The organism is Streptomyces sp. SID8352 (assembly GCF_009862265.1).
Lineage (GTDB): Bacteria > Actinomycetota > Actinomycetes > Streptomycetales > Streptomycetaceae > Streptomyces.
Window position 1 is genome coordinate 1 of record NZ_WWGX01000002.1, and the last position, 48,258, is coordinate 48,258.

The window sequence follows — 48,258 nt, forward strand, 5'->3', positions numbered from 1 at the left end:
CACGACGAGATCGTGCCGGGGCCGGAGGGCATCGGCCGGGCGACGGCCCGCGCGGGCGGCGTCGAGGGCGGCCTGTCCACCGGCGAACCGCTCCGGGTGCGGGCCGCGATGAAGCCCATCGCGACCGTGCCGCGCGCCCTGCGGACGGTGGACGTGGCGACGGGTGAGCCGGCGCAGGCGCATCACCAGCGCTCCGACGTGTGCGCGGTCCCGGCGGCGGGCATCGTCGCGGAGGCGATGGTGGCGCTGGTCCTGGCGGACGCGGTGGCGGAGAAGTTCGGCGGCGACAGCGTGGCCGAGACCCGCCGCAACGTGCGCTCCTACCTCGACCACCTGGCCGTCCGGTGAGCCGCCGGTGACCCGCTGAGCCCCGCGACCGCCCGCCGGGAGCCGGGCGGGTGACGGGCGGGGGACGGATGGGAACCGGATCGGAGACGGGTGGCGCCGGGTGGGCGCGCACGGCCGGCCCTCTGCGGGCCCCGCCGGACGCCCGCGCCCCTCACGGCCGGTCCGCCGCCCCGGCCGTCCGGCCGCCCCGTCGCCGCCGGACGCGCGCCCGTTCAGCGCATCCAGGGCAGGTCCGCGCCCGCTCCTCCCGGTTGCAGTCCCTCGGCCAGGATCCGCGTGATCTCGCCGAGGGACTTCTGCTGTTCCGGGGTCAGCCGGTCGAACATGGCCTGCCGCACCGCGTTCACATGGCCGGGCGCGGAACGGCCCAGCACCTCGAAGCCCTCGTCGGTGAGGACGGCGAACTGGCCCCGCTTGTCGGAGGAGCACTCCTCACGGCGGACCCAGCCGTTCTTCTCCAGCCGGGCCACGGCGTGCGAGAGCCGGGAGCGGGTGATCTTCGCGAACTTGGCCAGTTCCGTCATCCGCAGCCGCCGACGCGGCGCCTCCCCGAGCCTGACCAGGAGGATGTAGTAGATGTGCGGCATGCCGGCGTCTCGTTGGAGCTGCCGGTCGAGGTGGTCCTCCAGCAGGGTCGTGGCCTCTATGTAGGAGCGCCACACGCGCTGTTCCTCGTCGGTGAGCCAGCGGGGCTCGTCGGCGGGGGCCGGGTTGGGTGCCGTGTTCATGGGACCACTCTACGGAACGACTGTTTGAAAGTTAAACAACGTTGGCGTAGATTGGATGGCGTCCAATCATTTGAAGGTTCAAGCAATCGGATCGAGTCGAGCCGGGGAGCCGCCGCCATGTCCGCCGCACACCAGGGGCGCATGCCCGCCCTCTACCTCAGCCACGGCGCCCCGCCGCTCGCCGACGACCCCGTCTGGCCCGGTGAGCTGGCCGCCTGGGCCGCCGGCCTGCCGCGCCCCCGGGCGATCCTCGTCGTCTCCGCCCACTGGGAGGAGGCCCCCCTCGCTCTCGGTGCCGTCCGCACCGTCCCCCTCGTCCACGACTTCTGGGGCTTCCCCGAGCACTACTACCGGGTGCGCTACGGGGCCCCCGGCGCCCCGGACCTCGCGGACTCCGTGCGCAAACTGCTGCGCGCCCCCGGCATCCCCGTGCAGGACGTGCCCGAGCGCGGCCTCGACCACGGCGCCTACGTCCCGCTGGTGGAGATGTACCCCGACGCCGACATCCCCGTCCTCCAGGTCTCCATGCCCACCCTCGACCCCGCCGGGCTCATGGAGATCGGCCGCCGGCTGGCACCCCTGCGCGACGAGGGCGTCCTGATCGTCGGCTCCGGCTTCTTCACCCACAACCTCGCCGCGCTGCGCCACTCCGGCGTCCCCGCGTGGTCCTCCGAGTTCGACGACTGGGGTCGGCGCGCCCTGGACGCCGGGGACGTCGACGCCCTGCTCGACTTCGCCCGCACCTCTCCCTCGGGCGCGCTGGCGCACCCGCGCACCGAGCACTTCGCCCCGCTCTTCGTCACCCTGGGAGCCGCCGACGCCACCGGTGAGCTGGACCGGGGCCGCTCGGTGATCGACGGCTTCTGGATGGGCCTGGCGAAGCGGTCGGTGCAGTTCGGCTGAGCTTTTGGCGCCCCGCCCCGCCTCGCACGCCCGGCGCCCCGCACGCTCCCGCGCCCCGCATGCTTCCGGCGTCCCGCACGCCCCCGGCGGCCCGCTCCGTGTGCCCCCGGCGATCCGCCCGTGCCGCGTGGCAACCCCCGGCGCGCGGGAGCCGTCCTCTCCATGGGGGCGGCCGACGGGCGCCGGTGCTGTGAGGGGCGTCACCCTCCGCCCGGCCCGGGGAGGCGCGGAGGCGCCCGGCGGGGACCGTCGCGGACGCTGCCGACCGGGGTCCGACCAGGGCCTCCGCGGGGTCCGGTGGCCCTGCTGATCATGATGCGCCGGCACAGGGTACTGCATGATCAGAAAAATCGGAGGGCGGGTTGGGAATTCTGTCCGGATTCCAGTCGTTGTTTCCATCGGATGCAGGGCACCCGAAGAGCGTCCGGAGCAGAGTCCGGGCCGGCTCGGAGGATGTCGTACGTCCAAGGACCACCCGCTGATCCACCATCGCAAGGGAGCACGCATGGCAACCCGTGCCGTCGCCCGTCGCAAGTCCGCCTCCCGGGGGACCTCCGACGCGGCAACCAGCGTCCGCGCCAGCGGCGGCGAGCTCGCCGACCGCGATCTGGTCGGCATGTACCTCGACGAGATCGCGCGGACCCCGCTGCTCGACGCCGCCAAGGAGGTCGAGCTGTCCCAGACCATCGAGGCGGGCGTGTTCGCACGGCAGGTACTCGAAGGCTACGAGGAGACCGGGGCGGACGCCACCCGTGAGGAGCTGCGCGCCCTGATCGAGGAGGGCGAGCGGGCGAAGGACGTCTTCATCCGCTCCAACCTCCGCCTGGTCGTCGCGGTCGCCCGCCGGTACCCGCGCAGCGGCCTGCCGCTCCTCGACCTCATCCAGGAGGGCAACGCCGGCCTGGTCCGCGCGGTCGAGAAGTTCGACTACCGCAAGGGCTTCAAGTTCTCGACGTACGCCACCTGGTGGATCCGCCAGGCCATCACCCGGTCGATCGCCGACCAGTCGCGCACCATCCGCCTGCCCGTCCACCTGGTGGAGGAGCTGGGCCGGATACGCCGGGTGCAGCGCGAGTTCAACCGCGAGCACGGCCGCGAGCCGGAGCCCGCCGAGATCGCCGCCGAGCTGGGCTCGACGCCGGAGCGCGTCACCGACGTGCTCGACTGGGCCCGCGACCCGGTCTCGCTGAACATGGCGGTGGACGACGAGGGCGAGACCCAGTTCGGCGACCTCCTGGAGGACACCTCCGCGGTCTCGCCCGAGCAGTCGGTGCTGACCCTGCTGCGCAGCGAGGAGCTGGACGACCTGATCGGCCGCCTCGACCCGCGCACCGCGTCCATCATCAAGATGCGCTACGGCATCGACGACGGCCGCGAGCGCACGCTGACCGAGGTCGGCAAGGAGCACGGGCTCACCCGTGAGCGCATCCGGCAGATCGAGAAGCACGCGCTGCTGGAGCTGAAGAAGCTGGCCCGCGACACCGGCTTCGAGGCGGCGGCGTAACCGACGGACCGGACGGGGGCCGCGCGGCCCCGGCGGGGCGGGAGCGGGACGGCGAGGACCGACGGGGGCGCGCGGCCCCCCCCGGGTCCCGGCCCCAGGGCCATGGTCCGGCCGGGGACGTGCCGGGGGCGTCGGCGCCCCCGGGGACGGCGGGCTCCCGGCGGCGCACCGTGCCCGCACGCGGCAGGGGGCTGCCGGGGAGGCGGGTCCGCGGCGCGCCGCGCGGCGTGGGGCGGGGGAGCGGTGTGCAACCCGGAGATGCCGTGGGACCGGGAGATGTCGTGGGACCCGGACCCGGACGCGGCGGGCGCGCGGCGTGTGTCCGGCGCACCGGCCCTCGCGCGAACACACGGCCGCCGACGGTGCTTCAACCCGCGCGTGCCGGGAACAAGAACTCCAGGCCCCGGACGCGGGCCGGGAGCGGGACTCCACCGCTCCACCAACCGCACGGGCGGGGCGGCATCCGCCCCCATGGACCACGTCCCGACGCACTCCCCCCGGTGCCGGGACCTTCCCGAGCCGGGCGCGGCGCCTTCCCCCGGGCGCCGTGGCCCGGCCCTCCTCGTGACTGCCGAAGGGCGGGGCACCCCGGACCTGAACCCCGGGGTGGCCCGCCGGATGACAGATTTTGCCACAGCGGCATAACCTGCCGATGTGAGCACCACCCCACCGTCCGATCCGCCCGGTTCGGCCCCTCCCTCCCTGACCGAACGGCGCAAGGCCGAGACCCGCGCGGAGATCGCCCGCGCCGCGGCCCGCCTCTTCGTCCAGCACGGCCTGCGGGCCACCCGCGCCGAGGACATCGCCCGCGCCGCCGGGGTCGCCCCGCGCACCTTCTACCGGTACTTCGCGACCAAGGAGGAGGCCGTCGCCCCGCTCTACGCCCTCGGCGCCGAACGCTGGGCCCACGCGGTGCGCACCGCCCCCGGCGAGCTGTCCCCGACCGAGGCCCTGGAACACGCCGTGCGGCACACCCTGACCCCGGGCGCCGGGGTGTCGGCGGTCTCCTGGGAGTGGGCCCGCACCCTCGTCCGGCTGGCCGACGGCAGCCCCGCGCTGCGCAAGGTGTGGGCCGACGTCTGCCACCTCGCCGAGGGGTGGCTGGCCGAGGCGCTGGCGGCACGGATCGCCCGGGGACAGGGGGATGACGCCGCCGCCCGCGCGGCCGCCTCCCCCGATCTGCGCTTCGCGGCGGCCGTGGCCGGCACGGCGGTTCGGGCCGCCGTGGAGCACTGGGCCGCCGCCGAGGTCGCGCCGGCCCCCGGCGGTCCCGAGGGCCCCCGCGCGCTCGCCCTGCGCAACCTCGCGGTGCTGCGGGGGTTCGACTGGCAGGCCGCGCTGCGCTGACCCGCGCGCCCCGGGACACCGCCCGCCGCCCCACCCGCCACCCCCGCCCGGTCCTCCCGTCCACCGCCCCGGACACCCGCAGTTCCCTTGCCGCCCGCCGCTCTCCCGCCGCCCCCGCTTGTCCGCCACCGCCCGCTGAGGATGCCAGCCGCTCCCGGTCGCCCGCCCCCGCTCGCCCACCGCGCCGGGTGCCCTCTTCTCGCCGGGCAGGTTCGCCCGTCCCGGCCGGGCGGGAGCCGTCCGGCGCCGCCGGTATGCCGCCCACTGCCCGGGCTGTTCCCCGGGCCGCCGGCGGCGTTCCCCGCACCGCCCGGCGGTGTCGCCCGCCTCGGCCGGGCGCCGCGTACGCGCCGGGCCCCGGGATGCCCGCCCCGGCGCCGGTCACTCCCCGTCCACGGCCCCGGACAACCGGGCCGCCAGCTCCCGGATCCGGGCCACCAGCTCCGGCGGCCGCCGGACCCGGAAGTCCACCCCCAGCATCGCCAGCCGGACAGCCGTCCAGTCCAGCGAGTCCGACGTGGTCACCCGCAGCACACAGGAACCGCCGTCGCCCTCCGGCTCCGGAACGCCCAGCCGGCCCGGCAGCCGGGCCGCCACCGCCTCGGCCGGGGCCGCGAACACGACCTCCAGGTCGTAGGCGTCCCCACGCCCCCGCATCGACCGCCGCAGGAACTCCGCCGCGCTCCCCGTCGGCAGCTCCCTCGGGGCGAACCGCGTCCCCGTCGCCAGCGGCTCGCTCACCCGGTCCACCCGGAAGGTCCGCCAGTCCTCGCGGTCCAGGTCGTAGGCGACCAGGTACCAGCGCTGTCCCGTCGACACCAGCCGGTACGGCTCCGTCAGGCGCCGCGAGGCCGTGCCGTCCCCGGCGCGGTAGGCGAACCGCAGCCGCTCCCGGCCGGCCACCGTGGAGGCCATCGCGGTCAGCGTCCCGGGGGCGATGCTCGGCCCGTCCCCGCTGGTCAGCGGTGTCGTCGCGGCCTGTAGGGTGGAGACGCGGTGGCGCAGCCGGGCCGGGAGCACCTGCTCCAGCTTGGCCAGCGCCCGTACCGACGCCTCGTCCACGCCCGCCAGCGCGTGCCCCGCACCGGCACGCAGCCCCACGGCGATGGCCACGGCCTCCTCGTCGTCCAGCACCAGCGGCGGCATCGCCTTGCCCGCGACCAGCCGGTATCCGCCGTCGGCCCCCATCGTGGCCCGCACCGGATAGCCCAGCTCGCGCAGCCGGTCGATGTCCCGGCGGACCGTGCGGCGCGAGACCCCGAGCCGCTCGGCGAGTTCACCGCCGGGCCATTCCCGGGGCGTCTGGAGGAGGGACAGGAGCGTCAGCAGCCGTGCCGGTGTGTCCGTCGTCATGGCGACGAGCATCGCGCACCAGTAGGACCGGATCGGACCTATATGGCTCCTAGGTTCTCCCCATGGCCTTCCCGGGGGCCCGGCGCCGGCGCGGACCACGCGGGCACCGACCCCGGAACACGGGCACGGACGACGGACACGGGACGGACGACGGAGATGACGTACACGGCAGCGACGGGGCCCCGGAGCGGACGGGCCCGGGGGAGCGGACGGTGACGGGGAGAGCGGCGGCGGGGAGACCGGCCGAGGGAGGGACGGCGGAGATGGCGGAGACGGCGGGAGCGGGCCGGCGGACGGACACCGCGGACGCGGTGGGGCCGCGGAGCCCGGCAGTGGAGACGACGGAGGCGACGGGACCAGTGGAGAAGACGGCAGCGGCGGAGGACCCCGGGACCCCCGGGGCGAAGACGCCCCTGACGGCGGGAAAGCCCCTGACGACGGGGAAGCCCCCGACGGCGGGGACGCGGACGGCGGCGGAGGCGCCCGGAACGGCCGGGACCCCGCGGGACACCGGGGTCGTCGACCCGGCGTCTCCCGCCAAGGGTGACCGGCGCCGCTGGTTCGCCCTCGCGATCGTGATGACCGCGGCCTTCATGGACCTCGTCGACGTCACCATCGTCAACATCGCGATTCCCTCCATCCAGCGGGACGCCGGAGCCACCTTCAGCCAGATCCAGTGGATCACCGCCGGATACGCCCTCGCCTTCGCCGCCGGTCTGATCACCGGCGGACGGCTCGGTGACATCCACGGCCGCAAGCGCCTCTTCCTCATCGGCATCGGCGGCTTCACCATCGCCTCCGCCCTGTGCGGGTTCGCCGTCGGCCCGGAGATGCTGGTCGTCTCCCGGCTGCTCCAGGGCGCCATGGCCGCGCTGATGGTGCCGCAGGTGCTCTCGATCGTGCACGCGACCTTCCCCGCCCACGAGCGCGGCAAGGTCTTCGGACTGTTCGGCGCCGTCGTCGGCCTGGGCGCCGTCTCCGGGCCCCTGTTCGGCGCGCTGCTCACCCAGTGGAACCTCTTCGGGCTCGAATGGCGGCCCATCTTCCTGATCAACCTGCCCGTCGGCATCGCCGGCCTCGTCCTCGGCAGCCGCTTCATCACCGAGTCCAAGGCCCCGCGCGCCCTGAAGCTCGACCTGCCCGGCGTCGCCCTGGTCACCCTCGGCCTGCTGATGCTGCTCTACCCGCTCACCCGGGGCCGCGAGCTGGGCTGGCCCCTGTGGGGATACGCGTCCATGGTCGGTGCCCTGGTCGTCTTCGCCGTGCTGGTGGCCTACGAGCGGCGCAAGGGCGAGCGGGACGGCTCACCGCTGATCGAACTCTCGCTGTTCCGCGTCAAGAGCTTCGCCGCCGGCATCGCGGTCCAGACGGTGTTCGGCCTCGGCCTCGGCATCTACTTCCTGGTGTGGACCCTCTACATGCAGCAGGGCCTCGGCTGGAGCGCCCTCAAGGCCGGTCTGACCGGTGTGCCGTTCTCGGTCGCCGTGTCGGCGGCGGCCGGGGTGTCGGTGCAGCTCCTCGTCCCCCGCTTCGGCCGCAAGGTGCTCCAGGCGGGCGCGCTGGTCATGGCCGCCGGAGTGCTCCTCTACCTCTGGGAGGCCGGACGCCACGGCCTCGGCATCGGGGTCTGGCAGATGGTGCCGCCCCTGGTGGTCATGGGCATCGGCATGGGCCTGATCGTCGCCCCGCTGACCGACGCGGTGCTCTCCGAGGTGCCGCGCGAGCACGCCGGAGCCGCGTCGGGACTCATCAACACCGTGCAGCAGATGGGCAACGCCCTCGGCCTCGGCCTGGTCTCCGTGGTCTTCTTCGGCACCATCGGTGACCGGCCGGCCCCGGCCGACATCGGCCCGGCCTTCGTGAACGCCTTCCAGAACTCGCTCGGCTGGGTCGCCGCCGTCCTCGGCGCCATCTTCCTGCTGATGTTCGCGCTGCCCAGGCGCCCCGCCCGGCATGTGGAGGGCACCGGCGGGGCCACCACCGGTGGAACGCCCGACGGCGACACCACGGACCGGGACGGCCGGGAGGGCACGAAGGAACCCGCCCTGGTCTGACGACCCGGCGGAACCCAGGGGCGGCGGGCCCCGCACCTCGGTGTGCGGGGCCGTCGCCGTGTCAGGGAACCTGGGCCGCGCGGCGCTCCATCGCCCCGCGCGCCTCGGCCTCGCTGGAGTACACCTCGCACATGTGCCGTCCGTCCGGAGTCGCCGTGTGCTCGACCTCCCACAGGGAGATCTCCCGCCCGTCGAACAGCAGGAACGCGTGCTCGTACAGCGCGTACGGCAGCTCCGCCCGGACCGGACGGCCGAAGGCCTGGGTGATCTGGTGCGCGGACGCCGTCGCCAGCAGGGCGGCCGTGTCCGTGCCGGGACGGTCCGTGTTCTCCGCGCGTCGCAGCAGCCGCCGGGCGTGGTCCGCCGAGCCGCCCCGCACATACGCGTGCCGGGGCGCCGGGATCGTCGACAGCGGGGCCAGCACCGGCAGCTCGAACTCCGGGGTCTCCGGCGGTAACGCCAGCCGCGAGGTCGCGGCCCGCACCTCGTCCTCGTCCGTGTACACCTCGTGCTGGGCCTCCCCGCCGGGCACGGTGTTGTGGACCAGCTCCCAGAGCGTGACCGCCGTGCCGTCCGCCAGCAGCCATGTGTGCCGGTAGGTCTCACGGTGCAGCCCCGCGCTGTGGTGCGCGGAGTGCAGCGAGGTGTCGTGCGCCAGCGCGCAGTCCAGCGGCCGTATGGTCTCGTCGGGCAGCTCGAACGAGTTCAGGCTGCGTCCGAGCAGCCGCATGAGATGCTCCTCCGGAGTCTCCGGCGACCCGGAGGGTTCGTCCGCTGCCGTCTCGTACGGAACGCTCAAGGCTTCTCCCGGCGTTGCTGCATGTCACCTAGTGGGTGCATACCGTAGCCCCTCGGTCGGACATCGTGTTCGGGAACCGGGAAAACGTCCGCACGAAAAACGCGCCGCCCGCGCGAGGAGTTCCCGTACGACCCGACGAGACGTCAAAAAAGCCTGGTCAAGCGGCACTTGCCGTGTGCCGTTCGTTCCCGGCCATGTTCCACCCGTTCCAGCCGTTCAAACCGTTTCCCGGAAAGACGGTGCCCCGGGAGCCGTCCGAGCCCGTCATCGGACGTCGTCCCGGCCGTCACCGGGAGTTGGCCCGGTCGTCTCCGGAGGCCGAGCCCCCGCTTGATCGCGAAGGCCCGCCGGGGGAGGGGGAGGGTACGAGAATCGGTGAACACTTCGAGGCGAAGTGTTCACCGATCTCCGCACCCGCGCCCCATCCCCCTCCACCCGCGCGGCCGAGAGCCCCTCCACCGGCCCTCGCCGGGGTACAGGGAACGGGACGGACGACACCGGAGGCCGACCGGTCCCGGTGCCGTACGCGCGCGGTTCGCCTCAGCCCCCGTACAGCTCCCCGTACGACGGCCAGGTGCCACCGGGGCCGGAGACCGGCCCGGCGGCCCGGACGGCGCGCACGATGGCCCGGGTCACCACGTCCGCGCCCGCCGCCAGCAGCGCGTTGAGCGCCAGGGGCTCCCCGTCCGGCAGGGCGTGCGCACCGGTGGCCAGGGCGAACACGGTGTCCCCGTCGTTGAGCAGGTGAACCGGCCGTACGGCGCGGGCGATGCCGTCGTGCGCCGTGCCGGCCAGCTTCTGCGCCTGGGCCTTGGACAGGTCGGCGTCCGTGGCGACCACCGCGAGCGTGGTGTTGAGCGGCGGCACGGTGGTCACCGCCTCCGCCTCGGCGATCCGCCGCAGCGCGGCCCCGTGCGTCCGGGCCGCCGGGTACTCCACCCGGCGTCCCTGGAACAACTCCCCGTACAGCACCCCCGTTCCCGGGTCCACCGCCGAGCCCGCCGCGTTGGCCACCACCAGCGCCGCCACGGTGACGCCCGAGTCCAGCAGGACGCTCGCCGTGCCGACCCCGCCCTTCAACGGGCCCACCGCGGCACCCGTGCCCGCCCCGACGCACCCCTGGGCCACCGGCGCCCCGGGCCCGCTCGCGTCGGCCGCCTCCACCGCCGCCCGCCCGGTGGCCGCGTCCGGCCGGGCCCGGAAGTCGCCCCCGCGCCCCAGGTCGAAGACACAGGCCGCGGGCACCACCGGGACGACCTCGGCCGGACCGGGCCCCACCCGCACCCCGCGGCCCCGCTCCTCCAGCCAGGCCATCACCCCCGACGCGGCGTCCAGCCCGTACGCGCTGCCGCCGGTCAGGACCAGGGCCTCGATCCCGCGCACCACGTTGCGCGGATCGAGCGCGTCGGTCTCCTTGGTGCCGGGGCCCCCGCCGCGCACATCCACAGCGGCGACCGCCCCGCCCTCGGGGGCGAGCACCACCGTCGTGCCGGTCAGCCATCCGTCGCCGGTGCGCGTCGTGTGCCCGACCCGCACCCCGGCCACGTCCGTCAATGCGTCCACTGTCATGACGCCAGTGTCGTCCAGCCACCGCCGCCCTCCGGGGCACCGGCGCCCGCTCGCCCGCCTACCCGGCCCCCGCCGGCGCGCCCGAGCCCCCGGCGCGGCCGCGCGCGGTCAGCGTCACCCCCGTCGCCACCGCCAGCGCCAGGACGATCCCCGCCCCCAGCACCGCCCACCGCCCGAGGAACGTGCAGCAGATCACCAGCAGCGCCGCCATAGGCAGCACCGACTGCTGGGCGACGCCCACCTTGAAGTGCCGCGCGTGCAGCAGCCACACCATCAGCAGATACAGCGCCGTCGGCAGGGTCACCGCCGCTGCCGCCCCCAGCGCGGACAGGTGCGCCGCGCCGACCGCCCGCTCCACCGCCACCTCCAGGCCCGCCCCGATCGCGGCGGCCGAGGCGAAGACCGGATAGTGGCCGTAGCCCCAGAGGAACGCCCGGCCACTGGAGCGCAGATGCCCGTGGACCGGCACCACGAAGTAGATCCACCACGCGGCGAAGACGATCAGCAGCCCGCCCGCCGCGATCGGCAGCATCTCCCCGAGCGCGTCGTGCTCGTCGATGCCCGACTTCACCGCGACCGTGGCCGCGGCGATGGTCTCGCCCAGCACGATGATCGTGAACAGCCCGTACCGTTCCGCGATGTGGTGCGGGTGCCACGCCGAGGTCTGGCTGCGTTCCGCGTACGCCGGAACGCACATCTCCAGCAGGGCCATCCCCAGGAACAGCCACATCCGGCCGCCCTGCGGCAGGAGCAGCAGCCCCAGCCAGCCGATCTGGCAGAGCAGCACCCCGAAGGCGTAGCGGCGGGCCATCGAGCGCTCCGCCGGTCCGGAGCCGCGGGACGCCCGGAGCCACTGCGCCGCCATGGCGATCCGCATGATCGCGTAGCCCAGCCAGACGGCCATGAAGTCGTGCCGCTCGAAGGCCCGCTGCACCCCCGCCGCCAGCACCAGGACGCCCGCGATCTGCACCAGGGTGACGAGCCGGTAGAGCACGTCGTCGTTGTCGTACGCCGACGCGAACCACGTGAAGTTCATCCACGCCCACCAGATGGCGAAGAAGACCATCGCGTAGTCGAGGATGCCCTCGCCCCCGTGCCCCTCGGCCACGGAGCGCACCAGCTCGGCCCCCGCCTGGGCGATGGCCACCACGAAGCACAGGTCGAAGAGGAGCTCCAGCGGGGAGGAGACCCGGTGCTCCTCGTGCGGGGCGCGGGCGGCGAGCCGACGCACCGGCCGGTGGCCGCCGGGCGGCCCGGAGGGCCCCACCGAAGGGGGCGAAGTGGACATCATGGACACCAGCAGACCAGACCCGGCCCGGAAGTCCCGGTAACGGGGCGGCTGGTGCCGTGCGGGGGAACGCCCTGCCCGCCGCGTCGGGCACGCCGCGAACGGCGACCGCGTCGGGAGCGGCGACCGTGTCGGGAGCGGCTGCCGCGGCGGGGACGGTGAACCCGGCGGGGACGGTGAACCCGGCGGGGGTGGCGAACCCGGCGGGGAGGCGGATCCGGCGGGGAGGGCGGATCCGGTGGGGACGTGGTGCGGGCAACGGCGGTGCGACGGGTCCGTCGTCCGCGGGCCGTTCCACGACGGCTCGCACCGGGGCGGGCCGTACTCTGGGGGCATGAGCAGCATCGCCCCCCGTTCCGAGCCGAGCGCGCCGAAGCCCGAGCCGAAGCTGGTCTTCGGCGATCCGCTGGACCAGCAGTCCTCGGACGACACCGACCGGGGTTGGGGCGACCGCCCCGGGCCCGACGCCGCCGCGGACCTGCGGCGCTTCCTGGACGAGAAGCCGCCCCACCACCTCTGAGCCGCTCCGGCCGCCGCTGACCGGCCCGCCGCCCACCACCGGACCACGGACCGGGACCGGACCGTGTCACGGGCCCGGCCCACCGCGCGGGTCCGGCCCACCGCGCGGGTCCGGAGCGCGGTGTCCCGGTGTCGTCGGCGCCGCCGGGCGGGGGCCGCGGCGGGGCCGGAGCCGGTCGCGCGGGTGCCGCGGTTACTCGCGGTCGTGGCCCGAGCCGCGCTGGGCGATCAGGGCGTCGCGGATCTCCTTCAGCACCTCCAGCTCGCTGATCTCCACGACCTCCATCGTGCCTTCCTTGGCCTTGCGCCGGGCCTCCTGGCGGGCCAGGTACTTCGACATGGGCAGGACCATCAGGAAGTAGACGACCGCCGCCGTGATCACGAACGACAGGGTGGCGCCGAGCACCGAGCCCCACAGGATTCGGACGCCGGTCGCGCTGTCGCCGCTGCCCGAGCAGGGGCCCTTCAGACACGAGCTGTAGCTGTCCAGGTTCTGCGTCCCGAACGCGCCGACCAGCGGGTTGATGATGCCCTTCACCACCGAGTTCACGATGTTGGTGAAGGCGGCGCCGATGACCACCGCGACGGCCAGATCGACGACGTTTCCGCGCATCAGGAAGGTCTTGAAACCCTGCAGGACGCTCGGTCCCTTGTTGTCGCTCACCTCGGGGGAACTCCTTGTGTGGACGGATCGTGGAACAAATCGCTCCGCAACCTACGCCGAGGTTGGGCCATCCTGTCCAATCGGCTCCCTCGAACGAGGGACTTGACCGCCCTACCACAAGGTCACCGCCAGCGGCGTCAGCGCACCCGTCCCGACCAGGCGGTGCGCGGTGGCACGCGGCACGGACAGCACGACCAGCGCCCCGGCCCCGTTCTCCCCGGCCCCGGTCCCGCTCCCGGCCCCGTCCCAGACCCCGGCACGGGGCCCCTGCCCGCCCCCGTCCTCCGGCCCCGGCACGCGTGCCACCCGGGCCCCGCGCGCGATCACGGCGATGCCGCCGCCCCCGCTCCCCGCGCTTCCGCCCGGGGACACCGCACCGGCCCCACCCGGCCCACCGCCCCCGGCGGCCACGACATCGACCCGGTCACCCGGCCTGAGTAGCCGCACCGTGGCCGCGTCCGCGATCCGCACCGGCGCCGCGACCAGATCCGCCGGCGGACGCCGTCCCTCCTCCCCGGCGGTCGGCCGGCCACGCGCCCGCTCCCCGTCCCGCGCGCCGGAGCCCGGGAGCGGCCCGGCGGCCACCAGCGCCGCGGCGGCGACGGCGAGCCCCGCGGCCAGCGCCCGCCGACGGTGGCGCAGCAGCCGGTGCGCCCCGTGACGACCGCCGCGCACCCGCACGGGCGCGAACCGCGGCACCTCGCGGACGGGAGGGGCGTCGTGGGAGAGGACGGGGGGAGCGGAGCGGAAGGACACGGGACCACCACCTGTGACGGGAACGGCTTGCGCTCCCCACGATGGGGCCTCGCGCCGATCCCCGCCGGAGCCTGTGGGCCACCGCGCGGTTGTGGACAACTCCCTCACCCGAACGGGACGTTCCGCCAGCCCGCCAGCCGCCCCTCGGCACTCCGGAACCGCTCCCCACCCCTACGGCAGCGTGATCCCCGGATCCATCCCGCCCAGCGCCGCCCCGCAGTCGCAGTCCCGCTCCCCGGTCGCCGGCAGCCCGGCCAGGGTCTCGAACAGCACGCCCCGCAGCCGGTCCACGTTGGCGGCGAAGACCCGCATCACCTCCCCCTGGGAGACCGCCTCGCCGCTCTCGGCTCCGGCGTCGAGGTCGGTGACCAGGGTCAGCGAGGTGTAGCAGAGCTCCAGCTCACGGGCGAGGGCCGCCTCGGGGTGACCGGTCATGCCTACCACCGACCAGCCCTGCGCCCGGTGCCACCGCGACTCCGCCCGGGTCCCGAAGCGCGGGCCCTCCACGACGACCAGGGTGCCGCCGTCCACCGGCTCCCAGTCCCGCTCCCGGGCGGCCCGGAGCACCGCCGCCCGCCCGGTGGGGCAGTAGGGGTCGGCCAGCGACACGTGGACCACGCGGGGCACCGTGCCGTCCGGCAGCGGCAGGCCGTCGAAGTACGTCGAGGAACGGGTGAGGGTGCGGTCGACGAACTGGTCCGGCACCAGCAGCGTGCCGGGACCGTACTCGGGGCGCAGCCCGCCCACCGCGCACGGCCCGAGGACCTGGCGCACCCCCAGGGACCGGAGCGCCCACAGGTTGGCCCGGTAGTTGATCCGGTGCGGTGGCAGATGGTGGCCGCGCCCGTGCCGGGGGAGGAAGGCGACCCGGCGCCCGGCGACCTTGCCGAGGAACAGGGAGTCGCTGGGAGGCCCGTACGGGGTGTCGACCTCGACCTCGGTCACGTCGTCGAGGAAGGAGTAGAAACCTGAGCCGCCGATGACACCGATCTCGGCATTCGCCTTGTTCGCCATGCCCGCACCCTAAGTGCTCGTCCCCCGCCCCGTCCCGGGGTCGCGGACACGGCGAGGACCCCGTCGTCGCCCGACGACGGGGTCCCGCGGAGAAAGGGGTGCCTAGGCGGCGGTGGTGCTGCTGCTGGAGGAACTGCTGCCGGAGCCCGACGGGGTACCGGAGGACCCGGAGCCCGAGGAGGAGGCCGAGCCCGACGACGTGGACGCCGGAGACGAGCCCGAGGACGATCCCGTCGAGGACTTCGACGTGGCCGTCGAACTGCTCGACGAGGAGCCGCGGCTGTCGTTGCGGTAGAAGCCGGAGCCCTTGAAGACGATGCCGACCGCCGAGAACACCTTCTTCAGGCGGCCCTCGCAGTTCGGGCACTCGGTCAGGGCGTCGTCGGTGAACTTCTGCACCGCCTCGAGGCCCTCGCCGCACTCGGTGCACTGGTACTGGTAGGTCGGCACTGTTTGATCCTCCTGGCACTCTGACTCGATGAGTGCTAACGACGCTCCATAGTGACGCATTCCCCGGCGTCAGTCCACTGCGGCGGGCGCGCGGTGACCGACACCACGTGCGACCGTACGCCCTTCGGGCGGCGCCGCCAGACGGGAGCGCAGCGCCACCAGCACCGCCAGGGCGAGCACCGTGGCGCCCATCGGCACCAGGAACCCGGCGCCGTCCCAGAGCCGGTCCTCCAGCTGTCCGGCAACGGTGACCGCCATGGCCTGGCCCAGCGCGACGGCACCGGTCAGCCAGGTGAACGCCTCGGTGCGGGCCCCGGCCGGGACCAGGTCGTCGACCAGGGTGTAGCCGGTGACCAGGGCGGGGGCGACGGACATGCCGACGAGCAGTCCGAGCCCCGCCAGGAGCGGCGCCGAGTGCGCGGCCCACAGCCCGGAGGCGGTGAGCGCGAGGGCGGCGTAACCGACGAGGAGGCGCTGCCGGGGGGCGGCCCGCCAGGCGACGGCCCCGCAGACGAGGCCGGAGATCATGTTGCCCGCGGCGAAGACCCCGTACAGGGCGCCGTTCAGCCCCGGCCGGCCGATGGACTCGGTGAAGGCGGCCAGCGAGACCTGCATGCCGCCGAAGACGGCGCCGATGCCGAGGAAGGTCACGATCAGCACCCGCACCCCGGGCACCCGCAGCGCCGGGGGGTGCTCCGCGCGCGCGGGTCCGCCGTCCCGCCGGAGCCCGGCGGGCGGCTCGGTGCCGCGCTGGGCGGCGAAGAGCAGGCCGCCCACCAGGGTCAGCCCCGCCTCGGTGAGCAGACCGGCGGCCGGGGCGACGCCCGTGCACAGAGCGGTGGCCAGCAGCGGGCCGAGGACGAAGGTCAGCTCGTCCGTGACGGACTCGAAGGCCGCGGCGGTGCTCATCAGGGGGGAGCCCTTGAGCTTCACGCCCCAGCGGGCGCGCACCATGGGCCCGATCTGGGGGACCGAGGCACCGGTCGGCACGGCCGCCGCGAACAGCGCCCAGAGGGGTGCGTCGGAGAGCGCCAGGAAGGTCAGTGCCAGGCCGGACAGGGTGTGCACGAGGACGCCGGGCAGCAGGACGGCCCGTTGTCCGTGGCGGTCCGCGAGGCGTCCGGAGAAGGGGGCGAACAGGGCCATGGAGACGCCGGTGACGGCCGCGACGGCCCCGGCGGCGCCGTAGGAGCCGGTGGTGTGCTGCACCAGCAGCACGAGGGAGAGCGTCAGCATCGCGAAGGGCTGGCGCGCGGCGAAGCCGGGGAGCAGGAACGTCCAGGCGCCGCGGGTGCGCAGCAGTTGGCCGTATCCGGGCCGGTCGGCGGTGCGCCGCGGGCCCTGCGGGGGCTTCGCCGAAGGGGTGACCGTGGATGCCACGGCCCGTGCCTTTCCGCCGCCTGGTGGCCCCGTCCCGCCGGACCGGCCGGGGCCGGGCATGGTGGCGGGCAGCGCCGAGAGCTGTCCTCTTGCGCGGACTGCGGTAGATACCGGCGCCCTACGCGATGGGAGGCGTTCCGGCCGCCATACGGTCGCGCCAGCTCTGCTTCAGGCAGAGTTGGTTCGATCAGGTTGCCGCCCCCATCGTACAGGCGCGACGGGTTCCCGCCCGCTGTGAGAGGGAGCACCACGGGGCCCGGGGAGGGCTCCCGGCCCGGCGACGGGAACCGGTGCCGGGACCATGGGGACCTGCCCCGCTCCGGCCCTCGGCGTCCGCTCCGGCCCTCGGCGTCCGCCCCAGCACCCCGCGGCCCCGCCGACATACCCTGCGTCCACCGCGGCACCCCGCGCCCCGCCGATAACCGCCCCCGCCGGCGGTCGCCCCGCCGGGAGCCCCGCTCATCCCCGTGTACGGCCCGCCCGGGTGCCCCCTCTGCCGGTCCTGCCGCCCCGCTCACCGCCACCGCCCCCGGCACCGGCACCGGGGGCCGCCCCCTGTCCGGCCCCCGGCTCCGCCCCCGTGCCCAGCCATCCGGCGAGCTTGCCGCCGCGGCCGACGGCCCGCAGCCGCGCCTCGGCGGCGTCCCGGACGGGGTCCGTGGCCACGACGAGGAGTTCGTCCCCCCGGCGCAGCTCCGTCGACGGCAGCGGGACGAACGACGTGTCCTCGCGCACGATCAGCGTGACCGCCGACCCCGCGGGCAGCCGCAGTTCGCTGATCTCGACGCCGTGCATCCGGGAGTTCCGGGGGACCGTGACGGACAGCAGATGCCCGCGCAGCCGCTCCAGGGGGGCCGATTCGACGCCCAGGTCGGCGGTCTCCTCGCCCTTGCCGAGGCGCAGCTTGTGGGCCAGCCACGGCAGGGTGGGCCCCTGGAGCAGGGTGTAGACGATGACCAGGACGAAGACGATGTTGAAGATCCGGCGGCTGCCCTCCACGCCCTGCACCATGGGGATGGTCGCCAGGATGATGGGCACGGCGCCGCGCAGCCCCGCCCAGGACATCAGCGCCTGCTCCCGCCACGGCACCCGGAACGGCGTCTGACACAGCACCACGCTCAGCGGACGCGCCACCATCGTCAGGACCAGCCCGATGACCAGGGCGGGAACGATGTCGTCGCCCAGTTCGTGCGGGGTGACCAGGAGGCCCAGCAGGACGAACATGCCGATCTGGGCGATCCAGCCGAGGCCGTCGGCGAAGCCCCGGGTGGCCGGCCAGTGCGGCAGCCGGGCGTTGCCCATCACCATGGCGGCCAGGTAGACGGCGAGGAAGCCGCTGCCGTGGGCCATGGCACCGGTCGCGTAGGCGGTGAGGGCGATGGCCATGACGGCGATGGGGTAGAGGCCGGAGGCGGGCAGCGCCACGTGCCGCAGCCCCCAGGAGCCGAGCCAGCCCACCGCGAGGCCGATGGCCGCGCCGATGGCCAGTTCCAGGGCGATCTCGCCGAGCAGCACGTACCAGTGGTCGATCGGCCCGGCCGCGGAGAACGCGACGACGAGGATGACCACCGGGGCGTCGTTGAAGCCGGACTCGGCCTCCAGGGTGCCGGTGATGCGCGCGGGCAGCGGGATGCGGCGCAGGACGGAGAAGACCGCCGCGGCGTCCGTGGACGAGACCACCGCCCCCACGATCAGCGCCTGGCGCCACTCCAGCCCGATCAGGTAGTGCGCGCCGGTGGCCGTGACGCCGACGCTCACCGCCACCCCGGCCAGCGCCAGGACGGCGGCCGACGGGAGGACGGGCCTGATCTCCTTCCACTTCGTGCCCAGGCCGCCCTCGGCCAGGATCACGACCAGGGCCGCGTACCCGATGACCTGGACCAGTTCGGCGCTGTCGAACTTGATGTGGCCGATCCCGTCCTGGCCCATGGCGATGCCTATCGCCAGGTACACGAGCAGGCTGGGCAGCCCGCTGCGCGAGGAGATCCGGACCGCCGCGACGGCGATCAGCAGGACCAGTGAGCAGACGAGCAGAAGCTGGTTGAGGTGGTGGACGGTCAGCGGCCCTTCCCTTCTCCCCGGCACAGCGCGCGCACCTCCCCCGTGGGAGCGCGCTTCCATGGCACACGAGCCGCGGGACCCCGCGGCCGACTACTTCGTTACCTTACCTAACTCTTGACGCTTTCTTGACGCCGTTCAGGCCAGGATCGAACGGCCGTGCGCGCCGGGAGCCGACTCCGCGTCAAGGGGGACCGGGCCCTGCGCCTAGAGTTGGCCCAGCGCTGAGTACGAAGCACAGCCCGCCCCTGCCGCTCGTGTTAGGACAGCAAGGACAGCGATGCCCCCCACCACAACCGCCACCCAGGCACCGCAGACCGGCACGTCCGGCAGGAGGAGGGGACGCAAGCTGCGTCTGCTCGTCCTCGTGCTGGTCCTGGCCGTCATCGGCGGCCTCGTCTACGGGGCGTACTGGTCCGTCAGCACGGTGCGGGCGTCGTTCCCGCAGACCAAGGGGTCGATCACGCTGCGGGGCCTGTCCGGCCCGGTCGACGTCAAGCGCGACGGCTACGGCGTCCCGCAGGTCTACGCCTCCTCCGAGGAGGACCTGTTCATGGCGCAGGGCTTCGTCCAGGCGCAGGACCGGTTCTACGAGATGGACGTGCGCCGCCACATGACGGCGGGGCGCCTGTCGGAGATGTTCGGCAAGAGCCAGGTGAAGAACGACGGCTTCCTGCGGACCCTCGGCTGGCACCGGGTGGCGCAGAAGGAGTACGACGAGAAGCTGTCGGCGTCCACGAAGAAGTACCTCCAGGCGTACGCCAAGGGCGTCAACGCCTATCTGGACGGCCGCGAGGCGGAGGAGATCTCCCTGGAGTACGCCGCCCTCGGCTTCACCAACGACTACCGGCCCGCCCCCTGGACACCGGTCGACTCGGTCGCCTGGCTGAAGGCCATGGCCTGGGACCTGCGCGGCAACATGCAGGACGAGGTCGACCGGGCGCTGATGACCAGCCGCCTGGGACCGAAGCAGATCGCGGACCTGTACCCCCAGTACCCGTACGACCGGAACCGGGCCATCGTCCAGGAGGGCCAGTACGACGAGCTGACCGGCACCTTCGACGGGGGCGGCGGTACGGACGGCACCGGCACCGACGACGGCACCGGAACCGGCACGGGAACCGGCCTCGACGGCACCGGAACCGGCCTCGACGGCGCAGGGACCGGCACCGGGACCGGCCTCGACGGGACCGGCACGGGCACGGGGGTCGGCGGGGGAACCGGGACCGGGACCGGCGCGGGGACCGGCACGGCTGCCGGGGACGCGCTCCAGAGCCAGCTCATGGGCCTCCAGGGCGCCCTGGCCGACCTGCCCACCGCCGTCGGCGTCAACGGCAACGGCATCGGCTCCAACTCGTGGGTCGTCTCCGGCGAGCACACCATCACCGGCAAGCCGCTGCTCGCCAACGACCCGCACCTGTCCCCGGCGCTGCCCTCGGTCTGGTACCAGATGGGCCTGCACTGCCGCAGCCTCTCCGCGACCTGCCAGTACGACGTCAGCGGCTACACCTTCGCGGGCATGCCCGGCGTCGTCATCGGCCACAACAAGAACATCGCCTGGGGCCTGACCAACTCCGGCGTCGACGTCACCGACCTGTACCTGGAGAAGATCACCGGCGCGGGGTACCAGTACGGCGGCAAGGTCCGGCCGTTCACCACCCGCGAGGAGACCATCAAGGTGGCCGGCGGCCGGTCGAAGAAGATCGTCGTCCGCGAGACCGGCAACGGCCCCCTGATCTCCGACCGCGACAGCGAACTCGTCAAGGTCGGCAAGAAGGCCACCGTCAACACCGCCGCCCCCGACCGCGGCGACGGCTACGCCGTCTCCCTGCGCTGGACCGCGCTGGACCCCGGCACCACCATGGACGCCGTCTTCGCCATCGACCGCGCCAAGGACTGGGACGGCTTCCGCGAGGCCGCCGCCCTGTTCGAGGTGCCCTCGCAGAACCTCGTCTACGCCGACACCGAGGGCAACATCGGCTACACGCTGCCCGGCCGCATCCCGGTCCGCGCCGAGGGCCACGACGGCTCCGTGCCCGCCCCGGGCTGGGACCCGGGGTACCGCTGGACCGGCAAGTACATCGGCGACGACGAACTGCCCTACGAGTACGACCCCGACCGCGGCTACATCGTCACCGCCAACCAGGCCGTGGTCGACAAGGCCGCCTACCCCCGCACCCTGACCACCGACTGGGGCTACGGCACCCGCAGCCAGCGCATCACCTCCCTGATCGAGCAGAAGATCAAGGACGGCGGCAAGATCTCCACGGACGACATGCGCCAGATGCAGCTCGACAACAGCAGCGAGATGGCCAAGCTGATCGTGCCCCAGCTGCTGAAGATCGACGTCGCCGACAAGGACGTCCGCCAGGCGCAGAAGCTGCTGGAGGGCTGGGACTACACCCAGGAGGCCGACTCGGCCGCCGCGGCCTACTTCAACGCCGTCTGGCGCAACATCCTCAAGCTCGGCTTCGGCAACAAGCTCCCCAAGGAGCTGCGGGTCAAGGGCCAGTGCCTGTGGGTCGACCCGGTCAACACCACGGGCCCCGCCGACGAGGCCGTCAAGGTCCTGGAATGCGGCCAGCGCGACGCCGAGCAGGCCCAGCCCGACGGCGGCGACCGCTGGTTCGAGGTGGTGCGCACCCAGCTGGAGAACCCGAAGAGCGACTGGTGGACCACGCCCGCGCGCGGCACCCGCAAGGGCGCCGACCACAACCGGGACGACCTGTTCAAGCGCGCCATGATCGAGGCCCGCTGGGAGCTGACCGCCAAGCTCGGCAAGGACATCGACACCTGGAGCTGGGGCCGCCTGCACCGCCTGTTCCTGAAGAACCAGACCCTCGGCACCGCCGGACCCGGCTTCCTGAAGTACGCCCTCAACCGCGGCCCCTGGGAGCTGAGCGGCGGCGAGGCGGCCGTCAACGCCACCGGCTGGAACGCGGCCGGCGGCTACGAGGTGGTCTGGGTGCCCTCCATGCGGATGGTCGTGAACCTCGCGGACTTCGACAAGTCCCGCTGGATCAACCTCACCGGCGCCTCGGGGCACGCCTTCAGCGCCCACTACACCGACCAGACCGACAAGTGGGCCGCCGGTGAGCTGCTGCCCTGGTCCTTCACCGCGAAGGCGGTCGACGAGGGCACCGACGACACCCTGGTCCTCAGACCGTGACCGCCCGCCGCACCGCATGAGGACGGCCTCCCCGCGCACGTGGGGAGGCCGTTCCCGTGTCCGGGGGAGCCTTTGCGGCCACGGGCCGGGTCCGGCGTGCCGGTTCCGGCTCAGCGGAACGCGCGCACCCCCGACGGCGTCACCACCGCGTCCACCGGCCGGTCGTGCGGCTCCGCCGGCACCCGCGCGACGACCTCCCCGTCGTAGAGCAGCACCAGCAGCGCCGGTCGGGCCCCCGCCCGCTCCAGCCGCGCCAGCACCCGGTCGTAGGAGCCGCCGCCGCGGCCCAGGCGCATGCCGCGCCCGTCGACCGCCAGCCCCGGCAGCAGCACCACGTCCGCCGCGGCCACCGCCTCCGGCCCCAGCCGGCCGCCCGAGGGCTCGGACAGCTCCATCCGCCCGCCGTGCCGCACGCGGACGAGGGAACCGGCCCCGGCGTACACCCCCCAGTCGAGGTCGTCGTCGGGCAGCAGGACCGGCAGCAGCACCCTCACCCCCCGCGCGCGCAGCGCGTCCAGGAGCGCGAGGGTGCCCGGTTCGGCGCCCACCGAGACATAGGCCGCCACCGTGCGCGCCCCCGCCACGGCCGGCAGCCCGAGGGCCCGGCCGGCCAGCGCGGCGGATGATTCCCGCAGCTCATCGGCGGTCAGCCCGGCCCGCGCCGCGAGCAACTCGCGCCGCAGAGCCCGCTTGTCCGGCTCCGCCGGGGGTCCGTCCTGCGTCAAAGGTCGCTCCCGTCCTGTTCTCGTACGCTCATATGAGAGTCGGCTCCCCACGTCACGGATTCTCCCCAAAGGCACCGGATAGGGTGGCGGTCATGACTCAGTCCCACCCAAGGATCAGCAAGGCTGTCATCCCCGCAGCCGGACTTGGTACCCGGTTCCTGCCGGCCACCAAGGCCACTCCCAAGGAGATGCTGCCGGTCGTCGACAAGCCGGCGATCCAGTACGTGGTCGAAGAGGCCGTCGCCGCGGGTCTCGGAGACGTCCTCATGGTCACGGGCCGCAACAAGCGCCCCCTGGAGGACCACTTCGACCGCAACTACGAGCTGGAATCCGCCCTCCAGAAGAAGGGCGACGCCGGCCGGCTGGCCAAGGTCCAGGAGTCCAGCGACCTCGCCATGATCCACTACGTCCGCCAGGGCGACCCCAAGGGCCTCGGCCACGCCGTGCTGTGCGCCGCACCGCACGTGGGCGACGAGCCCTTCGCGGTCCTGCTCGGCGACGACCTGATCGACCCGCGCGACCCCCTGCTCCAGCGCATGATCGACGTCCAGGAGCAGTACGGCGGCAGCGTCGTCGCCCTCATGGAGGTCGCGCCCGAGCAGATCCACCTCTACGGCTGCGCCGCCGTCGAGCCCACCGGGGACAGCGACGTCGTCAAGGTCGGCGGCCTCGTCGAGAAGCCCGACGCGGCAGAGGCCCCCTCCAACTACGCCATCATCGGCCGCTACGTCCTCGACCCGCACATCTTCGGCATACTGCGCACCACCGAGCCCGGCCGCGGCGGCGAGATCCAGCTCACCGACGCCCTCCAGCAACTCGCCGAGGACGAGAGCGTCGGCGGGCCCGTGCACGGCGTCGTCTTCAAGGGCCGCCGCTATGACACCGGGGACCGCGGCGACTACCTGCGTGCCATTGTCCGGCTCGCATGCGAACGTGAGGACCTGGGCCCGGACTTCCGGACCTGGCTCCGCAGTTACGTAGCCGAGGAGATGTAGCCCCTTGAGCAGTGCCGCGCCCCGCGACCTCGGCCGCGACCGCCCCGGTCACGGCCCCGCCGGTGACGACAGCCGCCTGTGGTCGGTCGACGACCACCTGGAGGACGTCCTCACCACCGTCCGCCCCCTCGAACCCATCGAGCTGAACCTCCTCGACGCCCAGGGCTGCGTCCTCGTCGAGGACATCACGGTGCCGGTCTCCCTGCCGCCGTTCGACAACAGCTCCATGGACGGGTACGCGGTGCGGGTCGCGGACGTCGCCGGCGCGAGCGAGGAGTTCCCCGCCGTCCTGGAGGTCGTCGGGGACGTGGCGGCCGGCCCGTCCGACCCGCCCGAGGTGGGCCCGGGCCGGGCCGCCCGCATCATGACCGGTGCCCCGCTGCCGCCCGGCGCCGAGACCGTGGTGCCCGTCGAGTGGACCGACGGCGGCCTGGGCGAGGGCCCCGTCACCGCGATGCGCGCCCGCAGCCTCGGCCCCGAGGGCGCCGAGGGCGAGGTCCGCGTCCACCGGCCGGCCGGGGCCCGCGCCCATGTGCGCGCGGCGGGCAGCGACGTCCGGGCCGGTGACCGCGCCCTGGAGGCGGGCACCGTCCTCGGCCCCCCGCAGATCGCCCTGCTCGCCGCCATCGGCCGCGGCCGGGTCCGGGTGCGCCCGCGCCCGCGCGTGGTCGTCGTCTCCACCGGCAGCGAACTCGTCCAGCCCGACGAGAAGCTGGCCCACGGTCAGATCTACGACTCCAACAGCTTCGCCCTGACCGCCGCCGCCCGGGACGCCGGAGCCATCGCCTACCGGGTCGGCGCCGTCGAGGACGACGCGGAGACGCTGCGCTCCACCATCGAGGACCAACTGGTCCGCGCCGACCTGATGGTCACCACCGGCGGTGTGAGCGTCGGGGCGTACGACGTGGTCAAGGAGGCGCTGGCGCACGTCGGCGACGAGGACGAGCCCGGCGGCGGCGTCGACTTCCGCACGCTCGCCATGCAGCCCGGCAAACCCCAGGGCTTCGGCTCCATCGGCCCCGACCACACCCCGATCCTCGCCCTGCCGGGCAACCCGGTGTCGTCCTACGTCTCCTTCGAGCTGTTCGTCCGCCCCGCCATCCGCACCCTGATGGGCCTCCCGGACGTCCACCGGCCCACCGTCACCGCCACCCTGGTCGCGGAGAAGGCGCTGACCTCGCCCAAGGGGCGCCGCCAGTTCCTGCGCGCCGTCTGCGACGGAGGGTCGGTCCGCCCCGTCGGCGGCTCCGGCTCCCACCTGGTGGCCGCCCTCGCCCACGCCGACGCGCTGATCGTGGTGCCCGAGGAGACCGAGTCCGTCGAACCCGGCGCCGAGGTCCGGGTGCTCCTGCTCCGCTGACCGGGCCCCGCCCGCGATACCGTGTCGCGCACAGCAGGCCCGCGCGCCGCACCGCGCCGGGCCCGGACCGGGAGCGCCACACAGCATGAGCACGCAGGACCGACCCACACCGGACACGCCGGGCACACCGGACGGGCAGGCCGCGCGGGCCACCCCGGAACGGCTGACGCACCTCGACGACGCGGGCGCCGCCCGGATGGTCGACGTCACCGGCAAGGACGTGACCGCCCGCACCGCCCGCGCCACCGGCCGGGTCCTCGTCGCCCCCCGGGTGGTCGAACTGCTGCGCGGCGAGGGCGTCCCCAAGGGCGACGCGCTGGCCACCGCGCGGATCGCGGGCATCATGGGCGCCAAGCGCACCCCCGACCTCGTCCCGCTCTGCCATCCGCTGGCCCTCTCCGGTGTGACACTGGACCTGTCGGTCGCGGACGACGCGGTGGAGATCACCGCCACGGTCCGCACGACGGACCGCACGGGCGTCGAGATGGAGGCCCTCACCGCGGTCTCCGTCGCCGCGCTCACCGTGGTCGACATGGTCAAGGCGGTCGACAAGGGGGCGGTCATCACGGACGTGCGGGTGGAGGAGAAGAGCGGCGGCACGTCGGGCGACTGGAGCCGGTCATGACAGAGCGGGAAGCACCTGGGTCCGCCCTCTCCGCGCCCTACGCGGCCCTCGTCGTCACCGCCTCCCATCGCGCCGCCGCCGGCGTCTACGAGGACGGGAGCGGCCCCCTGGTGGCCGACGGGCTGCGGCGCCTCGGCTTCGCCGTCGACGGCCCCCTGGTCGTCGACGACGGCGCCCCCGTCGAGGAGGCCCTGCGCGCGGGCACCGCCGCCGGGTACGACGTGATCGTCACCACCGGCGGCACCGGGCTCTCGCCCACCGACCGCACCCCCGAGGCCACTCGCGCGGTCATCGGCCACGAGGTTCCCGGCATCGCCGAGGCCATCCGCGCCCGGGGCCGGGAGAAGGTCGCCACCGCGGCGCTCTCCCGGGGCCTGGCGGGCGTCGCCGGCGGCACCCTGATCGTCAACCTGCCGGGTTCCACCGGCGGGGTGAAGGACGGCCTGGCCGTCCTGGAGCCGCTGCTCCGGCACGCCGTGGACCAGCTCCGCGGCGGTGACCACCCCAGGCCCGGCGGCGACGGGGGTGCGCGCTGAACGGCCCCTCCTGGCCCGCCGAGCTGGTGGACGGCGACCTCGTCCTCCGGCCGATAAGGCTGCGCGACCAGCGCGCCTGGCGCGAGGTCAACCGCCGCAACCGCGACTGGCTGCGCCCCTGGGAGGCGACCATCCCGCCACCCGCGCCCGGCGCCCCCGCCGGCCACCGGCCGACCTACCGTCAGATGGTCCGTCACCTGCGCTCGGAGGCGGGCGCGGGCCGGATGCTGCCGTTCGTCATCGAGCACCGGGGCAGACTGGCGGGGCAGTTGACGGTGGCCGGGATCACCTGGGGCTCCATGTGCTCCGGGCACATCGGCTACTGGGTGGACGAGGAACTGGCCGGCCGGGGGGTCGTGCCGACGGCCGTGGCGATGACCGTCGACCACTGTTTCCGCACCGTCGGGCTGCACCGTGTCGAGGTCTGCATCCGCCCGGAGAACCGGCCCAGCCGCCGGGTGGTGGAGAAACTCGGCTTCCGCGAGGAGGGGCTGAGGCCGCGCTACCTCCACATCGACGGGGGATGGCGGGACCACCTGGTCTTCGCGCTCACCGCGGAGGAGGTCCCCGAGGGGCTGCTCCGCCGCTGGCACCGGACACGGGGCCAGAGCGCGCGCAACCCGGGGAATCCGGCCCGTCCGGGAACTGGAATGGAATAGGTGTTCGATATAAAAGCCAATACAGCGGTCTTCTCATCGCATCAGTCATAAAAAAAGTGAGAAATATCAGCCAGATCGTGCGACACACCGGCTCAATTGGCGGATGGCCTCGTGCGAACCCCTCTACCGTGTGAGGCGTGAGCAGCAGCGGCCTCATCTACGCAGTCATTGTCGGGGCCTGGGCCGCCTACTTGGTGCCGATGTGGCTCCGTAGGCAGGACGAGCTGAACGAGGCCCGTCCGACGGAACGCTTCAGCACGGCCATCCGGTTGCTGTCCGGACGGGCGGGGATGGAGCGCCGGTACGCCAAGGACCTGCGGTCACGCCCGGCCTCCGAGGCGGAGCCGGACGCCGACGCGCCGGACGCCGTCACCGGTTCGGTCGACGTCCGGGCGTTCGCCGTGTCCAGGACCGGACGGCAGTCCCGGGCCGAGGCGCGGCCGTCCGCGCCCGAGCGGTCCGCGGCACCGCCCCCGGCCGAGCGCCCCGGGGCCAGGCCCGCCGACGCGCGCCCCGCGGACCGGCCCCCGCAGGAGCGCCCCGCGGATCGCCCCGCGCCGGAGCGGACCGCGCCGGAGCGCCGACGGGGGCCCGCCCCCGGTTCCCCGGAGGCCGCGGCCCGCGCCCGGCGCTCCCAGGTGCTGGCGCGCCGCCGGCGCACCACCGTGGTCCTCTTCCTGGCCTTCACGCTCGGCTCGGTCGTCGCGGCCGTCGGCGGGCTGGCGTTCCTCTGGGCACCCGCGGTGCCCGCGTTGCTGCTCAGCGCGTACATCGCCCATCTGCGCTCCCAGGAGCGGCGCCGGTTCACCTTCCAGATGGACCGCCGCCAGGCCGAGGCCGCGGCGCAGCGCCTGCGGGACCGCGACGGGCGGACGCGGCGGCGCACCCCCGCCGACCTCCCGGGCGACCCCGGCGCCGACGAGCCGGACGAAGGACCCGAGGCGGAGGCCGACTCCGGGCTCTCGGCCCTGGCCGCCGACCGCCGGGCCCTGGTGGAGCAGACCGACCACGCCGAGTGGGTCGACCAGCAGCGCGAACGGCAGCGGCGGCCCGGCTCCGGCGAGAGCTGGGACCCGGTCCCGGTGCCGCTGCCCACCTACGTCACCGCGCCGGTGGCCCCCCGCGCCACCCCGGACATCGACCTCGGGGCGCCGGACGCCTGGAGCTCGGCCCGCTCCAGCGCGGTGACCACGGACCGCGAGGCCCCGTCGGTCCCGGCCCCCGCCGGTCCCTCCCCGGCGTCCGGCCCGGGCTCCGCCTCCGGTTCCGAGGGGCGCGGCGCCCACCCGGACCGCCCGTCCCCCGGGACCGAGGAGCGCCCCGAGGCGCCCCGGCGCAGCGGTGCCCGCCGGGCCGCCTCCGCCCGCCGTTCCCGCGAGCGCGGCCGGACCCCGCTCTTCGACCAGTACGAGGACGGCGACCGCCCCCGCGCGGCCAACGAGTAGCCCCGCACGGCCCCTCGGGGGGCCCTCCCGGGCCGCACCGGGAAGTGATTTTTGAGCAGGCCGGTCGGGGTGCTAAAGTTTCACTCGTTGCAAGGGCCTGTGGCGCAGTCTGGTAGCGCACCTCGTTCGCATCGAGGGGGTCTGGGGTTCAAATCCCCACAGGTCCACGCACATGGTTTCTGAGGAATCCTCAGAAACGTTGACGGGATCCCGTCCGATCGCATGATCGGGCGGGATCTTCGTCGTTCCGGGGAGTTTCGGCGGGTGTCCGGGGCGACGCGGTCGTCCTTCCCGTCCGGCGGACATCGCCGGAGGGGGGCGCGGGCTCCGCCGGGCGGGGAGCGGCCCTGCGTGCCCGGTTCCCGGCGGCGGCACCTCCCGGGGCGGCCGGCGAGGTTAGGTTAGCCTAAGTTCATGTCGGTTGCTGGCAGTCGCACACGCGCCCCGGAGGCTCTCCGCTGGAGCGAGCCCTTCCCCGGCGGGGCCCTGGTGGTCGAGCCCTATCTGCTGACCACGGCGGTCCTCGGCGGCCCGGAGGCGGCCGCGCTCTCCGGCGGGGCGCACACCCACGCCGACGCCCTGCTGGCCTGGCCGCACCTCGGGCCGATGACGGTGCACACCCCCGACGCGGTGCGGCACCTCGTCCCGGGCCAGGGCCTGTGGCTGCCGCCCGGCACCCCGCACGCCTGCCGGCCCGAGGCGGACAGCGTGAGCTGCTTCACGTACGTCACCCGGAAGGCGATCCCGCCGCACCGCACCTTCCCGCAGCGGGTGCGGGTCGGCCGCGCCCTGCAGGAGATGCTGCTCCATCTCGACGCCACCGCGATGCCCGACGGTCTGCGGCTGCGCACCCAGCGCGTGGTCCTCGACATGCTGGAGGAGGATCCGGGCACGGTGATCGAGGTCCCGGTGCCCGAGGACCGGCGCATCCGCGCGCTGGCCGAGGACGTCATGCGCGATCCGGAGAGCGGCCTCTCGCTGGAGCAGTGGGCCGCGCGGCACGCGCTGAGCGTGCGCACGGTCACGCGGGCCTTCGTCCGGGACGTCGGCATGCCCTTCGCCCGGTGGCGCTCGCTGGTGCGGATGTCCCTCGCGACCGGCCTGCTCGCCCGCGGGCACGGGGTCAACCTGGTCGCCCACCGCTGCGGTTACACCACCACCAGCGCGTTCTCCGCGGCCTTCCGCCGGGTGACCGGCGTCAGCCCGACCGAGTACCTGCGGCGGCACGGGGCCACGGCCCCCACCCGCGACTGACGGATGTCCCGGCCCGCGTCCGCGACTGACGGATGTCCCGGCCCGCGTCCGCGACTGACGGACGTCCGCGCCCGCACCCCCGACTGACGGACGGCCGGCCCGCGCCGCGGCCGACGTGGGCGGCGGGGGTCCCGCCCCGGCCGACGTGGCCCGCACCCCTGCACCGCCCCCGCCCGCGTCGAGCCCGTGTGCCCTGGCCGGCCGTCACCCGTCCCCCGCCGCCCCCCGCCGCTCCCTCCCACGGCCGCCCGCCTCCGCGCGCCGCGCGGACGCCCTCGCGCGCGCCTCACCCCCTCGCCCCGCCGCCCCGTGGCCGTTCCGCGACGCGGTCTGGCCGGATCGCGCCCCTCACCCCCGTCCGCGCCCCATAGCTTTCACTCAAGTGAGGGTTACCTAACCAACGCGGAGGACCGCCGCGCGCCCGTCCGCCGGGCCGCCGTGCCGGACCCCGTGCGCGCCCTCGCCCCGACCCGGGCACCGCCCCTCCCCGCACGCCCCCGCCCCGATCCAAGGAGAACCATGTCCACATCCCTCCCGGCACGACGCGGAGCGGGCCCCCTGGCCCGCGTCCTCGCGCTGACGATCGCCGCCGTCGTGCTCCTCGCGGGCTGCGGCTCCGGGACCGGGAAGGCCCCGGAGGCCGGGACCGGGAAGGGCGGTAGCGGGGCCGCCGCGAGCTTCCCCGTGACCATCGAGCACGCCCACGGACGCACGACGGTCAAGGAGAAGCCCCGTCGCGTCGTGGCGATGAGCTGGATGTCGCTGGACGTCGTCGCCGCCCTGGGCACCGTCCCCGTCGGCGTCGACGAGCAGTGGGGCGGCGACAAGGACGGCCACACCCCCTGGTTCCGTGACGCGGTGGAGGAACTCGGCGGCCCGATGCCCGAGATCCTGCGCTACGGCGAGTCCGGGGAGATCGACTTCGAGCAGATCCTCGCCATGGAGCCCGACCTGATCATCGGCCTCTACTCCGGCATCACGGACGTCGACTACAAGCGCCTCTCCGAGATCGCCCCCACCCTCCCGTATCTGAAGAAGCCTTGGGACGGCGGGACCTGGCAGGAGATGACCCGCACCATCGGCAGGGCGATGGGCGAGGACGCCAGGGCCCGGGAGCTCGTCACGGACGTGCAGGGGCGGCTCGCCGCCGTCGGCGAGAGCCACCCGGAGTTCAAGGGCACCACCTTCGCCTACGGGGTGGCGCTCACGTCCGGCTCCACCGAGGTCGGCCTCTACCTCGACTACGACGCGCGGGTACGGCTGCTCACCGAGCTGGGCTTCGAGAACACCCCCTCGATGGAGCGGATCGCCTCCACCGCCAAGGGCACCAACTGGTACGGCGGGGTCAGCCTGGAGAAGCTCGACACGGTCGACGCCGACATCTTCGTCGCCTGGGCCAACGGGCCCGAGGACGTGAAGCACTCCCTCGACGACCCGCTGTTCCGGCGCTGGAAGCCGATCGCCGGCAAGCGCTACGCCTTCGTCCAGGACCCGACCCTGGGCATGGCCACCAGCGGCCCCTCGGTCCTCTCCATCCCCTGGGCGATCGAACGCTATGTGCCGATGCTCGCCGACGCCGTCGCGGGCCGGGGCACCACCGGCGCGGGCGCCTGACCACCGGCCGCCGCCCCGGTGACACCCCCGAGGACCCCATGAAGACCGCACCGCCCCCGCCCGCCGCCACCCGCGCGGCGCGTGACGAGCCGGGCCCGCGCCACGCCGCGGGCCCGGCCCGGCGGGACCGGCTCCGCCCGCTGGTCCTGCTCGCCGCCCTCGCGCTGCTGCTCGCCGCCGCCGTGCTCAGCGTCATGACCGGCGCCCGCCCGCTCGCCCCCGGCACGGTGTGGGACGCGCTGTTCCACCACGACGACTCCGCCGCCCACGCGACCGTGCGCGAACTGCGGCTGCCGCGCACGGTGATCGGACTCGTCACCGGCGCGGCCCTCGGCCTGAGCGGCGCGCTGATCCAGGCGTTCACCCGCAACCCGCTGGCCGACCCCGGCATCCTCGGCGTCAACGCGGGCGCGAGCCTCGCCGTGACCTTCGCGGTCGCCGTCCTCGGGATCACCTCCCCGGGCCGGTTCATCTGGTTCGCCCTGGCCGGGGCGTTCGTCCTGACCGTGCTCGTCTACCTCCTCGGCTCGATCGGCGCCGACCGCGGCTCCCCGGTCAAACTCACCCTGGCGGGCGTCGCGTTCGGCGCCGTGTGCGGCGGGATCACCTCCGCCATGGTGCTCCGGAGCACGGCCACCCTCGACGTCATGCGGTTCTGGGCGGTGGGGTCGATCGGCGGCCGGTCGCTCGACGTACTCGCGGTCGCCCTGCCCCTCGTCGGCGCGGGCCTGGCCCTGGGCCTGCTCAGCGCCGGACCGCTGAACGCCCTCGCGCTCGGCGACGACGCCGCCCGGGCGCTCGGCACCCGCCCGGCGGCGACCCGGCTGACCGTCGTCCTCGCGGTCACGCTGCTCGCGGGCACCTCCGTCGCCGTCGCCGGGCCCATCTCCTTCGTCGGGCTGATGGTGCCCCATGTGGTCCGCTGGTGCGTCGGCCCCGACCAGCGCTGGATCCTCCCCGTCACCGTCCTCGCCGCGCCCGCCTTCCTGCTCGTCGCCGATGTCGTCGGGCGCGTGGTGCTGCCCTCCGGGGAGCTGCGGGTCGGCCTGGTCACCTCGCTGGTCGGCGCCCCCGTCCTGGTCGCGCTGGTCCGCCGCCGGAAGGCGAGCGCCCTGTGACCGCCGCGCCCCCCGCGCGCCGGGGGTCCGCGGGCCGGGTGGACTTCGGGCGCGCCGTGTGGGTCCGGCGCACCGGTCCGCTGGCCCTGCGCGTCGACCGGCGGTCCGTGCTGGTCTGCGCCGCCCTGGCGGCCGCGGTGGCCGTGCTCGGCGTGCTCACGCTCGGCTCCGGCTCCCTCCCGCTCACCCCCGCGCAGGTGCTCTCCGCCCTTCTCGACCCGGACGCCGACCACCGCGCGCGGCTCGTCGTCGTCCACTGGCGGCTGCCCCGGCTGCTGCTCGCGCTGCTCTGCGGGGCGGCCCTGGCCGTCAGCGGGGCGATCTTCCAGTCGCTGACCCGCAATCCGCTCGGGTCGCCCGACGTGATCGGCTTCACCTCCGGCTCGTACGCGGGTGCCAGCGTCGTCCTGCTGCTGCTCGGCACCGCCGACCACCTCGCCGTGGCGTCGGGGTCCCTGACCGGCGGGGCGCTGACCGCCCTCGCGGTGTACCTGTTGGCCCACCGGGGCGGAACGGACCCCTTCCGCCTCATCATCGTCGGCATCGCCGTCGGCGCCTTCCTGTCCTCCCTCACCTCGATGCTGCTGCTGTCGGTCAACCCGCAGCAGGCGATGCTGGCGGCCACCTGGGGCGCCGGGTCGCTCAGCGGGCTCGGCTTCGCCCAGCTCGGCCCCGCCGCGGCCGTCCTGGCCGTCCTGCTGGTCGGCTCCGGCGCCGTGGTGCGGCCTCTGGTCCAGCTGGAGGCGGGCGACGACACCGCCGTGGCACTGGGCGTCCACGCGCGGCGCACCCGGCTCCTCGCCACCCTCACCGGCGTCGCGCTCACCGCCCTGGTGACCGCGACCGTCGGCCCGATCGCCTTCGTCGCGCTGGCGGCGCCGCAGATCGCCCGGCGCCTCACCCGGAGCTGCACCACGCTGCGGATCGCCCCGGCGGCCCTGACCGGCGCCGCGCTGCTGGTCGCGGCCGACCTCGTCGCCCAGCGGGTCGAGGTCCCGGTCGGCGTCGTGACGGTCTCCGTCGGCGGCGTCTACCTCGTCTGGCTCCTGGCCCTCCGGTACTCGGGACGGCGCCGATGACCCCGCCCCCGCCGCCCCCGCCGCCCTTGCCGTTCCGCCCGACCGCCGCCGTCCCGTGCCGCCCGCCGGCACCGGAACCCGACCCGACAGGAGCCCCCTTGACCGCCCGCACCGCCCGGCCCGCCCGGGAAGCACCCGCCCCGGCCCGGCCGGAGGCGACCGACGCCTCCCCCGGCCGCGCCCGGCGGACCGTCCCGGAGCACCCGGACCGCACCGTCCCGGACGGCTCCCCCGTCGCGGTGCCGCACGACCGGAGCCGGGCCGCGCGCCCCCACGGCCGCCCCGGCGCCCCGCGCGAAGGCCGCCCGGTCGCCCCGCGCGACGGCCGGGTCGTCGCCACCGGCGCCCCCCGGGATGCCGTCATCGCCGAACGGGTGGAAGCCGAACGGGTGGAAGAGGTGTTCGGGCCGCCCTGCGGGGCCGTCCCAGGCCCGGCCACCCAGCCGCCCGTGGCCGTCCCGTCGGCCGGTCCCCGGAGCGCCCGGTGACCCGGGAAGGGAACGGCGCCCGCGACGCCGGGTCCGTCTCCGCGCTGTTCCGCGTCGCGCTGCTGAGCGGGGGGCGGGCCCGGCTGCTGGTCCTGACCACCCTCGGGTTCATGCTGCACCAACTCTGCGAGGCCCTGGTGCCGGTCCTGATCGGCGTCGTCATCGACCGGGCCCTGGCCCCCGGGGACCGCGGCGCGCTGCTCGGCTGGCTCGCCGTCCTCGCCGGGGTGTTCACCGTCCTCTCCCTGTCCTACCAGCGGGCCGCCGCCGCCATGGTGACCGTCTACGGCCACGGCGAACACGCCCTGCGCCAGCGCGCCGTGGAACGGCTGCTGGACCCGCGCGGACTGCGCGGCGCCCCCGGGACCGGCGAGGCGCTCGCCCTGGTCTCGTCGGACACCTACCGGGTGGCGGGCGTCTCCTGGAGCGTCGTCCAGCAGGCGTCCACCCTCACGGCGATCCTCACCGCCTCCACCGCCCTGCTGCTCATCTCGGTGCCGCTGGGCCTCGGCGTCATCGTCGGCACCGTACTGATGCTGGCCCTGATGCGCCGTCTGTCGGCGCCGCTGGAGGCACGGGGCCTGGCCGAGCAGGGGTCGGCGGCGCGGGCCGGCGAGGTGGCCACCGACATGATCACCGGACTGCGGGTGGTGATCGGCATGAACGCCCGCGCCGAGGCCGCCCGCCGCTACCGCGCCGCCAGCCGGGACTCCCGGGACGGCGCCGTCGCCGCCGCCCGCGCCGTCCTCGCCTACGGCAGCCTCAGCAGGCTCCTGTCGGGGGTCTTCCTCGCGGCCCTCGCCACCGCCGCCGGACTGCTCGCGCTCGACGGGCGGCTGACCATCGGCCGGCTCGTGACCGTGCTGGGCCTCGCCCAGTACCTCCAGGGCGCCCTCGCCCACGTCGGCACCTTCGCCTCCAACTGGGCGCACAAACGGGCCTCCGCCCGCCGGCTCGGCGCCCTGATCGGACGGCCGCCCCTGATCGCCCCCGGCACGGCCCTCGCCCCCGGCACCGTCCCCGGCACCCCGCTGCTGCGCTGGAACCCGCCCGGCACCACCGGGCCCGTGGACGTCCGCCCCGGCGAACGCGTCGGCGTCGTCCCGCGCGACGCGGCGCACGCCCGGGAGCTCTCCGACCGCCTCGGCCACCGGGTGCCGCTCGCCCGCGGTGAACTCCTGCTGGACGGCGCCGACGCGGTCGACCTTGGACCGGACCGGGTCCGGGCCCGGATCGTCGCCGCCCCCCACCACGGGACGGTGTTCTCCGGCACCCTGCGCTCCAACGTCGTCCCCCCGGGTGGCGACCCCGATCCGGCCGTGTTCCGGGCCGCCCTGCTCGACGACGTCCTCGACCACGTCGGCGGGGACCTGGCCGAGGTCGGCGAGCGGGGCCGCAGGCTCTCCGGCGGACAGCGCCAGCGCCTGCTCCTCGCCCGCGCCCTGCACACCCGCGCCGACCTCGTCGTCCTCGACGAACCCACCACCGCCGTCGACCCCTCCACCGAGCGGCGCATCGCCCGGGGCCTGCGCGACCTGCCCGGCACCATCCTGCTGATCACCACGAGCCCCCTCCTGCTCGCCGCCTGCGACCGGGTGGTCGACCTCGGCGGGCCGGACCACGGACCGGAAGGAGCACCCCGGTGAGCGCCTGGAACGACACCCCGGTGAGCGACGGGGGAGACACCCCCGTGAGCGACGGGGGAGACACCCCGGTGGGCGACGGGGGAGACACCCCGGTGGAGGCCGGGGAGGACGCCCGCGCGAGTGCCGGGAAGGTGACCCGGGCGGGCACCGGGAAGGACGCCCCGTCCGGTGCCCCTCCGCCCCGGGCCCTGCCCGTCGCCGGTCCGCGCCGCACCCGGCGGGAGGTCCGGCGACGGCTCGGAGCGCACCGGGGGCGGCTCGCCGCGGCCCTGCTCACCCTGGTCGCCGGGACGGCGGTCACACTCACCACCCCGCCGCTGCTCGGCGCCGTCGTGGACGCGGTCGTCGACCGGGCCGCGCCGGGCCGGGTCCTCGTCCTCGGTCTGCTCCTGGTGCTCGCCGCGGCGGCCGGTGCGCTGTCGGCCCTGGTGGGCGGCCGGATGCTGGCCGCGCTGGTGCAGGACGTGCTGGCGGGGCTGCGCGAGGACGTCTTCCGGACCGCCGTCCACCTGCCCGCCGACCTGGTGGAGTCCTCCGGCAGCGGCGACGTCGTCTCCCGGGTCACCCGGGACGTCGAGGCGGTCTCCGAGGCCGCGTCCGACGTGCTGCCCGACGTCACCGCCGCCGGACTCACCGTCGCCCTGAGCGTGGTCGGGCTGGCGGTCCTCGATCCCCGGCTGGCCCTGGCCGGCCTCGTCTGCCTGCCCGTCCACGTCCTCGCCACCCGGCGGTTCCTGGCCCGCTCGCACGCGGTGTACGGGGACGTCCGCCGCCTGGAGTCGGAACGCGGGCAGTCCGTCGTGGAGTCGGTGCACGGCGCCGGGACGGTGCGGGCCCACCGGGAGCAGGACCGGCGGCTGGCGGAACTGGCCCGGCGCAGCCTGCGGGCGGTCGAACGGCAGCGGGACGGGGCGCGGCTGCGGAACCGCTTCACCGGCCTGCTCAACGCGGCGGAGTTCCTCGGCCTCGCGGCGGTGCTCACCACCGGCTTCGCGCTGGTGCGCTCGGGACAGGTCTCGCTGGGCGCCGCGACCGCCGCCGCCCTCTACTTCCACCGGCTCTTCGACCCGATCGGCGCGCTGCTGCGCAGCCTCGACGACATCCAGCGGGCCACGGTGGGCCTGGCCCGCCTGGTCGGCATCACCGACCTGGGCGTCACGGGCGACGGGGAGCCGACGGCGCCCCGGGAGGCGGTGCCCGGCACGGGGATCGGGGTGGAGGACGTCTCGTACACCTACGACGGGGTGCGTCCGGTGCTCGGCGGCATCCGGCTGGAGGTGCCGGCCGGCTCCAGCCTCGCTCTCGTCGGGGCCAGCGGCTCGGGCAAGAGCACCCTGGCCCGACTGATCGCCGGGCTGGACGAACCCACCCGCGGCCGGATCACGGCCGGCGGCGGTGCCCGCTACCTGGTCACCCAGGAGACCCATCTGTTCGGCGGCACCCTCGCCGACAACCTGCGGCTGGCCCGGCCCGGCGCCACCGACGCCGAACTCGCCGACGCCCTGCGCGAGGTGGGGGCCGACTGGGCGCTGACGGGGGAGTACGGGCTCGGCACGGTGCTCGGCCCCGGCGGGACGCCCCTGGACGACGGCGCCGTGCAGCACCTCGCGCTGGCCCGGGTGCTGCTCGCCGATCCGCCCGTCGTCGTCCTCGACGAGGCCACCGCCGAGTCCGGCCCCCGCACCCAGGCGCTGCTGCGGTCCGCCCTCGCCCGGGTCGTCCGGGGCCGCACCGCCGTGATCGTGGCCCACCGCCTGGAGCAGGCCAGGGACGCGGACCGGGTCCTCGTCCTGGACCGGGGCGGGATGGCCGGGTACGGCAGTCACGCCGAACTCCTCGCCAGGCCGGGCGAGTACGCGGCCCTGTGGGAGGCGTACACCTCCACCGGAGCCGTCCCCGGGCCCCGTCCGCCGGGCGCGACCGGGGGTGCGCCTTCCGGTCCCGGCGACGCGCCTTCCGGTCCCGGCGGCGTGCGTTCCGGCGTCGTCAGGGCGCGGGCGGGCTCGGACGTCGCCGACACCGGCTCCGGTGACGCGGACCCCGGCTCCGATGACGCCCGTACCGGAGTGGAGGAGGCCCGTACAGGGGCCGGGGGGTCCCGTACGGGGGCGGGGGAGTCCCGTACGGGTTGCGGCGACGCCCGTGCCGGGGCGGGGGAGGACCGCGCCGGGGTGGGGGAGGCCCGGACCGGGATGGTTGACGCCCGCCCCGTGCCCGGTGGCGCCCGCCGCCGGTCCGAGGAGGCCCCTGCCGGGTCGGCCGACGCGCCTCCCGGTCCCGGCGGCGTGCCCCGCGCGCCCGGCCCCGTCCATCCGCCGTCCGCACCGTCCGCACCGTCCGCACCGTCCGCAGGGCCGGGGGCGCGAGACCCCCGTACGAAGGAGCAGCACCCATGACCATCCACCGCGCCGTCGTCTCCCGCGTCCGGCGGGTCTCCCCGGCCATGGCCCGGGTCACCCTGCACGGAGAGGGCCTCGCCGGTTTCGTCTCGACGGGGATCGGCGACGAGTACGTACGCCTTTTCCTCCCGCACGGCCCCGACCGCCGTGACGTCTCCCTGCCGGAGGCCACCGGGGACGGCGGCTGGCGGAACCCCGAGGGAAGGCCCACCGCCCCGATGCGCACCTACAGCGTGCGGGCGGTGCGCCCGGAGGCCGGGGAGATCGACGTCGACTTCGTGCTGCACGACCACGGGGTGGCGTCCGGCTGGGCCGCGGCGGCCCGCCCCGGGGACGTGCTCGGCCTCACCTCCCCCACCGGACTCTACGATCCCCCCGCCGACCTCGCCTGGCAGGTCCTGGTCACCGACCTGACGGGCCTGCCCGCCGCGGCCCGGATCGTCGAGCAGACACCGGCGGGGGTCAGGACCCGGGCGGTCGTCGAGGTGCCCGACCCGTCCTGCGCGCAGCCGCTCCCGGACCGCCCGCATCTGCGGACGACCTGGGTGTACGGGGGCAACGGCCACGGACCGAGCCGGCTGGCCGAGCTGGTCGCCGCGGCGGTCCCGCCGGGCACCGACCCGACCGGCGGGTACGTGTGGGCCGCCGGGCAGACGACGGCCTGCCGGGGCGTACGGCGCCATCTGCGGCGGGATCTCGGGCTGCCCGCGGAACGGTTCAAGGTGGTCGGCTACTGGATGCCGGGGGCCGAGACCTGGACCGAGCGGTACGAGGCGCTGCCCGCCTCCGTCCGCGCGGAGCTGGAGGCCCTCTGGGACGACCCGGCCCGGGAACCGGAGGACATCGCCGTGGAGTACGAGTCCCGCCTCGGCGCGCACGGCCTGTGAACGGCGGGGGCGGCGCTCCCTGCGGGGAAGGCTCCGGCGGGGGAGGGGGCCGTACGCCGTGGGTACGGGGCGGGTGTCCCGGAGTCCGGGAGCGGACGGGTCCGCGCCGGGGGAGCGGTGCCGTCGGCACGTCCTGGGGCCTCCGTCGGGCCTCCGTCGGGCCTCCGTCGGGCCTTCGTCGGGCCTTCGTCGGACCTCCGTCAGACCTCCGTCGGGCCTTCGTCAGACCTTCGTCGGATCTCCGACCGTGCATGCCCGCCCGCGTCGCGCGGGTGACGCGCCCCGGCCGTGAGCCCCGTACCCGGCCCCGGCTCCGAGCCGACGGCCGGGGGCGACCGTGAGCCGACGTCCTCGGCCCTGACGTCCCCGGCCCCGGTTCCAGGCGCCGGGGTGGGGCCGGGGTCGGAGGGGGCCAGGGTTCGAGGTGGCCGAGGAGCAAGGGGCCGGGGTCTGAGGCGGCCGGGGGCCAAGGGGCCTGGGTTCGAGGCGGCCGGAAACCGCCGTGAAGCCCGGCCCGCGCCCCGCCCCGCTACAGCGCCTTCGCGTAGCAGAGGCTCTCGTCGTGGAAGCGGTAGTAGCCGAACTTCTCGCAGGGCGCGTAGCCGCTGGAGGCGTACAGGGACACGGCCTCGGGCTGCTTGGTGCCGGTCTCCAGCACCATGCGGACGCGGCCGGCCGCGCGGGCGTCCTCCTCAAGGAGGGCCAGTACGCGCCGGGCCAGGCCCCGGCCGCGCGCCCGCTCGACCACGAACATCCGCTTCAGCTCGGCGTCCCCGTCCCGGTTGCCCACCTCGTTGGTGTCCCTGCGGCGCCAGCCGCCGGAGGCGACCGGGACGTCGTCCTCGTCGTACACGAGCAGGTACAGGCCGTTCGGCACCGCGAAGTCGGCCGCGTCGAGGTGGGTGGCGTCCCCGCCGTCGCCGTAGCGGACGTCGTACTCGGCCTGGACCTCGTCGTTGAGCTTCATGGCGTCGGGGTGGTCGAAGGGGACCCGGCGGATATTCATGCTTTCTACCGTATTTCAATGCATCGTGACACGGGACATCGTCCAGTGTGCCGGTATGGTGCCCTGTTGTTCACCGTGACCTTCGTCAAGGTCCGGGGTGCGGGTGTGAGGGCAGGGAGAGTGCTTTGCTGACAGTGACCTCCGTCAACGTGAACGGTCTGCGTGCCGCCGCGAAGAAGGGCTTCGTGGAGTGGCTGGCGGGCACCTCGGCCGACGTGCTGTGCCTCCAGGAGGTGCGCGCCGAGCCGGAGCAGCTCCCCGGGCACGTACGCGCCCCCGAGGGCTGGCACGTGACGCACGCCCCCGCCGCCGCCAAGGGCCGCGCGGGCGTCTCCCTCTACAGCCGCCGCGAGCCGGACGCGGTGCGGATCGGCTTCGGGTCGTCCGAGTTCGACACCAGTGGGCGGTACGTCGAGGCCGACCTGCCGGGGGTGACGGTCGCCTCGCTCTACCTGCCGTCCGGCGAGGTCGGCACCGAGCGGCAGGACGAGAAGATCCGCTTCATGGACGCCTTCCTCGCCCACCTCAAGGAACTGCGCGAACGAGCCGCCGCCGAGGGCCGCGAGGTCGTGGTCTGCGGCGACTGGAACATCGCCCACCAGCGGGCCGACCTGAAGAACTGGCGCGGCAACACCAGGAACTCCGGCTTCCTGCCCGAGGAGCGCGACTGGCTCACCCGGGTCCTCGACCCGGCCGAGGGCGGCTACGTCGACGTGGTGCGCGCCCTGCACCCGGACGTGGAGGGCCCGTACTCGTGGTGGTCGTACCGGGGGCGCGCCTTCGACAACGACACGGGCTGGCGCATCGACTACCACATCGCGACGCCCGGCCTGGCGGCGAAGGCGGTCAAGGCCACGGTGGAGCGCGCCGCGACCCACGCGGACCGCTGGTCCGACCACGCCCCGGTGACGGTGGTCTACGACCACTAGCGACCAACACCCGCCGCCGCGTCCGCGTCCACGGCATGACGCGAAAGGAAGCCCTGGCCAAGCTCACCGAGAAGATCGCCGCCAGCAACCGCGGTCTCCCCATCCCCTCTGCGCAGGGCAGCCTGGCCGCATACCTGACGTACTGGCTGGAGAACGTCGCCGTCTACCAGCTCCGCAAGAACACCCACACGCGATACGCCGCCTGCGTCGACCGGTACCTGATCCCCGGCCTGGGTAAGAAGAAGCTCACCAAGCTCACCGCCAAGGACATCTGTACCTGGCTCAACCAGCTCCGCACCACTTGTCAGTGATGCACGCGCGGCATCGATGCCCGGCGCGACCAGCCCCGCTGTTGCGCCGCTGGCCGGTGCTGCTCCAAGCTGCTCTCCCCGCTGACGCTCACCTACCTCCATTCCGTGCTCAAGTCCGCCCTGGAGCACGCCGTCCGCGAAGAAGAGATCCCACGCAACGTCGCCCGCAATGTCCGCACCGGCACCCCACGGCCCCGGCGCTTCGAACCCCTCACCACCGACGAAGCCCGACGGCTCCTCACCGCCGCGCAAAGTCACCGGCTGCACGCGCTGTTCGTACTCGCCCTCCACACCGGACTCCGCAAGGGCGAACTCCTCCGCCTGCGCTGGGAAGACCTCGACCTCGACGCGGGCACCGCTGCCATCCGCCGCACCCTTCAGCGAACCGCCACAGGCGGGCTCACCACGCTGCCCACCAAGACGCGGGCCTCCGAGCGCCGCATCGCCCTCCCCACCCGCTGCCGCCAGTCACTGAAGCTCCACCACGAACAGCAGCAGCGCGAGCGTGAGGCCGCGGGCACGACGTGGCTGCACGACGGGCACGTGTTCACTACGGTGCAGGGCGGGCCGATCGACCCGACCAACCTCACTCGCGCCTTCCTCACGCTCCTTCGCAAGGCCAGCCTGCGCCGCATCAGCTTCCACGACCTCCGCCATTCGACTGCGACCCTGCTCCTGGAGCAGGGCGTCGAACTTGTCGTGATCAAGGAACTCCTCGGCCACGCCCACATCGGCGTCACCGCCACCGTCTACGCCCACGTCCGACTGCGCCTCCAACGCGAGGTCATCGACACCCTCGGCACCGCGCTCGGCAGCCGGGAAACCACCGAGACGGCCCGCTCCGGCGGCGACGAACCACCACTATCCCGCGCCACTGGCGTCCGCTGACGTTGTCGTCAACTACTGCCGTCAAACGCCAGATCAGCCCCGCCAAGCACAGCTCGGCGGGGCTGATCTTTGCCGCTGCATGGTCCTTCTCAGGGCGCGACTGGGCCGAATCGGGTAACGAATCCAATGCGGTCCATGAGAACCAACGTTACGGAACCCGATACTTGAGACCCATCAGAAAGAACCGAAGAACCGGTCCCACCAACTCGGCTCCCCAGAACCGTGGAAACGCAAGAGAGTGGGCCCATCGTAGCTTCTTTCAAGAAGTTCTTCCGGAATTGTGATGTACCCCGATTCGGCGAGAGCTTGCTCTACCTTCTCAAGGTCATTCGCGTCGAGCTCGCCTTCAGCCTGCGCTTCGTCCGTACCCAAGAAGGCGCCAGGGTTATCGGCCGCCACCATTGCCAATGGCTTGAACTTGCTCACCAGTGCAACGATTCTCGCCCCACAGACTGTGGCTTCCCCTGGCACTTCGATTCGTCCGTACTGCGCGGAGTCCTGGATGTCTCGATCGATTCCGCAAGGCGTCGAGAAGTGAGAAGCGATCTGAATAGACAGACGGCTGAACGAAGCTGCGGCATCGGCCGCATTGTAGTCAGTTGGCGTTTCTGGACATGCGGGATCGTCCAAACGATGCAACAGTTCCATCAGTTTCGCGTCTCTCTCCATTAATCCTCCAATCATCGAATTCGCTACACCCGGATCAGGTGAACAATTTCCTCAGTGCGGGAAAGCTGTGAGTACCTTCCCGGTGAGAGGCTCGTAACGCACCAGTATTCTCACCCCTCCCGCTGATCCGATCACGTTCTGAACCGCAGGTTCGCCCTTCCTGGTCTTCAGGGTTCTTTCGGCATGCACAGTAGATCCCTTGTACCAGGTCCTTTGACTATTTGGACTCGTCACCACGTCAGCAACAGCATCCAAAATCTGGTCATCAGACCATCCCTGCGGGAAAGCATCCTTACCCGGCGCCCCCGGGTACCTGTGGCCATCAAGGATGTGATTCGCCCTCTCGTCACCGATCAGCTCCCGACCAGTTCCGCAGCTGCCATTGCTGTTGTGAACCAGAACCGGAGTCTGCCCCGCCAGCACATAGTACGTGTGCTACGCGGCGCCCCTCTGCCTGCTTCTTCGCTGGTCAGCGCGTGTTTTGAGTTCCGCTGGTGTCCGTGGTTGTGCGGGGAAAGCCGTGGGTGTTGCCGTCGCTACTGCCGTCAGGGGCCGGGCGGCTGGTGCTGGTGCCGTTGCTCGTCCCGCTGGTCACCGCGGCGCTTGTCGGGCCACCGTGTACGCGGTGGGTCCGGTAAGCCCTGTCCCTGTGCCGTCGTTCATGTCCAGGACCTCGAAGCCGGCGCCCTCCGCGTAGCGTTCCAGTTCGCGGGGGAACAGGACGCGTCTGCGGATCTCGTCTCGGGCCTCGTCGCCTGAGGGAAGCGTCCAGTGCCGGTGCATGGTGTTGATCTGGGTCCGCAGGTCCCACGTGTGGCGGATGGTGACGGTCGCGGATCCCGTCGGGGTGTCGACCGAGGCGGTGGTCGGCTCGGTCCCGGGTGATCGGGGCCACGGGGGAACACAGCACGAGCAGCGCTCCTGGCCGGGCGTGGGCGGCGAAGGTGGCGAAGACCTGGCTGATCGCCTCGTTGTCGTGCACGTAGGCGAGGCTGTTGCCCATGCAGGTCACTACGTCCATGCGCTGGCCGAGTCGCACGGTGCGCATGTCGCCGGTGCGGATGTCCAGCTCCGGCCGGGCCTGGTGGGCGTGGTCGACCATGCCGGGCTGGAGGTCCACGCCGATGCACTCGAAGTGCTTGGCGAGGATCTCCAGATCGCGGCCGGTACCGCATCCGAAGTCGACCAGGGTCCGGGCGTCCGGCCTGTGCAGCTCGATCAGGGTCTGGCACATTCCGGCGCTTGCGCTGTCGGACTGGACCACGTCGTAGAGTGCCGGATCGCGGTACAGGAGGTTGGTGGCTTCCACGTGCTCGGCTTCCGTGTTGGGGCTGGTCACATGAGGCTTCGCAGTCCGACCTCCAGGGCGAGCACGTCGCACAGCAGGTCGGGGACGACCGGCGCAGCGTCGGCGTCCCTCCGCGCCTTGGCGAGAGCCTTCCCGTCAACGTAGCCGAGGTCCACCAGGATGGACTCTTTCAGCATGTCGTCCAGTACGGGCAAACCGTAGGAACGCAGGCCCTTTTCCAAAACGGCCAGGAAGTTTTCCGGCTCGGCCGGCGCGGCCACCCACTCGGGCAGCCCGGCCCGCCGGATCCGCTCGCGGAACAGCGCCTTGCCGTGCTTGTGCTCGTGCGGCAGCTGCTCCATGAACCGCACGATCCGCGGGTGCGCGAGCGGGCTCACCGGCCAGATTCCGGCCCGGAGGAATCCGGGGTTGTGCATCCCGAACGCCATCAGGGTCGGTACGGGCAGTACCGGGATGGGTGCCAGATGCTCGTTCACCTCTGCGAGTGCTCGGGCTGCCTTGACTCCGAGCCACGGTACGGGTTCGGGTGTCGGCAGTTCGGCCTGTGTCCTGGAGTGGTGGGCGTTGATCTCGTCGCCGCCGCTGCCGGTGAACATGACCTCGCACCGCCGGGCGGCTGCCTGCTCGCGCACGACATCGAACGCCTCCTGGTAGAAGGCTCCCGCCGGGTCGTGCGGCTTGCGCAGATCGCGCACGCCTCCAGCGCAGAAGGGTGGGTGCTGCGTGGCGGGGGTGGCCGTGTCCCGGAAGCCGCAGTGCTCCACAAGGACCCGTCGTCGCTCGCGCTGTTGCCTGCCGGTGCTTCCTCCCACCAGCAGGCCGAAGCTGTACACCTCGGGGAAGCGGGCCGCCTTGATGGCCAGGGCGACGTTCCCGGAGTCCGCGCCGCCGGACAGTTCGACGCCCACGCATCCGGTTGCCGTCGGCGCCTGGCGGATTACGTCGGTCAGCAACTCGTCCAGAGCGGCGAGTGGATCAACGCCGGGACGCAGGGTACGTGGCTCAAGTACGTGTTCCGCGGGGTCGGGGTAGTGGATGCTGAGTCCCGAAGGGGTGAACGTGGCCGCTGCCCGTTCGGTGAGGCGGTAGACGCCTTCGAAGAGCGTCTCGGACGTGTAGCGGTGCTGCCTCGTCAGTGTTCGGGCGACAACGCGTGGCACCAGGCGGTCGGCCCGCAGATGCGGTCGCAGCAGTGTCAGGTCCCACGAAGCGTGCAGCTCGCCGGCCTTCTCTGTCAGATAGAGCGGGGCAGTGCCGAAGACACCCGCCGACAGGCGGTCTTCCCCCGGCTCCATGGTGAGTGCGACGGAGTCGGCCTCGTCGCGCTTGCACTCCTTCACGCGGACCCGTACGCGTGGTGCCTGGTCGTCGCTGACCTCCATGACCAACGTGGACACGTTCGCGGGCTCGATCCAGCTCTCGCCGTTGATCCAACGGCCGCCCTGCGATCTCCACTTGGGCTTCTGGAGATCGGCCAGGCGCAGACGCATCGACAGCATGTCGTCCCTTTCCGATGTCGTGCGGCGGGGCGGGGCCGCGTTCGGCCCCGCCCCGCCTGGCGTCAGTCCTGGATCACTTGCTGCAGTGGTCGCCGTTGTTGTCGCCGCCGCCCGGCATCTTGTCGAACAGCGCGGCCTCGACGGTCGGGACACCGGTGACCAGGTCGCCGGTGAACAACTCGTCCACGTTCATCGTTTTCTCCCTTACGGCTTTCGGTGGACTCCGACGCTGATGCTGCGGAGTTGGACCCGTCCGGCTGCCGGACCCTTGCGAAGAAGGCAGCCGGGCGGGGTGCCCACCGCTTCGGGCGGCGGGCCCTCCCTCGTCACAGGTGGGGAGCCTGGATGCGTGACGGGGAGGAGTCAGGTGGGTGGGGATGCGGCGGCGACGCCGAGGACGAAGCCGACCGGTCCCGAGATGGTGATGATCAGGCGCGGTGCGGCGTAGCGGCCGACGGCTGCGGCCAACCGGTTCACAGCCGCTCTCCGCGGCTGCGCTGGTTGGCCTCGCGCACTGCGACGCTCAACTTCTCCGCGCCGTACTCGGGCGTGGCACTGCCGTGCTGCGGGCAGAGACACGGCGAGAACCGGTTCGAGCCCGGCGGCAGGTCCGCGCCCTCGTAGGTATCGATTCTCAACGCCCCGTCCATGCCCCCTCCTCGGTCATCCGGGCCAGACGGGCCCGTGCTTCGCTTCTCATCCCTCAGCCCTTCAGACGGCGGCTGCGGCGAGAACTCGCCGTTGCCTGCTGTCTCTACGCAACCGCACGACCACGCTCAGCGGTACCGTTGCCGCGGCGCCAGGACTTGAAAGCCTTGAAAGTTCGCAAGTGCACGGGGAGTTGAGGGTATGGCCAAGCGTGAACCGAATGTGGCGCTCGGGCGCCTGCTCGCCGAGAGCCGGTGGACTCACCGCCAGTTCGCGCGGGCTGTGAACCGCGTCGGTACGGAGACCGGAATCCCCCTGCGCTACGACGAGTCGGCAGTGAGCCACTGGCTCGGCGGCACCGTCCCTCGCGGCGCGGTGCGCGGATGCATCCTCGAAGCTCTCTCCCGCCGCCTCAGCCGACCGGTCACCCACGCCGAGGCCGGGCTGCCCGTTCCACGCGATCGCTCCTCCGCGGCTGCGGATACCGTGGAAGGGGTGATCGACCTGGGGAGGCTGGATATGGACCCGTCCCGCCGCAGCGTCCTGGGCGCCGGCCTGTTCTCCGTGGCCGTCACCGTTCCCGGCTGGCCTGATGTGGTCGGGCGTGCCGACGCCGTCCAGTCCGGCCGCACAGCACGCATCGGCATGAACGAAGTGGACATGGTCATCGCCATGACCGAGCGTGTCTCGGAGCTGGACGACGAGTTCGGCGGCCGTCACGCACGCCCCATGGCGGCCTCGTTCATGGTCAACACCGTGGTCTCCTACCTGCGCGCCGACGCACCCGAGGACGTACGCAAGGCGATGCTGTCCGCCGCCTCGGACCTGCTCTACCTGACCGGCTACATGGCCGTGGACGAAGGGCTGCACGGTCTTGCACAGCGCTACTACGTCAAGGCCCTGGAGCTGGCCGGCGCGGCCGAAGACCACCTGACGTACTGCACCACCCTGCGGGGCATGAGCGTCCAGGCGGTCGACCTCCGTCACGGGGCGAAGGCCATGGAGCTGGCCGACGCCGCTGCCGCCGCCTCACCGAAGGCCGGGCCCCGGATGCTTGCCTTCCTCGTCGGCCAGCAGGCGCATGCCGCCGCGCAGACGGGCGACCGTACGGGTGCGCTGCGCTACATCCGAGAGGCCGAGGCGGCCATGGACCGTGCCGAGTCGCGCGGCAAGGCGTTCGGCTCGTACGACCCCTCTTCGCTCAACTACCACGTCAGCCAGGTGCGTTACGAACTCGGTGACAAAGCCGGAGCCGTCGAAGCCATGCAACAAGCGGACCGGCTCCGCCCCAGCTCGTACCAGCGCACGCGAGTACACCGCCGCGGACTGTTGGCAGAGCGACAACTGGAACTCGGCCACCTGGAAGCGGCCTGCGTCACCTGGCACCAGGCCCTCGACGACTACCCCAAGGTGCAGTCCGGCCGCGCCGACGACCGCGTGAAGGCGATGTTCAGCCTCCTGCGTCCTCACCTGAAGAACGCGGCGGCCCGCGACCTGTACGACCGAGCACGGGCGATCGCACCACCGTCGCTGGTCACCTGATCCCCGTCGCTCCTTCAAGCTCAGCCACAGAAAGTCAGCCACGACGGCGGGTGCGCCGACAGATCACCCGCCACGTGTGCTTCCAGCAACCCCGCACCGGCCTCAACCACGCCTCTTCCTCCCGTCACAGCATCCGCCCCGCTCCGGCCTGGCCGCTCGTCAGCGGGATGGTCTGCTCGATCTGTGGTTTCGCCTGTGACCCACGCCGACGACGATCGATCGCGGCCTTCGGTTGCCGCAGCCTGACGTGGTGCTGTGCGTCGTTCGGCGGAGTCGGCCTGGCGGCGCCGCTGCGGTTGCTTCCGGGATCGAAGTCGGCCCGCTTGCCTGTCACTGCGCGCCGAGTGGCCGGTGGGCGTCGCCAGCGGGGCGGCAGACAGGAGTGGGCGGCGGCCACCGGCCGCCGACGCGCGGCGGCCCGCGTCAGCGGGACGCCCTTGATCAAGTAAAGAAACTCTGAACAACACTCCCCGTGCTACGCGTCCTGCCGCTCCGCCGGGTGCGGCAGGTTCAGCGTCGGCGTCTGCCTTCGTTCAGCCGGTCGTATAGGCGCTGGACGCTGGCGGCCTGCTCTTCGGGCGTGTAGTTGCCGCTGAGTCGCTTGCGTTGCTCCATGACGGCGCGCATGGCGTCGCGGTGGGCGGTGGCGGCTTCGAACTCGGCGCTGGCCTTGGCGAACCGTTCCTCGGCGGCGGCCAGTTCGGTCGCTACCTCGTCGTCGCTC

General features: G+C 73.8%; 39 protein-coding genes, 1 tRNA gene and 3 pseudogenes. 25 read left to right on the top strand and 18 right to left on the bottom strand.

Going from position 1 to position 48,258, the window contains the following annotated elements:
- On the top strand, positions 1–348 hold a 348-nt coding region (locus GTY84_RS00850; protein ID WP_161224062.1), incomplete at its 5' end, for a chorismate synthase.
- A 212-nt stretch (positions 349–560) separates the two neighbouring features.
- Here GTY84_RS00850 and GTY84_RS00855 read toward each other — a convergent pair.
- Positions 561–1,076: a MarR family transcriptional regulator gene (locus GTY84_RS00855; RefSeq protein ID WP_161224063.1), complete on the bottom strand. Its 516-nt coding sequence runs from the start codon at positions 1,074–1,076 to the stop codon at positions 561–563.
- Between the two features lie 141 nt (positions 1,077–1,217).
- Here GTY84_RS00855 and GTY84_RS00860 point away from each other — a divergent pair, with 141 nt between their 5' ends.
- The 3 genes from GTY84_RS00860 to GTY84_RS00870 all read left to right on the top strand — a co-directional run bounded on the left by GTY84_RS00860 (position 1,218) and on the right by GTY84_RS00870 (position 4,830).
- Positions 1,218–1,979, top strand: a complete 762-nt coding sequence (locus GTY84_RS00860; RefSeq protein WP_161224093.1) for a class III extradiol ring-cleavage dioxygenase — start codon at positions 1,218–1,220, stop codon at positions 1,977–1,979.
- Between the two features lie 505 nt (positions 1,980–2,484).
- The gene (locus GTY84_RS00865) at positions 2,485–3,483 is read left to right on the top strand and encodes a sigma-70 family RNA polymerase sigma factor (protein ID WP_161224064.1); all 999 of its coding nucleotides are present in this window, start codon (positions 2,485–2,487) and stop codon (positions 3,481–3,483) included.
- Positions 3,484–4,137: 654 nt separating this feature from the next.
- Positions 4,138–4,830, top strand: a complete 693-nt coding sequence (locus GTY84_RS00870; protein WP_161224065.1) for a TetR/AcrR family transcriptional regulator — start codon at positions 4,138–4,140, stop codon at positions 4,828–4,830.
- 381 nt (positions 4,831–5,211) lie between these two features.
- On the opposite strand, the gene GTY84_RS00875 is transcribed toward GTY84_RS00870, so the two are convergent.
- Complete coding sequence (locus tag GTY84_RS00875; RefSeq protein WP_202548952.1) at positions 5,212–6,183, bottom strand: YafY family protein; 972 nt, start codon at positions 6,181–6,183, stop codon at positions 5,212–5,214.
- A gap of 578 nt (positions 6,184–6,761) precedes the next feature.
- Between GTY84_RS00875 and GTY84_RS00880 the strand changes: the two genes are divergently transcribed.
- Entirely contained in the window at positions 6,762–8,237 is a 1,476-nt protein-coding gene (locus GTY84_RS00880; protein ID WP_161224094.1) for an MFS transporter, read from the top strand.
- A gap of 61 nt (positions 8,238–8,298) precedes the next feature.
- Here the strand turns inward: GTY84_RS00880 and GTY84_RS00885 are convergent, their stop codons facing one another.
- The 3 genes from GTY84_RS00885 to GTY84_RS00895 form a co-directional block, all read right to left on the bottom strand.
- Positions 8,299–9,036: a DUF6227 family protein gene (locus GTY84_RS00885; protein WP_161224067.1), complete on the bottom strand. Its 738-nt coding sequence runs from the start codon at positions 9,034–9,036 to the stop codon at positions 8,299–8,301.
- Between the two features lie 540 nt (positions 9,037–9,576).
- Positions 9,577–10,605 carry a P1 family peptidase gene (locus GTY84_RS00890; protein ID WP_161224068.1) on the bottom strand — a complete coding sequence of 343 codons (1,029 nt, stop codon included), beginning with the start codon at positions 10,603–10,605 and terminating at the stop codon, positions 9,577–9,579.
- Between the two features lie 58 nt (positions 10,606–10,663).
- The gene (locus GTY84_RS00895; RefSeq protein ID WP_161224069.1) at positions 10,664–11,896 is read right to left on the bottom strand and encodes a low temperature requirement protein A; all 1,233 of its coding nucleotides are present in this window, start codon (positions 11,894–11,896) and stop codon (positions 10,664–10,666) included.
- 331 nt (positions 11,897–12,227) lie between these two features.
- Between GTY84_RS00895 and GTY84_RS00900 the strand changes: the two genes are divergently transcribed.
- Positions 12,228–12,413 carry a hypothetical protein gene (locus GTY84_RS00900; RefSeq protein WP_161224070.1) on the top strand — a complete coding sequence of 62 codons (186 nt, stop codon included), beginning with the start codon at positions 12,228–12,230 and terminating at the stop codon, positions 12,411–12,413.
- Positions 12,414–12,605: 192 nt separating this feature from the next.
- Here the strand turns inward: GTY84_RS00900 and mscL are convergent, their stop codons facing one another.
- The 6 genes from mscL to GTY84_RS00930 form a co-directional block, all read right to left on the bottom strand.
- Positions 12,606–13,076, bottom strand: coding sequence for a large conductance mechanosensitive channel protein MscL (gene mscL, locus GTY84_RS00905; protein WP_161224071.1), 471 nt, complete (start codon positions 13,074–13,076; stop codon positions 12,606–12,608).
- Between the two features lie 111 nt (positions 13,077–13,187).
- Positions 13,188–13,832, bottom strand: coding sequence for a hypothetical protein (locus tag GTY84_RS00910; RefSeq protein WP_345943295.1), 645 nt, complete (start codon positions 13,830–13,832; stop codon positions 13,188–13,190).
- Between the two features lie 171 nt (positions 13,833–14,003).
- A complete protein-coding gene (locus GTY84_RS00915) occupies positions 14,004–14,846 on the bottom strand; it encodes an S-methyl-5'-thioadenosine phosphorylase (protein ID WP_161224072.1) in 843 nt (280 codons plus the stop codon).
- 102 nt (positions 14,847–14,948) lie between these two features.
- Positions 14,949–15,296, bottom strand: coding sequence for an FmdB family zinc ribbon protein (locus tag GTY84_RS00920; protein WP_161224073.1), 348 nt, complete (start codon positions 15,294–15,296; stop codon positions 14,949–14,951).
- A gap of 69 nt (positions 15,297–15,365) precedes the next feature.
- The gene (locus GTY84_RS00925; RefSeq protein WP_265295707.1) at positions 15,366–16,676 is read right to left on the bottom strand and encodes an MFS transporter; all 1,311 of its coding nucleotides are present in this window, start codon (positions 16,674–16,676) and stop codon (positions 15,366–15,368) included.
- A gap of 459 nt (positions 16,677–17,135) precedes the next feature.
- Complete coding sequence (locus GTY84_RS00930) at positions 17,136–18,737, bottom strand: potassium/proton antiporter (protein WP_237531949.1); 1,602 nt, start codon at positions 18,735–18,737, stop codon at positions 17,136–17,138.
- Positions 18,738–19,014: 277 nt separating this feature from the next.
- On the opposite strand from GTY84_RS00930, the gene GTY84_RS00935 reads away from it, so the two are divergent.
- Complete coding sequence (locus tag GTY84_RS00935) at positions 19,015–21,903, top strand: penicillin acylase family protein (RefSeq protein ID WP_161224076.1); 2,889 nt, start codon at positions 19,015–19,017, stop codon at positions 21,901–21,903.
- A 110-nt stretch (positions 21,904–22,013) separates the two neighbouring features.
- Here the strand turns inward: GTY84_RS00935 and GTY84_RS00940 are convergent, their stop codons facing one another.
- Complete coding sequence (locus tag GTY84_RS00940; protein WP_161224077.1) at positions 22,014–22,628, bottom strand: 5-formyltetrahydrofolate cyclo-ligase; 615 nt, start codon at positions 22,626–22,628, stop codon at positions 22,014–22,016.
- Between the two features lie 92 nt (positions 22,629–22,720).
- On the opposite strand from GTY84_RS00940, the gene galU reads away from it, so the two are divergent.
- The 15 genes from galU to GTY84_RS01015 all read left to right on the top strand — a co-directional run bounded on the left by galU (position 22,721) and on the right by GTY84_RS01015 (position 38,733).
- Positions 22,721–23,623: a UTP--glucose-1-phosphate uridylyltransferase GalU gene (gene galU, locus GTY84_RS00945; RefSeq protein ID WP_161224078.1), complete on the top strand. Its 903-nt coding sequence runs from the start codon at positions 22,721–22,723 to the stop codon at positions 23,621–23,623.
- A gap of 76 nt (positions 23,624–23,699) precedes the next feature.
- Positions 23,700–24,983, top strand: coding sequence for a gephyrin-like molybdotransferase Glp (gene glp / locus GTY84_RS00950; RefSeq protein ID WP_237531950.1), 1,284 nt, complete (start codon positions 23,700–23,702; stop codon positions 24,981–24,983).
- A gap of 85 nt (positions 24,984–25,068) precedes the next feature.
- On the top strand, positions 25,069–25,608 hold the full coding sequence (gene moaC / locus GTY84_RS00955) for a cyclic pyranopterin monophosphate synthase MoaC (RefSeq protein ID WP_161224080.1): 540 nt from the start codon (positions 25,069–25,071) through the stop codon (positions 25,606–25,608).
- Positions 25,605–26,144 (top strand): MogA/MoaB family molybdenum cofactor biosynthesis protein, encoded by a 540-nt coding sequence (locus GTY84_RS00960; protein ID WP_161224081.1) that lies wholly within the window; start codon positions 25,605–25,607, stop codon positions 26,142–26,144. Before moaC ends, GTY84_RS00960 begins: the two co-directional genes overlap by 4 nt.
- A 26-nt stretch (positions 26,145–26,170) precedes the next feature.
- Positions 26,171–26,803, top strand: coding sequence for a GNAT family protein (locus GTY84_RS00965; RefSeq protein ID WP_265295711.1), 633 nt, complete (start codon positions 26,171–26,173; stop codon positions 26,801–26,803).
- A gap of 137 nt (positions 26,804–26,940) precedes the next feature.
- Positions 26,941–28,248: a gephyrin-like molybdotransferase receptor GlpR gene (glpR, locus tag GTY84_RS00970; RefSeq protein WP_161224082.1), complete on the top strand. Its 1,308-nt coding sequence runs from the start codon at positions 26,941–26,943 to the stop codon at positions 28,246–28,248.
- A gap of 93 nt (positions 28,249–28,341) precedes the next feature.
- Positions 28,342–28,415: transfer RNA gene (locus tag GTY84_RS00975), tRNA-Ala, on the top strand.
- Positions 28,416–28,662: 247 nt separating this feature from the next.
- Positions 28,663–29,502: an AraC family transcriptional regulator gene (locus GTY84_RS00980; RefSeq protein WP_161224083.1), complete on the top strand. Its 840-nt coding sequence runs from the start codon at positions 28,663–28,665 to the stop codon at positions 29,500–29,502.
- Between the two features lie 519 nt (positions 29,503–30,021).
- Positions 30,022–31,116, top strand: coding sequence for an iron-siderophore ABC transporter substrate-binding protein (locus GTY84_RS00985; RefSeq protein WP_161224084.1), 1,095 nt, complete (start codon positions 30,022–30,024; stop codon positions 31,114–31,116).
- Between the two features lie 38 nt (positions 31,117–31,154).
- Positions 31,155–32,234: an iron chelate uptake ABC transporter family permease subunit gene (locus tag GTY84_RS33290; protein WP_161224085.1), complete on the top strand. Its 1,080-nt coding sequence runs from the start codon at positions 31,155–31,157 to the stop codon at positions 32,232–32,234.
- Positions 32,235–32,272: 38 nt separating this feature from the next.
- Positions 32,273–33,313 carry an iron chelate uptake ABC transporter family permease subunit gene (locus GTY84_RS33295; RefSeq protein ID WP_345943297.1) on the top strand — a complete coding sequence of 347 codons (1,041 nt, stop codon included), beginning with the start codon at positions 32,273–32,275 and terminating at the stop codon, positions 33,311–33,313.
- Positions 33,314–33,411: 98 nt separating this feature from the next.
- Positions 33,412–33,801: a hypothetical protein gene (locus tag GTY84_RS01000; protein ID WP_161224087.1), complete on the top strand. Its 390-nt coding sequence runs from the start codon at positions 33,412–33,414 to the stop codon at positions 33,799–33,801.
- The gene (locus GTY84_RS01005) at positions 33,798–35,447 is read left to right on the top strand and encodes an ABC transporter ATP-binding protein (RefSeq protein WP_161224088.1); all 1,650 of its coding nucleotides are present in this window, start codon (positions 33,798–33,800) and stop codon (positions 35,445–35,447) included. Before GTY84_RS01000 ends, GTY84_RS01005 begins: the two co-directional genes overlap by 4 nt.
- Positions 35,444–37,843, top strand: coding sequence for an ABC transporter transmembrane domain-containing protein (locus GTY84_RS01010; protein ID WP_345943296.1), 2,400 nt, complete (start codon positions 35,444–35,446; stop codon positions 37,841–37,843). The genes GTY84_RS01005 and GTY84_RS01010 overlap by 4 nt, the downstream gene beginning before the upstream one ends.
- On the top strand, positions 37,840–38,733 hold the full coding sequence (locus GTY84_RS01015; RefSeq protein ID WP_161224089.1) for a siderophore-interacting protein: 894 nt from the start codon (positions 37,840–37,842) through the stop codon (positions 38,731–38,733). Before GTY84_RS01010 ends, GTY84_RS01015 begins: the two co-directional genes overlap by 4 nt.
- Positions 38,734–39,262: 529 nt before the next feature.
- Here GTY84_RS01015 and GTY84_RS01020 read toward each other — a convergent pair.
- Positions 39,263–39,739 (bottom strand): GNAT family N-acetyltransferase, encoded by a 477-nt coding sequence (locus GTY84_RS01020; protein WP_161224090.1) that lies wholly within the window; start codon positions 39,737–39,739, stop codon positions 39,263–39,265.
- A 125-nt stretch (positions 39,740–39,864) separates the two neighbouring features.
- On the opposite strand from GTY84_RS01020, the gene GTY84_RS01025 reads away from it, so the two are divergent.
- Both GTY84_RS01025 and GTY84_RS01030 read left to right on the top strand, forming a co-directional pair.
- Positions 39,865–40,668 carry an exodeoxyribonuclease III gene (locus GTY84_RS01025; RefSeq protein ID WP_161224091.1) on the top strand — a complete coding sequence of 268 codons (804 nt, stop codon included), beginning with the start codon at positions 39,865–39,867 and terminating at the stop codon, positions 40,666–40,668.
- A gap of 5 nt (positions 40,669–40,673) precedes the next feature.
- Positions 40,674–41,867: pseudogene (locus GTY84_RS01030) on the top strand (site-specific integrase); the annotation flags it as partial.
- A 174-nt stretch (positions 41,868–42,041) separates the two neighbouring features.
- On the opposite strand, the gene GTY84_RS01035 reads toward GTY84_RS01030, so the two are convergent.
- The 4 genes and pseudogenes from GTY84_RS01035 to GTY84_RS32795 form a co-directional block, all read right to left on the bottom strand.
- Positions 42,042–42,515: a hypothetical protein gene (locus tag GTY84_RS01035; RefSeq protein WP_237531948.1), complete on the bottom strand. Its 474-nt coding sequence runs from the start codon at positions 42,513–42,515 to the stop codon at positions 42,042–42,044.
- 612 nt (positions 42,516–43,127) lie between these two features.
- Positions 43,128–43,875: pseudogene (locus GTY84_RS01045) on the bottom strand (class I SAM-dependent methyltransferase).
- Positions 43,872–45,344: an asparagine synthase-related protein gene (locus GTY84_RS01050; protein ID WP_202548956.1), complete on the bottom strand. Its 1,473-nt coding sequence runs from the start codon at positions 45,342–45,344 to the stop codon at positions 43,872–43,874. Before GTY84_RS01050 ends, GTY84_RS01045 begins: the two are co-directional and overlap by 4 nt.
- A gap of 473 nt (positions 45,345–45,817) precedes the next feature.
- Positions 45,818–45,982: a hypothetical protein gene (locus GTY84_RS32795; RefSeq protein WP_202548965.1), complete on the bottom strand. Its 165-nt coding sequence runs from the start codon at positions 45,980–45,982 to the stop codon at positions 45,818–45,820.
- A gap of 211 nt (positions 45,983–46,193) precedes the next feature.
- On the opposite strand from GTY84_RS32795, the gene GTY84_RS01055 reads away from it, so the two are divergent.
- The gene (locus tag GTY84_RS01055) at positions 46,194–47,534 is read left to right on the top strand and encodes a tetratricopeptide repeat protein (protein ID WP_202548957.1); all 1,341 of its coding nucleotides are present in this window, start codon (positions 46,194–46,196) and stop codon (positions 47,532–47,534) included.
- A 510-nt stretch (positions 47,535–48,044) separates the two neighbouring features.
- Here GTY84_RS01055 and GTY84_RS01060 read toward each other — a convergent pair.
- Positions 48,045–48,258: pseudogene (locus tag GTY84_RS01060) on the bottom strand (GntR family transcriptional regulator); the annotation flags it as partial.

Bases quoted from the DNA above. Each gene is read 5' to 3' on its own strand.
- GTY84_RS00865 (WP_161224064.1), top strand. From the start codon at position 2,485: ATGGCAACCCGTGCCGTCGCCCGTCGCAAGTCCGCCTCCCGGGGGACC.
- GTY84_RS00855 (WP_161224063.1), bottom strand. From the start codon at position 1,076: ATGAACACGGCACCCAACCCGGCCCCCGCCGACGAGCCCCGCTGGCTC.
- GTY84_RS01015 (WP_161224089.1), top strand. From the start codon at position 37,840: ATGACCATCCACCGCGCCGTCGTCTCCCGCGTCCGGCGGGTCTCCCCG.
- GTY84_RS00980 (WP_161224083.1), top strand. From the start codon at position 28,663: ATGTCGGTTGCTGGCAGTCGCACACGCGCCCCGGAGGCTCTCCGCTGG.
- GTY84_RS00860 (WP_161224093.1), top strand. From the start codon at position 1,218: ATGCCCGCCCTCTACCTCAGCCACGGCGCCCCGCCGCTCGCCGACGAC.
- GTY84_RS00935 (WP_161224076.1), top strand. From the start codon at position 19,015: ATGCCCCCCACCACAACCGCCACCCAGGCACCGCAGACCGGCACGTCC.
- GTY84_RS01050 (WP_202548956.1), bottom strand. From the start codon at position 45,344: ATGCTGTCGATGCGTCTGCGCCTGGCCGATCTCCAGAAGCCCAAGTGG.
- GTY84_RS01035 (WP_237531948.1), bottom strand. From the start codon at position 42,515: ATGGAACTGTTGCATCGTTTGGACGATCCCGCATGTCCAGAAACGCCA.
- GTY84_RS00985 (WP_161224084.1), top strand. From the start codon at position 30,022: ATGTCCACATCCCTCCCGGCACGACGCGGAGCGGGCCCCCTGGCCCGC.
- GTY84_RS00915 (WP_161224072.1), bottom strand. From the start codon at position 14,846: ATGGCGAACAAGGCGAATGCCGAGATCGGTGTCATCGGCGGCTCAGGT.
- GTY84_RS00960 (WP_161224081.1), top strand. From the start codon at position 25,605: ATGACAGAGCGGGAAGCACCTGGGTCCGCCCTCTCCGCGCCCTACGCG.
- galU (WP_161224078.1), top strand. From the start codon at position 22,721: ATGACTCAGTCCCACCCAAGGATCAGCAAGGCTGTCATCCCCGCAGCC.
- GTY84_RS00890 (WP_161224068.1), bottom strand. From the start codon at position 10,605: ATGACAGTGGACGCATTGACGGACGTGGCCGGGGTGCGGGTCGGGCAC.
- GTY84_RS00895 (WP_161224069.1), bottom strand. From the start codon at position 11,896: ATGATGTCCACTTCGCCCCCTTCGGTGGGGCCCTCCGGGCCGCCCGGC.
- GTY84_RS00875 (WP_202548952.1), bottom strand. From the start codon at position 6,183: ATGACGACGGACACACCGGCACGGCTGCTGACGCTCCTGTCCCTCCTC.
- moaC (WP_161224080.1), top strand. From the start codon at position 25,069: ATGAGCACGCAGGACCGACCCACACCGGACACGCCGGGCACACCGGAC.
- GTY84_RS33290 (WP_161224085.1), top strand. From the start codon at position 31,155: ATGAAGACCGCACCGCCCCCGCCCGCCGCCACCCGCGCGGCGCGTGAC.
- GTY84_RS00900 (WP_161224070.1), top strand. From the start codon at position 12,228: ATGAGCAGCATCGCCCCCCGTTCCGAGCCGAGCGCGCCGAAGCCCGAG.
- GTY84_RS00880 (WP_161224094.1), top strand. From the start codon at position 6,762: ATGACCGCGGCCTTCATGGACCTCGTCGACGTCACCATCGTCAACATC.
- GTY84_RS01020 (WP_161224090.1), bottom strand. From the start codon at position 39,739: ATGAATATCCGCCGGGTCCCCTTCGACCACCCCGACGCCATGAAGCTC.
- GTY84_RS01055 (WP_202548957.1), top strand. From the start codon at position 46,194: ATGGCCAAGCGTGAACCGAATGTGGCGCTCGGGCGCCTGCTCGCCGAG.